Here is a 41,765-nt window from a genome sequence, read left to right as displayed (position 1 = left end):
CCCCTCCAAGTAATAGTGTAACATCCATGTGTATACATGGTCTTTTTCACACTGTCTACCTAAAGGGGATAATATCAATACTGCTATTGGGGCAGTCTTTCTCTTTTAAACTTTAAATCTTTCAATTAATCCTTGCAACTCTTCAGCCATTTGAGATAATGTACCAGCTGCGGAACCAATTTCCTCCATCGAAGCTAATTGTTCTTCAGCAGACGCTGCGACACTTTGTGTACTCGTCGCATTATTCTGTGCTGTCATTGCAATTTGCCCGACTGAAATAGACACTTCATTGGCACCTTTTGACATCCCATTAGCCGTTTCAACCATCGTTTTAATTTGATTAGCAATTTCATTTGTAGATTGTAAAATCTCAGCAAAATTTTGCTTCGTTTCATTTGCAATAACTAGTCCAGATTGAACTTCTTCATTTACATGACCCATAGATTTTACTGTCTTACTCATATCATCTTGTATTTCACATATTAATTTACTAATTTCACTGGAAGATACGCTAGATTGCTCTGCCAATTTACGTACTTCATCTGCAACAATCGCAAATCCTCTTCCGTGCTCACCAGCTCTTGCAGCTTCAATTGCAGCATTTAAAGCAAGAAGATTTGTTTGATCTGCAATATTTTGGATTACTTCTAATATGTCACCAATTTGCTTTGATTTATTATTTAATAACTGTATAACTGCATCAGATTGTGAAACAGATTCTGCAATAGACTGCATTTGATTTACTGTTTTCCCTACTAGCTTTCCACCATCTTCTGCTTTTTCACGAGTATGAGTAGAAGCCGTATTAATAGATGATGAACTATTTGCTACATGCTGAATTCCTTCTGTTACATCAAACAGTAACATCGCACCATTTTCTACACTTGTTGTTTGCGTCGTTGCACCACTTGATATTTCATCCATTGCCATTGTAATTTGTTCTGTTGCTTCACTCGCTTGCCTTACACTAGCAGTTAGCTCTTCTGATGCCGCTGCAACATGCCCGGCCGAATCATTAATCCTTCCAATTAACGTTCGTAGTGAATCTGTCATCTCATTAAAACCTTTTGCAAGTTGACCAATTTCATCGTTTGAATGAATTTCAATTGTTTGTGTTAAATCTCCTTCACTTATTTCTTTAGAAGTGGCAACTAATCTCTTTAAAGGTTTTGTAATAGAAAGCGTTACGAAATAAATAAGTGCCCCTCCTACAACTAGTGAAATAATCATAACAATTAACATATTATAAAATACAGGCTGAGCAGCTTCAATGACTTCACTTGAGTACATCGTTCCACCGATTTTCCAACCTGTTTTTAAATTTGTAGCAAATACCATTTTCTTTTCACTACCGTCATACGTGTATGAAAAAGCGCCCTGATTATCTTCGTAAATTCTCTTTGCCCAAGAATCAGCTGCTTTATCACCTGATTTTTCTTGCGGGTGAGCAATTATTTTTTGTTTTCCATCTAAAATGAAAGTATATCCTTTTTTACCAATATTGATTAACTTTGTTGTTTTCAATAAACTCTCTAAACTTAAATCTACCGCAACAACACCATTTTTATCTTCTGTTTGTTTCGCAATCGTTACGACAATATGTCCATTTCCTTTTGCCTTATACGGTTCAGTGACCACGATTCCACCTTGTTTACTCACTGCATCTTTATACCAAGAACGAGTTGTTGGATCATAATCTGCTGCCATTTGTATATTTGGTTCTTGCACAAACTTCTTATCATTGCCGGCAACATACACTTGTTCAATATCTTTATTTAAATTAATATACTGAGATAATACCTTTCTTAATTCATCTTGATTATCTCCTTGATACATATCACTATGAACCACTCGTGCAAAGTTATTTATTTCGTTAAACTTCGCCTCAATCATTTGATTGATTAAATTATCTAATATTTTTATATTATCGTGAGCACTACTCGTAATTTGTGATTCAAAATTCTTTTTAGCCGTTTGATAAGACATTCCTCCAATAATAGAGACAGCTGCAATTAAAATTACCAAAAATGAAATTAATAGCTTTTTTGCTACTTTTATATCTCGAAACCACCTTAACAGTTTACTCATTATAAACCTCCTACATTTAAATATTAAGTTTTAAGGATGAATAACCAATTATGAATATATCCCATTCCCTATCCTCTATTTTTACAATTCGTTTTTCATAAACACCTTGTAAAGTTTAAACAAATATCCTCTCTTTGTCTATATATATGAATAATATTATTATAAAATTTACAAATACAAAAAACCAAAGGAATAGTCCTTTGGTTTTTTACATTTTTTTATGTTGTTTAGAAATCTTCTTCCACTTATCACGCTCAGCTCTTGCGAGAATAGCATCTTGTTTTCTCATAAAATACGCCAATTCTCTTTGCAACTTTTTATAGCTTTGCAAACGATTTATCTTCATTAGCCCGTTATCAATTGCTTTATGCACTGCGCATCCTGGTTCATTTTCATGTTTACAATCTCGGAAGCGGCATGTTTTTGCAAATTCTTCAATATCAGAAAATGTTGTTTGGATTGCATCGCTTCCTTCCCAAAGCTGTAACTCTCTCATGCCAGGAGTATCAATGACTAAGCCCCCACTCGGTAGTTGGAACAGCTCACGATGAGTTGTCGTATGTCGCCCTTTACTATCTTCCTCACGTATATCTCCCGTTTTCGCTATCTCAATTCCTACGAGTGCATTTAACAAAGTAGATTTTCCAACCCCTGATGAGCCGACTAAAGCAATTGTTTTTCCTGAAGCAACAAATTGTTGTAACGAGTCAATACCTCTATGCTCTAAACTATCGACGACGAAGATCGGAACACCAATTGCAACAGCTTCCGTTTCTACAATTTTTTGTTCCACATCTTCACATAAACTACTTTTTGTTAAAACAATAACAGGCATTGCACCACTTTCATACGCTAATAGTAAATAACGCTCCAACCTTCTTACGTTAAAATCATGGTTAAGTGCATTCACTAAAAATAAATAATCAACATTTGCTGCAATAATTTGTTCTTCAGTTCTATTACCAGCTTCTTGTCTTGAAAAAGAACTTCTTCTCGAAAAAATACGATGAATGATTGCCTTTTTCTCATTTTCTATTTTCTTTATATACACCCAATCACCAACTGCTGGGTAATCTCCTTTCGTTACCGCTTCATGTCGAAACTTCCCAGACAGTTCTGCCATATATTCACCGTCATTACAAATAATACGATATATATGCTTATGCTCAAGTAAAATACGCCCTACTTCATAATTCTGCTCTACAGCTTGCTCTTCAAAAAATGAATCCCAGCCGAACGACTCTAAAATATTTTGATTCAAATCAAGATCCTCCCTAGTTTGTACTAAGTGGAAGGATTGCGAACTATCTTATATAATATCGCCCTTTCCATCCACGTTTGTATTTAATTTATTATTCATTACAGTCATATTCGCCATAATACATCACTCCGATCTTATTTTAATTACTCTCATTATATGGAATATCAATCTAAAAAGCTACTTTATTTGACGTAATTTTCAAATAAATCTCTCTTTAACATTCTAATTTGTCCACGGTGATTAATTTCATCTTCTATCTCATGAAACCAAAGATAGTGCTGGTTATACGCTACACCGTTAGGCCACTTTCTTTCTGACATTAGCCATGTATCATCTACTTTACTCAAATACTTTAGCGACTCTTCTCGAACACTTTGCAAAAGTTGTGCATAATACTGTATTTCATGACCATGAATCGTTCTCCCAACTTCCCCTAAATACAGTGCATCTTCCCATATTTCTAATTCTTCTTTTGTAAAGTCACGATTTTGAAATGAAATAAGCTGATGGGCTTTTTCTATAGATGCCATATGTTTTAATAAGGCGCCAATTGAATTCCCACCACTTGGCATAATTAAATCTAATTGCTCAACTGATAGATTTTCTATTTCCTGTAATGTTACCGCCCTCGTATGCTCCAGCATACTTACTAATTCCCCTATATTTTTCGTATAACCATCCACACTTCTTATTCGATACTCTATATTCATATCACACACCTCTTTCTGTATTCATATTATTGTAAATATGATTCATATAATAGACTGAAATATATCGAAATTTTCTGTTATAATTAAATTGAATAAGATTTACCCAAACAAACTTTCTCAATATGCTTATATGAAATATGAAAAGGAATCAATATGAAAAAATCGAATCTTATTCACTAAAAGGAGTGGATTCGATGGAAATGTATCAATGGCTAACCGCAGTTCTCGTTGGTGGCATTACTGGCTTCGTTTCCCATCTAATCAATAACCAAGGTAAGTTATTGCTTCCACGCCGTTTGAAAACTTTTTTTCATTTTGGATTTTTAACTGATATTTTTACTGGTAGCCTAGCCGCACTTCTTGGACTCGTTTTATTCGATGTCACCGCAATAAAGGAAATTATAAAAGTCTCCATTGTGACTGCTATTTCCGGTCAAACCTTTTTACTTCACCAAGCTCTAGGTGGTGAGCAGGCTAAAAATACGCAAATTGGAAAAGCTGATGAGAAGATTCAAGAAATTGACAAATTATTACGACGTTAGTCTATACTTTCTTTAAAAATTATTGTTATAATGAAAAATATATATTTTCTATTGCGTCGTTTGTCAGAAGAAAGGGTGTTTCGTATGACAAAAAAGAAAATAGAAGATTTCTTAACAAACACCGAAAAAGAGGAACTGCTAGAAAACTATAAATGTTTACGAGAAGCCCGCACAAAAAGCGAAGCTAACTATTTTGGTGAAGAAGTAAACCATCTACTAAATAAAGCAAAACAACGAATTATTAAAGATGCAGGCATACATGATGAAAATGCAGCAACTGTTCAATCAAAGAGAAAAGCACTGTTTTAGTTATATTAGCTAAAACAGTGCTTTTTATTTACAAAGATTTTCACCATAAGCATTTTTCACATTACTTTCACATCTATTTCACAAATATAAGTAATCCTATATGTTAAACTGAGTATATCCTTTTCCAAGGAACTATATGCCGATATATAAATCCCTATCTTTATAGGGATTTTTTATTTTTATACTATGTTTATATAGTATAAAAGAAAAGGAGCTTAGCATGCGATCTTCCCCTTCCTCACTACTCTTCTAATATTAACTCGATTTCTTTCATTGCCCCTTCATTCAATGATACATCCACCGCTTTCACACTTTCTCTTATTTGCTCAGCCCGCTTTCCACCAGGTATAACAGTATCAATTCCTTCTTTATTTAATAACCATGCTAACGCTAAATGAGGCAATTCAATATTATTTTCTTTAGCTACGTCTTTTAACTTTTCAACTTTTTTAAAGTTACCTTTATATATATTTTCTTCAAATAGATTTACACTTTGACGCCAATCCCCTTTATCCAAGTCAAAATCTTCTGTATATTTACCGCCTAATATCCCAAAGGCTAGAGGCCCATACGGTATAAATGAAATACCTTCTTTTATACAATACGGCAATAGTTCTTCCTCGGCAGTACGATTTAACATATTGTAAGGCGATTGTACAACATCAATATGACCATGTTGATTCGCTTCTTTTAATTGTTCTATGTTTACATTCGATATTCCAATTGAACGAATTTTCCCTTCTTCTTTTAAACGAGTAAGCTCTCCGATTGAATCTATGTAACTTGTTTCAGGATTTGTAAAATGTAAATAATATAAATCAATATAATCAGTCTGTAATCTTCTTAAGCTATTCTCCACAGCATTTCTTAAATAACTTGGTTCATTGTTAATATAAGTTTCTCCATTTAATAACGGCTGAATTCCACCTTTTGTAGCAAGTACAAACTCGTGGAGTTTCTCTTTTAATACCTCTCCTATCAATTCCTCCGATCTACCAAAACCGTATGAATCCGCTGTATCAAAAAATGTAATTCCTTGCAGGATTGCTTCTTCTATTAATCGTTTTCCTTCTCCCTCATTCACATCAACATATAAATTATGCCCCCCTACTGCATTTATACCTAAACCCAACTTTGAAATATTTAGTCCAGCCTTTTGCAATTTTATATACTTCATTTTTTCTCCCCCTTATATTTCTATTGTTCGAATATAATTGAACAATAGAAATATATCACTTTATATGCTATAGTGCAAATATGTTAACTTATACAAGTAGGTGAAAAAATGCGTACACTCTATCATCCAAATCGAGAAGAAATTCAATTTTCTTCTGTCCTATATGCACTTAGCGACCAAATTCGTTTACAAATTGTAAATATGTTACTAGAGAAAAATGAGCAATCTTGTGGTGCGTTAAACATTCCAATCGCAAAATCAACTTTATCTCACCATTTCAAAGTTTTACGTGAATCAGGTGTCATGTATACACGTCTTGAAGGAACACAACGTTTCATTTCAATTCGTGAAGATGACTTAAATGCTAGATTCCCGGGTTTATTAAACGTTGTATTACATGCGACAGAGCCATACTAAAAAACATCTCACTTACAAATGAGATGTTTTTTAGTATTTGTTATTCTTTTAATAGATCTATTAATCCATTCCCTTCAGATGTACGCTCATATCCTAAAGGTACAGTTCTTTTAATAAGTTGCGCGTAAATTTCTGGCTCTGATAACTTTCTGCCATATTCTCTTTCGCACTGCTTAATGAGAAGTGCTAATGCACCAGCGACATGCGGCGTCGCCATTGAAGTTCCACTTAATACAGCATATTTCCCCTCTGGATACGTAGATAATATTTCATCACCTGGCGCTACTAAATCAATTTCTTGATTTGAATTACTAAAACATGCGATTTTCCGCTCTAAATTGACAGCACCAACTTCAATTACTTCAGCATAAGCACCTGGGAAATCTAGTTCCTCCGTATTATCATCACAATCTCCATCATTTCCTGCAGCACATACAACGAGAACATCTTGATTTACTGCATTTTGAATAGCTTCATGTAATTCCGGAACGTCTTGCGGACCACCAAGTGACATTGAAATAACTCTGACTTCTTCTTTATTAGGTCCTCTCCAATTTACAGCGTAATGAATCGCCTCAATAATTTGCTCATAGCTTCCAGAACCATCTCCCGCTAAAACCTTTAACACTAGCATTTTAGCAAGAGGTGCGACTCCTAAAACACCGACATCATTTTCAGTCGCTGCAATCGTCCCCGCTACATGAGTCCCATGGCCGTTATTATCAAGGTAAATGTTCGGATCTCCTTCATAATCTTTCGTGAAATTTCTCCCACCAATAATACGATCTTTTAAATCTATATGATTAATATCACAACCTGTATCTAATACGGCAACGACAACATCTTTTCCTTTTGCACTCTTCTCCCATACTTGTGGAGCGTTAATCAGTTGTACACCTGGTGGAATCTCATTTACTTGTTCAACCACCTTATTTACGGTAAACGGAATCAATTGTATACCTTTTTGTTTATTCGCTGTACTACTGTTCATCGTAATCCCTCCTGAAAATATATTATTTTCATTTCAGACCACTATTGAATAGGTTTACATTTAACATTCGTTTTAACTGTTCTATTTTCCTTCATTTCAAATGTTTCTCAATATAACTTACCAACATTTATCCCGTGCTTTGCAGGCAATAACAGTTCAAATCATTCAACGAATGTATAAAAATAAAAGGACCATTAAATGGCCCTTTTATAGTTTTTTTAAAGAATCATATATAATCTTTAAAATATTATATATGAAAACTAAATCTCACTTTTTTTTAAAAACTTCTCTATTTCTTTTATTAAATGTTTCGCTCCATCTATACTAACAGTAATGTTTCCATTTGCTAATGATATGTTCTGATCTGAAACATCACCTGTTATTTGACAAGCATTGTAAGGTTCATATTTTTGTAAAATGACTTTATCTTCATCTACGAAAATTTCAAGTGGTGATTTAATTTGTATACCTAATACATCTCTTAATTCTTTAGGAATAACAATTCGTCCTAATTCGTCTACTTTTCGAATAACTCCTGTTGCTTTCATATTACTCCCCCCTTACTCTCTATTAATTTTCCACCTCGCTTTTTCCATTTTATCACTTTTTGGCAATACTTGTATCTTTTTAGAAAATTTTGTACTCAAGTTAAAAAAACACAGTTAACGAATACGTAATCTCTCTTTCAATTGTTTTAAATAACGAGATCGTATTATTAAGAAGTATACAACTTGAATTCCTACGAAAATACTTAATACAATTGTATTTTCTTTAAACAGTGAGTACTCAAACATCTGTCCTAACGCAGTTAACGCTACTGCCCCATGTAATGTTGCAACACCTATCGGAACGAAGAATAAAAGTGCCAATCGAATTGTAACTACTTTCGATAATTCCCCACTCGTTAAGCCAACTTTTCGAATCATTTCAAATAACCGAGTATCATCCTCCAAATCAGAAAATAAACGGAAGTAAAGGAAGCTTCCTGCACATACGAAAAATACAATACCAATAAAGAAACCTACAAATAAAATTGGTCCTGCGATTTGTAAACTTTGGTTTTGTTCGTACTCTTCTGCACTAAACGTTGCATGTTCTTCATAAGGCTTCATCTGACTCGTAAGTTCTTTACCAACCTCAATTTCATCTTTCATTCCTTCAGTTTTATACATATAATCTTTTGTTTCTATAAATCTACCTTGTAATGAATCATATTGATTATTAGGGATTACATAAACATTTCCTCTTAATATTTTCCCCAATGAAGACGAAGTAACTTTTTTCACTTTTAAATGTTCATTCATATTAGGTAAAGTAATTTCTTTTCTTTCTTTCATCGGTGGTCCTGGTATTTCGGCCGACAAAAATAAAACCTCTTTATTTGCTACAGTATTAAATGGTTCTCCTGTTAACTTTGCATATTCCTTATACTCTGATTCTTTTATAAAAATGGCGCTTCTTAATGACTGCTCCTCCGTTTTCTTCGATGAGATATTAGTTTTTGAAGCTGCTATATTATGTTTTTTTAGTCCCTCATCGATGATCTTCAGATGCTGTGATTCATTACTATTCCCTTGCTTAGAGTGGTAATGAAACGCAATTGGTCTCTCCATAATCCCTTTCGTCATTGATGCAAAGCCAACTAATGTACCTATTGCCGAAAATGCTACAGTTGAAATTATCGTTACAATAAAGAACATTCTTGCGTTATCTCTCATACGGTACGCTAAATCTGACAACGTAATAATATTTGTCTGTGTCCAATAGAAACGTTTACTTTTTTTACATAGCCGAATAATAAAGACACTCAACTGCTTGTACAGCAAATACGTACCAATAATGACTACCGTTGTAACCGGAATCATCATCACAAATACCATAGCACCATGTGACATAAGAGCGCCTGTATAACCAGCACTAAGCAATACTACTGCTAATATAGAAGAAATACTCGATGCTTTCGGTTCTGGCTTCGCCTCTGCTGATCCTCTAAACAATTTCATAATATTATTTTTACGAACCATTCCAGCACTAAATAATGAAATAATCATAAATAATATGAAAAACATAATACTCGTTACAACAACTGCTTTCATTGGAATGTAATAGGATAAGGAAATATCTAGTTTTAATATCATTGGGGCTACAAAAATTAATACTCCTGAAAACAACATACCTGAAAGAATCCCGAAAATAATTGCCCCTATTCCAATCATAATATTTTCAAAGAAGATAAGACGCTTTAATTGATATTTCGTCATACCAAGCATCATTAAAATTCCTAGTTCACGCTTTCTCGTTTTTAAAAACATTCCCATTGAATATAAAATAAAGAAGAATGTAAATACGTAAATAATAGACTGTGCAAACGACATACTTACAAATACATACTGACCTAATTCTCCTGCACTTAATGCCGGATGAAACGCAAAAAACGAATATACAAAAAAGGCCATAATTGCAAATGCACTACTCAAAAAATATGCTGAATATGTCCGTCTATTTCGCGTTACATTCCGATATGCGAGTTCTCTAATGTTCATATTACTTCTCCGCCCTTCTACTAACTATGCTTTTATAGTAGTAAAGTAGGGAAATACCTTCCATCGATTCAAATGACAAAAACCTTACATTTTTGAAAGGTAAAAAAATTGCTTAAACGAAACAGTTTCATTATAATGACTACATTCATATTCATACACACATCCTATTGTATATTCGTTAGTTTTGCGAAATAATAAAGGATAGAAGTATGTACCAATATATACATAAAAATTTTTTATTTACCGCTTTAATATGAATAGGAGGAAAACATAATGACATTACAAGAACAGATTATGAAAGCATTACATGTTCAGCCTGTAATTGATCCGAAAGTAGAAATTCGTAAACGAGTTGATTTCTTAAAAGATTATGTAAAAAAAACAGGTGCGAAAGGATTTGTACTTGGAATTAGCGGCGGCCAAGACTCTACATTAGCAGGACGTTTAGCACAGCTTGCAGTTGAAGAAATTCGTAACGAAGGTGGTAACGCAACGTTTATCGCTGTACGTCTTCCTTACAAAGTGCAAAAGGATGAAGATGACGCACAATTAGCATTACAATTTATTCAAGCTGATCAATCAACTGCATTTGATATCGCTTCAACCGTTGATGCTTTTTCAAATCAATACGAGAACTTATTAGGTGAATCATTAACTGATTTCAATAAAGGTAACGTGAAAGCTCGTATCCGTATGGTTACACAATATGCAATTGGTGGACAAAAAGGTCTACTTGTTATCGGAACAGATCATGCTGCAGAAGCTGTAACAGGATTCTTTACAAAATTCGGAGATGGTGGTGCAGATTTATTACCATTAACGGGGTTAACGAAGCGCCAAGGACGTGCTTTATTACAAGAGTTAGGTGCAGATGAGCGACTTTACTTAAAAATGCCAACAGCTGATTTATTAGATGAAAAGCCAGGTCAAGCTGATGAAACAGAATTAGGCATTACTTACGATCAATTAGATGATTATTTAGAAGGTAAATCAGTTCCAGCTGACGTTGCAGAAAAAATCGAAAAGCGTTACACAGTGAGTGAACATAAAAGACAAGTACCAGCGTCAATGTTTGATGATTGGTGGAAATAAAACATAAAAAAGAAGCTAATCTTTTAGCTTCTTTTTTATATGTTAGCGATATACCCCTACTCTTTTCTCCAATAAATCTTGCAAGCAATCTTCATGTTGTTTACAAAATAACGGAGGCATTTTGTCTAATGGGAAAAATTTTAAATCTAACGTCTCATCACCGTCTATTTTTTTATTCCCTCCAACTATTGAGCATGAAAAGCACATCACAATTGTCTGTGCTTTATCTCCATTTGGATATGTTTGAAAATATTTTGTATACACTCCAATAAGCTCATGTATTTCTACATCATACCCAGTTTCTTCCTTTATTTCTCGAATCGCAGTTTCCGCAGCCGACTCTCCTATCTCCATTGCGCCACCTGGAAAGCCCCAAGCATTAAAGTCTCCTCTTTTTTGCAGTAATACTTCTCCCTCTTTATTAAACACAAAACCACCCGCAAAGTTTAAGAAAACATAATCATGTCCTACTTTTTCACGTAATTCTTTTATATAATCGGCCATTTCTTTTCCTCTTTTCATACGTCTTCCATCGTTATCTCGCTATTTGCCAGGCAGTAAGATCCCCACCTCAAAATGTAGCGGAAGCAAAGAAATTAGGTGGGAGATCAACTGCTCGTAAAAGCCTTCACTTTACTTCTTATTTATTTCTAGCAATTCAATAATTCGATCTAGCTTCTGATTCATATTGATAACATGTTGTTTTTTTGCAGCGCTACTTTGCAATAATCTTCTAATAAACAAAGTAAATGATAGGAAAAACAAAACGATAAGTTCGATTATTAAACAAGTATATATCAATATAAATATATTATTTTCGAACAAATCCATTTAAATTCCACATCCTTCCTTTTTATTTTATCACACAATTCTGTTTTTTAAAACGATACATAATAAAAAGAGCACCTTTTACAGATGCTCTTCTTCATTACTTAATACGTAAATGTAATTGTCGCTAATGAATAACCTGCCATTGCACTATATGGTGCTACTTGATAAGATACACGCTTTGCACCTTTTGGCCAATTTATTTCATTTAATACTTTCTTTATATCTTGCATTGTTCCATCCATGGACTGCTTATATCGTACTTCTACCTTTTCTGGTTTACTAGCAAATTGTTGCTGCAACTTTTGCTTAAATTCATTATAATTTTCCGCTCCGTATTGTGCAGATAAGTATTGTAAATTTGTTTCTTTTAACATTTGCTCATATACAACGTTTTTTGAACTACCAGCTTTTATTTTGTTTGTTAACTCACCAAAGTAACTTGTAGTTGCTGCTGGATATTTACTACGATCCCAGTCATGGTCTTTACTTAATTGGTCGTCAGACATATTAAAATATGAATATGTTACACGTCCAGCTTTGTCTGGTACTGGATCATCGAATGTAGTATCAAGATGGTACCATTTGTTTTCAATGTTCACTAAATTCCATGCATGAGCTTGTCCATTTCCTGTACCAGTTACAATATGATTTTGAATACCTGCTTCTTTTAGTAATTCATATGTTAATAATGTATACCCTTGGCAAACAGCAGAACGGTTCGCTAACGCTTCATATGCTGTATACGCTTGATAAGAAGTGTCGTATGATACATGTTTCACAACATAATCATGAATAGCTTTTACTTTTTCATGCGCATCCATTCCTGGCTTTACAATTGAACTTATAATTGCTTTCGCCTGAGATTTTACATATTGTGTTTGCTCTTTTGATTCACGGTATTTCACTTGTAGTGTAAACGAATAGTTCCCTGGCATCCCTTTAATAGAATATCTAGTAGAGGCTACATTATATTTTACATACTCATCAGCATCTACGATTTTATTAAACTCGCCGTACAATTGGTCCATAATCTTTCTAGCATCTCTATCTTTTGTTTTATATGTGATTGTAATATTTTCTTCACGATTATCAATCTGTTTTTTTAATTCTTTTCTGAAATCATCTAATAACTTTGCATCTGATTGTGTCGTCACTACAGTTGGATTCGTAGCTGCATAAGATACAGTTGACGATTGTAAGCCTCCCATTACAATCGTTGAACAAAGTGCGGCAGCTGTCATATACTTACTTGTCTTTCCCATCTTGTCACTCCTTATATTCTATAACTATACGAAAAAGTATCGTATAGTTTCAGAGTATACAATACTTTTCAAAATAGGTCATATGAGATTATGCATATTAATTAATTCACATAAAAAAGGTTGCTCTTTTAAAAAGAGCAACCTTTTTTATTAACACGTTTGTAACACACAGCATGTATTTTCAAAACGTCGATTTTTCAAATCTTCATTACCAATACAGAAATATAACATTCCTAACTCTCCCCAAACCATATTACAATTTTTATGATCTGAATCGATTTGGAATAAAAGCGTCATTTGCTGTGGATCTATCCCCATATATTCTCCTGTCTCATGTAGTACTTCCTCTTGTACAGAGAATGGCTCACCAAACATTTGATGGTTATCGTAGTTATCTGGGATTAGTTCTTCAAGTAATTGCAAGAAACGATCTGAATCGGCCTCATCTTCAATGAAAAGTTCTGGTAATTTATACGTCAGTTCAAAAGTAATTGCGCATTGATTATATTTCGCTTGCGTTTCATCCGCTCTTCGTAATTGCTCTACTGGAACATCATAATAAAGTACGCGCCCAGCTTCCATTGGATTCACATCTTCTTCAAAATAATTTTCAATGCTAAAGAAATATAACATTCCTGCCTTAGGTAGATTGTGATTCATACGAACGTTTTGTAAATCATTTAGATTAAATTGCGCGATAAAATGTAACGGATTTCCTTTATACATTGGATATTCAAATGTATCCGGTAAATCAGGAGCTCCCCCCATTTTTGAACTACCAATCGCAACCGTTTCTTGCTGCTCAGGCACAACTTTTACACAAGGAAATACAGTATTAATAAGTTCCTCTTTTAAATGTGTCAGTCCATATTTATCAATTAACACTTCAATTTTGTTATCCATATATTCTCCTTACATCTCTATACTTATTTGTATCATAGCACAAAGATTATACTCCATTTATCACAAAATCAACAAGCCTTCCAAAAAACGGGCTTATCCCTCATACGCGAACAAGTTTAAAAAAGCATAGTATACATTGTTCCTACAAACACGATAGTTCTTTATTCCTTCCAGTACATTTTCCCTTCGTTCATTTTCATTTTTAATTTAAGGAGGAATTCCACATGGGTTACGGATATAGTTGCGGCGGTTACGGTTACGGCGGTAGTTGTGGTGGATGTGGTTATGGAGGTTTCGCTTTATTAATCGTTTTATTTATCCTTCTAATCATCATCGGAGCTAGCTGTTGGGGCGGCTTTGTAGGCTGCTAGTAAACTTAAAAACTATTGTAAAAAAGCACGTATATTACGTGCTTTTTTTACATTTTCATTTTTAGAAAGGAAGTATGTGCAATGAAAATTGATGGTGTTTTTGAAGGAGGCGGTGTGCGTGGAATTGCACATGTAGGGGCAATTTGCGCGTTAGCTGAAAAAGGGTATGAATGGGAGCGTGTAGCTGGAACATCGGCTGGTGCTATTATTGCAGCTCTTTTAGCTGCTGGCTATTCTTGTTCAGAATTAAAAACAATTATAACTGATATTGATTATAACAAATTTATGAAGAAAACTTTCCTTGATAGAATCCCGTTTATCGGTAAAGGAATAAGTGCATGGTCTACTCTAGGTATTTATTCCAATGTATTTATAGAAGAATGGCTTGAAGAATTACTACGAAAAAAAGGAGTTCACTTATTTACAGATTTACCTGATTTAAACAAACTTAAAATTATTGCTTCTGATATAAGCAACGGTAAAATGGTTGTCTTTCCCGATGACTTGCCAAACTACGGATTTTTAAATTATCGCTTCTCGATTGCTAAGGCAGTAAGAATGAGTAGTACCATTCCTTTCTTCTTTGAACCAGTAAAATGGAGAACACCAAAATGGAAACAACCTTGTTATATGGTTGATGGTGGGATTTTAAGCAATTATCCCATTTGGATTTTTGACTCCCCTACCTCACCTCGCTGGCCAACTTTTGGATTTCATTTTGTAAAAGATGAAATTCAAGCTGATCCCGCCCATTATAAAGAGCCCATTTCCATGTTCAAAGGACTATTTAAAACAATGATGCAAGCTCATGATTTACGGCATTTAGATAAAGAATCAAAAGCAAGAACAATTACAATTCCTACAGGGACGATTACAAGTACAAATTTTGAATTAACGAAAGAGGAAAAAGAATGGCTTTACAATTCTGGTTATAACTCCGCAAATAAGTTTTTACAATCTTGGAACTTCAGACAATATGTTGATGAATATAGAAATGGAAATCAAGATCGCAAAACCAATAGATTTTTCCGTCAGCTTGACTCATAATATTATTATTTTCATACGGGATTTCTTAACGCTTTAATATTAAATAAGCCTAGTAATTTCATATATTACTAGGCTTATTTACCAACTACGTACCCCACACATTGCTTACGGATAAGTTAACCCTTTCGCTTCTTCCGCGGTAATTACTATGTAACGATTTCCCGTTCTTAATCCTAGCAGTTCTACTTTTTCGACTGCGTCCTGCTTCGTCTCTGCATAAGCAGCTAAATATTTATCTCCATCGATAATTTGGCAAATTACATATTGTTTCATTACTTTCTCCTTTTACATTTTAATTAGTTGTGCAAGTTTTTTTATACCTATTTCAATTTCTTCTAACGTTGCATATGAATACGATAGTCGCAAAAATTGGTTTGCACTTCTATCATACAAAGTACCTGGATTTAATAAAATCTTTTCTTGTAAAGCTTTGTCAAATAAGCTACGATTCGAAACAGGTACATTCATATGTAACCAAATATAAAAACCACCTGTCGGTTCATACCATGTTGCTATTTCACGACAATATTTCTCTAACATATGTAACATAAAATCTCTACGTTTCTTCAATTCATTTCTTACAAACTGTAAATGTTCATCATATAATCCATTTGTAAACCATTCTGCTGCAATTTGCTGGGATATAGAACTCGAACCATAATCTGTTTGCATTTTTATATCTGCCAACCTTTGAATTACTGATTCAGGTCCAACAATCCATCCAATTCTTAAACCTGGACTAATCACTTTAGACATACTCCCGATATGTAGTACAATTCCGTTTTTATCATATGCTTTTAAAGGCTTTGAAACAGGCTCATCAAACCATAAGTCTTGATACACTGCGTCCTCTATAATAGGCAATCCAATTTCATTACATATCTCCATTACTTCTTTCCGCTTCTCTGCATTCATACTAAAGTTCGTCGGATTATGAAAAGACGGAATTGTATATAAAATAGATGCGTTAAATTGCTTCTTATATTTCGCAATATATGATGCATTTAATCCATTCTCATCCATTGGTATTCCAATTAAACGCATTCCTGCTGATTGAAAAACATTAAGCGAATATAAATAGGATGGTTTTTCTAGTAAAATCGATGCCCCTTTCGGAAGAAGACCCATAGAAATAAGTTGCAACGCTTGAATTGCTCCTGAAACAATTAAAATAGAATCAGGAGATACATATACACCATGCCCTTTTAAGTAGCCCGCAATTTTCTCCCTTAAATAGAGATTTCCTTTCGGCTCTTCATATCCAAGTGGCACGTTTGATTGCAACAGCTTATTCATTATTAGTTTCATCTTTTTTTCAGGTAAGAGACTCGGCGCGAGTTCACCTGTTCCTAAACGAATTACATGCGGATAAAATTCAGCTTGATTAATATCTTGAATAGCAGGAAGGTTCGGATAATGAAGCCCTGTTTCTACATAAGACTGCCAATTAGGAGGCGGAGCATATGTTGAAGTGTTCTCATTATTATTTACAACAATCGTTCCCTTTCGGCCATTTCCCTCAATGTACCCTTTTACTGCTAGTTCATCGAAAGCCATTACAATTGTACTTCGATTCACACCAAATGTATGTGCCAAATCTCTTTGTGAAGGTAACTTTGTTCCAACAGTCCATTCTCCATTAACGATTCTTTCTTTTATATACGTTTCTATTTGTTTATACAAAGGAGACGCTAAAGACATATCAGGCTTCCAAACTAATCTTTCCATCATACATATCACCTTACATTCTTTTTGGTTGGTGACCTCCCCAACCATATGGATGGATACAAATTTTCATTTCTTCTATACAATATACACTATCATAATGAATTAAAGTAGGAGGTAATATAATGAGTGAAGCGATTATTCACGGTATCATCCTTGCATTTGGCCTTATCATTCCATTAGGTGTCCAAAATGTTTTCGTATTTAACCAAGGTGCGAGCCAACCTAATATTTGGAGGGCAGCCCCTGTAGTATTAACTGCTTCTCTATGTGATACGTTACTAATATTAATTGCAGTACAGGGTGTATCCCTTGTACTCCTTACTTTTTCTTGGCTAACGACGACATTATATACGATTGGATTTATCTTTCTCATATATATGGGCTTCGTTATTTGGAGAAGTAAGCCTTCCAAAGATGTAAAACAAGAAAAAAGCATGCCTTTAAAAAAACAAATTATTTTCGCTGTATCGGTTTCGTTATTAAATCCACATGCGATTTTAGATACAATCGGTGTAATTGGGACAAATTCTATTCAATATATAGGAAGTGAAAAATGGGCTTTTACATCTGCAACGATTATCATTTCTTGGATTTGGTTTATTAGCTTAGCTTTAGCTGGAAAGTTTTTAAAGAGGCTAGACTCAACTGGAAAGGCAATCGTATTATTAAACAAAATTTCAGGCCTCGTCATATGGGGAGTCGCACTTTATATGTTAAAACAAGTTATTTTCCCTAACTAAATTAATAGGATTGCACGCTAATTATAGGTCATGCAATCCTATTTCAAATTATGCAGTCGGTTCTGGCTTCTGTTTTATTGCCTTTTCATCTTTTGCTGGTTTAATCCAAATCATTGCTATAACGGCACCAATAACAGCGAAAATACTTGTCAAATAAAACACTTCATGGTCCGACCCTTTCATAAAAAATGAATATAGGGGTGGTCCAGCTGCTACACCGATAAATCGCATCGAACTATAAAATGACGTAACCGTGCCTCTCTGCTCCTTTTCAATCCCTTGTGTAATTAGGGCATCTAAACATGGGAGTGCCATACCAATTCCTACTCCCATAATAACGAGACATAGAAGTAGTAAATAGATCCCTTTTATAAATAAAGGGATTATGACTGATGCCGCAGCCAGTAAAAAGCCAATATAAATACACTTCTTCATAACATTTTGATTATCTCCAATTTTTTTACCAGCCATATATGAACTAATCGATAATACAAGCAAAGGAATAGCAAGTACACACCCTTTCCATATACCATGAATGTCATACTTTGACTCCAGTATAGTAGACAAATAAAAGAGAATTCCGAATAAAATAAGCATTATAATTGCACCTAGTGCAAAAATGGCAATTAACCATCTTCCCTTTTCTCGAAACGTAGAGATAATAGCTTGAATAAACTCTTTTAATGGTGGTACTTCTCCTTCTTGTTTTTTTGCTTTTACTAGTACCAGTAATAAAACAATCGATACTACACATAAAACTGGAATCGCCCAAAATGGTAAGAACCATATAATGGCAGCTAGAGCAGATCCTAAAATAGGGCTGAGCACTTTTCCAAATGTATTTGATGTCTCAATGATTCCTAAACCTGCGCTAACCTGTTTTTCATCTTTGTATAAATCACCAACACACGGTATAACAACTGGCATTGCACCAGCAGCACCAATACCTTGAATCGCTCTACCGATAAGTATCCAAACGTAGGGATTATCAACTTTCCATGATACCCAACCAGTTACCGCTCCTCCGATAGCCGCAATCAGTAAACTCGGAACCATTACCATCTTCCGTCCCCATCTATCTGATAAATAACCAGCAATCGGTATAAGTAAAATTGCAACTATGGAGTAAATTGTAATAATCATGGATACTTGAAACGATGAAATATGTAATTTCTTTTCGATAGTCGGCAGTATTGGAATGAGCATTGAATTCCCTAATGTCATAACAAGTGGAACTGATGCAAGCGCAATTAAACAACAGTTTTCTTTTTTTAACATGTTGACTTCGGAACCTTTCATCATATATTTCTTGCCATATAATAGCCCTGATGGAACGTAATTTTTCATTCCACCAGGGCTATTACATCTTTACTACTTCCCATTCACAACGAAAGAAATTGGGTAAAATATAGTATTATTCCTATTGTTTGAATCCAGTTCGCTATATATCCATACCAATTAATTGAAAAAAAAAAGAAAGGAAGAATCCTTCCTTTCTCCTATAACCTTCTACATTTAGCGAGTATATCCGCCACCAAGTTGTTGTTCTGCCATCGCTACAAGGCGTTTCGTGATTTCACCACCTACAGAACCGTTTGCACGTGAAGAAGTTTCAGCTCCAAGTTGTACACCAAACTCTTGTGCAATTTCATATTTCATTTGATCTAGAGCCGCTTGTGCTCCATGTGATGCTAATTGATTAGAATTACGATTTCTAGCCATTACCAATCACCTCCTTGATATATATATAAATTGTGCCAAATTCGAATTTAAATACATGGTAATTTTTGGTTATTTTTAACTATAAAAAAAGAGACTCTAAATAGAGACTCTTTTATCATTTTATATTACGAGGTTACTACCTCTAATCTTCTATCTGTTAATACTTTCATTTCTTCTTTTAATATATCTTTCGCGTTGTGTCCAAACCATTCTAGCGAAGCAAAATAGTCCGTATCTCGCACTTCCCGGATGATATCATCATAATTTACAATACCTTCAAATAATGGAACCATACCAATACGACTTCCCGCTGCGGCATATACATTATTAGGTTCAAATACATGTAAATAATCCGCTGACGATATATTCTTAAAATGGTAATGTTGTATCCACGGTCTTAGTCGATGAAAACTGTCTATTGGATCTGCACCAGACTCCCATATATGAAGAAAATCAAGGTTTATTTTCAAATTCGGATGGTCTACTTCTTCTAATAATTCCAAAGTAGACGGCAACGTGTCCGTTAACGTATTTGGATGTGTTTCTAAAAGTACATACATATTATGCTGAGCAAATAAATCACAAATCTTGTGGATTCGCTTTACATACTCTTGCCTCTCTTGTTTCGAGAAGTCTACACTCCCTTTTTGTCCGGCAAACGTACGAATTTTATTCGTATTAAACCAATTTGCTAACATTACGAGTTGTTCACATTTCCCCATCGTTTTTTCAAAATCTGCTGATAATGATATGTCTAAATAATCACTTATCATCGTAATTTCTAAGTTTTTATCCTTTAAAAAATTCAACTCTCGTTCTGTCGTTTCACGCTCTTGCACATACAAATTTTGTGCATGAGTTCCCCACAATTCAATTCCTTCAAAACCGTTTTCATATGCAAATTGAACAATATCAGTAAATGAAATTAATTGATGACGAAATGAAATGGTACATAGCGAATATTTCATAACTTTAAACTCCCCTATCTTAAAATTCAGTTAGCTTTTTAAAGAGTTACGACAGACTGATTTGTTTTCATACCTTTCCATGATAGAAACTGTCTCTCTAATTCCTTCTTAATTTGCAGTTCAATTGCATTCATTTCATCCAGTTTTTCAATAATCGATACGAGCATACCCTTATTATTCGTCATTGCCATTTTAATTGCACGATACTGTACATTTGTAAATCCTTGTACAATATCCTCTACCCGATCACACCAATAATCAAACTCCTCTTCCGAGTATTGTAACGTTTCACGGAAGTATGCAAAGGCATGTTCATAACTATATTTACGAATTGCAAGTACTGGTATTTGTTTTACTGCTGCTACAAGCTTAGAGAGCGAATACCCCTCTTCCTCATTTGCCATTTTTATAATTAAATTTTTTAATTCCATAGTCAGTTCATTATCATACTTTTTGAATGTCTCAGTGAAATAATTAGCTACCATTTCTTGCGTCGGCTCCTGAATCGCCTCTACATCAATGAAATAACCACCACCAAATGGATTATCTTGAACAGAGTGAATCACTTTTTCTCTTTCCATATTCCCTTCCCAACGAAAATCAGGATCTAACATGAACCATTCTTCTTCTTTCTCTGTCTTCGATATCATTAAATAATGCGGAAATGGTTTTTGGTGAAACTTATTTTCCCTCTCTGGTAATAAAGACATATCCACCATTACAATTACATAACGATTTTCCGGCTTATTTTCTACTAATTCTAAAAATGTTTCTACATTTCTATCTTTATCTTTTGCATGATCATACCATTCGTTCACTTTAATACCATACAGTTTTTCATACCAAAGTAAATAATTATCATGGTTAATGTTTTCGGAGTGATACGAAATAATTCCGCCTTCTGTTATATCAAAGTCTCCATCCCATAGTCCAAAATAAAATGGACGAAAATCTATATCACCGCGTCTTTTTATAATTTCACAAAAACAGCTCACTAAACAGTGCACTTTAATTGAAGTCATACTCTCATCCACTTTCTCCAAGGTTAGTTATTCACATTTGATTCTTGTAACGGCTGTAACTCTTCCATAAAATCAAGTAAAGATCCTACAGTAAGAAACGCCTTTGGATCTACCTCATCCTCTGGGACACATAACTTCAAATCCATTTCTATGTATACGATAAGCTGCAACATCATTACCGAATCTATATATAAATCTTGATTTAAACGCATTGTTTCTTCTAAATGCGTTACATTTTTCAGTTCCATTTTTTCTGTCATAATTTTCAGCACTGCACTCTTTAACGTTTCACGTCTCATGTTGTAACCTCTCCCATCTCTAGTAATTTTCTACTTACTTTTCCAGTTTTATTTTTCGGAATTTCAGTTACACTTTCAATTTCATACGGAACTTTATAAGACGGTAAGTGCTGAATACACCATTCTCTTATTTGTACTGGGTCAATATGAGAGATTACTTTCGCTTTTACGATTTCTCCCATCACTGGATGTTTCCCTCGGTATACAATGGCTTCTTGAATACCTTCTAATCGAAGAATCGTTTCTTCCACCTCTATAGGAAACACTTTTAACCCTGAAACATTGATTACATCATCCATACGCCCCATAAAGTGAAGGCCGCGCTCAGATTCATACCCTAAATCTTTCGTATAAATTTCCTTTCCAGCAATTTTCACTACGATTTCTTCAGGCTCGTTTTCATCTGATCCTATGTTTATACTTACATGTGGAAGTGGTTTTCCTAAATCTAAATGACTCTCCATATCATGACATATACTAATACAACCAGCTTCAGAACATCCATATTGCTGCATCATGTACGTTGTCATTTCATTTAGTTTATAAAATAATGTTTCGGGCAAAGGTGATCCGGATGTCATAATTTTATGAAACTGGAACGTTCCTAGTGGAAAACTCCCCATAATATGTAGCATCAATGGTACTGCATATATGATATGTTTTTCTGTATTGCGAATAATATTTAATGCAAATTTAGGGTTTTTATTCGTAATAATTATAGGCTTACTTCCTCTTGTAATAGAAGATAACGTACCACATATTAATCCGTATGAATGTGAAACAGGAGCCATAACAATCGGTACTTCATCTTCTTCACAATTTAAAGCTTCATTATAAGCAACTATTTCAGTATCAACTTCCGTCCATGATCTGCAAATCAATTTCGGTTCTCCCGTGGTTCCTGAGCTATATTGCAATAAAGAAGGCTCTTGTAGCACTGAATTCACTACTTCTAATTTTGTAAATTCGCTACATTCTCCATATAAAAGTCCCGTACAATTTGCACGCCTTGCCATTTTAATAGCCGTATCTTTTGGTGTATCTTCATGTATAAGAAGTACAGATGATTTCTTTTCTTTTAAGAAAAACACAAGTGTAATAATATCAAATGGATCTTTCAGACAAAGTGCAAATCTATTTCCTTGTGCTGCTTGAAATTGTTCCATTTCCTCGTAAACTTGTAATCTCGATTCAAAATCATTTTTACTATACTCTTGTTTATTAACGATTAGCATAATTTCCCCCTGTAACAAATGATTTTTGTATGTTAAGTTGCTTTGCACTATACAATGGATTTGGAACTTCATGAACAAGCGATTCTACATCCAAATATAAACGACGCTTCGTTAATTGCTCCGCATAGAAAGTAGCTGTGTATAATTGAATGGATTCAAATCTCTCTTTCAAATGTGGATATTTTCTAAAATGATTTTCAATTTCTTCGACAATCATCATCCAAAAACGTTCTTCTTTCCATTCATATTCATCCGCAAGTATGAAAGCTAACTCTCCTAGATTAAATAAGAAAAGTGCATCTAAAACCATCTCTTGCAAACATTCGATGCGATCCATTTCAAAGAAATCATTCATTTTTCCGTTCACATACGTTTTATGCATTTTTGTAAACTCAGGGCATTTGTCAATTTCTTTCAAGTATGGACGATAAAACTCAAGTCCTTCATGAAAGTCCTTTAATGCAACCCGGACAGGTAGCCCTTCTTTATGGACTAAAATCATATTTTGACCGTGTGATTCTAATGCGATCCCGTGCTCTACAACAAGATGTAAAACCGGTATTATCGCTTTTTGAATAAGTACTTGCAGCCAATTTTCTATTCCATATTTGTTTAACCATGCATCAATAATTGGTGTACTATCTTTCTTTTTTGCATATAAGCCATTAAAGGGAACTGCATCCTCTTGTTTATCTACATATTTGTGAACGCTTTCACGCCAAATACATCCTAATGAACCATATGTAGCTTTCTTATTCGTATCATACGTTACGCTCGAGAATTCCTTTAATAAAATCAAGCGCGATTCATCCCTTAAATAAGGATCCTGACTTACGACATCACTTAACCAATTTGATATAGCTGGTGCACTCACAACCGAATGTGGTTTCAACGTACGGATAGTTGAAGTATTAAGTAAATTCATCGATAACTTAACATATGGCTTATTTGGATTCGTCATATTTCTTAACGTTCTCATTGACTGTTGGGCGCAGTATTCATCCGATGATTCCCCTAAATAAATCACATATTTCCCCTGTATATGATCAGCATAATTAGGAATAATAAAGTTCTCCCACTGCCAAGGGTGGACTGGGATAAACAAATACTGTTTTGGATTACATCCCATATTTTGAATACGATTTATATATTCTTCTATTCTCTGCACACCAATTTCTTCTGTTAAAGTATTGCTATAAATCATTTCATTTTCATAACCTACAGTCGCATATTTCTTATGTGCTGCAATCCATATGAGTTTTATTGGCTTCATGAATTCATATCCATATTGAAAATTGTCACGATATTGAAATCCAATGCGCGCTTTATAGCTAGGATGATACGGGTGACCGTCTATTAAATGGCTTTCAAACTCATCGTAAGATTTTCGAGTATATTCCTCCCTTTTATTTCTTTCATATTGTGCAATCGTGTCTTTAAATATTGTTTGTTCTAATTCGTGAATAAAAGAATCTAATCTAGTTCGTTCTACGTTAACAACCCGAAAAACTTCTTCTAAAAATTGCGACACAGATTGTATTTCTTGTTGTTCATCTTGCACTCGTATTAGTAACGAGTCTACAGCAATACGTCCAAATGTCATCCTTTCTCTTCCGTGACATTGGTACGAAACATTTTTGTTTTCTTCATCAAGTCCTTGTATAATAAAAAGAATTTGTTCTTCCTTCTCTACACGAACTGGCGTTATAATCCCCTCATAAATTAACGATTCTACTAACTGACGTAACACCCTTCTTCGCACTGAAATGTATTCTTCTGATTCAAGTGCCTTCAATATTTTCGTGTGATACATATCCACTTTCATAAACTCCTCCACTTATGACGAAATACCAAATTCCATTATTTGTATTACGTGAAATTTTAACGCTATTTATGAACGAACAGCCACTTCTCTAACGAGTGGATTATGCACTTGCACATAAATTGCTTGCTCTAATGGATTTGTTAATTCATCGACATCGAAAAATCTCGTTAATAAATTTGCTTTACATGCCAACTTATCCTCTTCCAACAATTCTCTTAAAAATGTAGAAGGTTCACGGTTATATGGAAGGAATGATTCCAATACAGACCTTAATTTAGAAAGTAGAATTTCCTCCTTAATTAATCCTGCCGTACCAAAACCGTTAATAAGTCCAAACATATGATTAAAAATTAAATAGTAACGAAACCTTTCATCTACAATATAATCGTCATATAAATTCCCAGTACGTTCTCCAATACCAGATAACTCATTATTAAGCATCTCTTTCATTGAATTACAGAAATAAAACCCTTGATTATCACGGAAATAATATTTTACTGGATAACCATCCTTCAACTGTACAACACTATTTTGTTGATGAGCTTCTAATGCAACTCCATACTGTAAATACATCCATACCATCGGCTTTAAAGAAATATTTACATACCGTCTAAACCACTCTAAACTTACTTCTTCACAGCTTCTATTTTCTAACTCTGCTATATGATGAATTATATTCGATAAACGAGTGCGCTCTCCAGGAATAGCATCTTGAACTAGTCCAGCAATTAATGTAGCATCATTTGCATGTTCACTATAGAAAGGGTTCTCGCGAATAATTACTTCAAATCCAGATTCTTGTGTTCCATAATTTAATGTAATAAAGGCTGGATCACAAATAAAATCAAAGCCTGGGAATCTTTCTCGTACTTCACCAATAGCCGTATTTAACATTTCCTTCCCTTCAAGGCCACTCTCAAGTTCTTTCAACTTATTAATGCGCATTGAATTTGTTACTTTCACTGGAAAGGAAAACTTAAGCATATATTTCGAATGAGGATGATATAGCGTCCTAAGTGATGATGTTGCCATATAACACTTACCTACTGGACCAATATATTCAAGCACTCCTTGATTTATCCACTCTTGTACATAAGGTTGATGTAATAACCATTCAGCCTGAAGCGGATGAATTGGAATTAATGAATATTCATCTTCCTTACAGTACTTCTCTATAAATTCCTCATTTACCATCTCATCTTTACTTAATTCTTCTTTTATAATCGTTGTTGTAGAATCTAATAATAATGATTTTTCATTTACTATACTTTTATGTGCGCGAAAATAATGAAGCTGGCATTCTCCTTTTAATTCTGGAGAATACATTGCACTTTTCCAATCCAATATACCTTGTCTACTCTTTGGGGTAGGATGAGTTAAATGCCCAAATAATAAAGATTGCTCCGCCTCTATAAAAGTTGTATGGAAACCATATAATGCAGATGTATCTTCTGCTCTCTCTTTTGTAAATTCTTCAATATTTTGACAACTGCGAATAACTCGAAGCATAAGCTCAGCAGGATTAGTTCCTTCTCCATAGTTGATAGACATCTCTTTTATTAAAAATGTAATAACTGTAACATAATCTGCTTTTATAACAGTTTTAGTTTCTCCAATTTGATAATAAAACTGTTCTCCAAACAAATGGCGATCTGTTGCTGATTTATATATAACTTCTCCATACAAAGTAACATTCTGTGCCGATAGCCGACAACATAAATATGTGGGGACTACATTTCTATTCAACGTATTACTGAAGATACTTTCCATTCTTTCATCCTCTGTAATCCATTCTCCACTCCCTGTTTCTCTTAAATAACAGTTTAAAAAACTTTGTATTGTTGCATGTTCTGCGATTTGTTTCGCATGCTGCATACTGGTCCTCCTCTTTATATTAACGCTATCGAAATTTTATAAAACAACCAATGATTGAATATCATTATCAATTATGATTCTAATTGATTGTTATTATCAATTCAAGAGTATATTTCAGAATTTTTTTATCTAACTAAATTTTTTTCCTTTTCTATCATTTATTTCATCTAATTAAAAATACAATAGAAAAGTTTTTACTCTCAAGTTAACTATTCATTATTTTTCACATTACTCGTTATTAATCGATTGAACAGAGTTAAACAAAAAGGTATACCAATTAAAGGTATACCTTTTAAAAACATACAGTTTACATAATAATATTATTTATATTCCTCCAGCAATACGCTGTTTCTTCTACCTGTACTCTCTCTAAAAATTTCGTATCAATTTTTTCAGGATTATATTTTTCATAAAACTTTTTAGCGGGATTATTAGTAACGACCCAAACTAAAAGAGATTGCATACCATTTTTTATACATTCCGACAGTAACGCTTGAAATAATTTTTGTCCTATTTTCATTCCTTGATACTGTTGTAACAGATAGATCGCATATAATTCCCCATCACAATTATATGTACCGCTTCTTTCAACTCCCCCATCAATGAATCCGATTATTTTTCCATTTAACGTTTCTGCTACAAATCTGAATTGGTAATTATCTTCTTTTTGAAAAATATTCTCCCACTGCTTTTTTCTTTGTTCAAATGTTACATTTTCTAAAATTTCGTTTTCGAATATCCCGGTATACGTTGTTTTCCAGCTTTCCACATGTACTTTTGCTATTGCTGCAATATCCGATTTTGTCGCCCTTCTAATGTGTATCTCCACCATTCTCATCCCCTTTAGAGAATAATTATAGCAAACTGTTTTTTTACGCGTAAAAAAAAGAGTGAATTTTCATCACCTTTTTTATCTACTTTCAACTTCAACTGAAACAACTCGATCAATCTCTTTTAGTGAACTATATAACTCAGTTGTATATAAATCTTCTGGAGCTAAAATAACCATCTCCAATTGCTGAAATGCACCACTATCAATATCTTTAATTTTCACTCGTTTTACATGCATGCCTAATTTTTTAATTTGCTTAAATATACCATCTAATTCTTGGTGCTCTTTTACAGTAATTTTTATAGATAAGTCCTTTTGTCTTAATGAATACGGGCCTGCAATTTTCACAATTTGCGGAAGTACGTTAATCGCTAAAATAATTAAAATCATGGCAACGGTCGCTTGCAAATAAAACCCTGCTCCAATTGCTATACCTAAAGCTGAAGCAGCCCACACCATAGAAGCTGTCGTTAATCCAGAAATAACGTCATTACTTCTTCGTAAAATGACACCTGCTCCAAGGAAACCGATTCCGCTCACAATTTGAGCAGCAAGACGCATTGGATCCATATTTGTATGACCTGGAACAGAATATACATGAACTGATTCAATTGAAACCATCGTAATTAAACAACTTGCTACAGAAATAACCATACTTGTTTTCACACCAAGCGGTTTATTCTTTAGCTGCCTATCTATCCCGATGAATAATCCTAAAAAGAGCGCTAAACCTAATTTGAGTAAAAATTCATATGACATGTTTCATTCTCCTTACTTTACAATGTTTCCCTTCGAATAATTCACTATAACTCTTTTATGATATCTATTCCAGTCTTTTCTATTCATTTAACGATAAAAGCCGAAAAAACATTTTTATATGTTTTTTCGGCTTTATATTCCGATTAAGAACTTTCTTTATTTCTGTTCTTTAATCTTAATCTGCGCATCTTTATAAAATGCTAATTTACTGTCATTATACTCTTTTGTATAATTGTTAAACTGCTCTTTCGACTTTTGTGCTTCTCCATTTAACTCATTAAAAGTTTTAACTTTCTCACCAATCTCTTTTAATTTCGTTTCTTTTACCTTTAATTGTTCGTACAATTCTTTTTCAGTCGCTAACGCCTTCGTGTAGTTTTCATTCATCTTTTGGAATGCATCGTAACGTTTTTTATACGACTCTTCAACTGCCTTTGCTTGCTTTTGCACTTTCTTATCTTCAAGTTTTTCTATATTACTTTGAACGGATTTCGTTTCCTTCTGCGCTTTTTCTAGCATTTCTTTTTCGTTTTTCAATACTTTTTCACGGTCAGCTACATTTGCAGTCGCTTGTTCTATCTTTTTCATAACTGCGTCATTATGATCTTTACCTTCTTGTAAAATTTGAGAATATAGTTCTTGACCTTGCTTCTCTAAACCCTCTAATTTTTTCGCTTCATCAACTAAAGACTTTTCTTGTGTCGCTGCTGTTTCAAAAGCTGTATATAAATTTTCTTCTGGCTTTTCACCGAAACACCCTGTTAATACCCCTACTGATAACGCTCCAACTAATGCTACTTTTCCATACTTCAACATTCATTCCTCCATTACATACGGTTATCATGCCAGAAGTTCACTGGGAAGTGACTTTCTTCATGATAAGCTTCAAACTCATAACCCTTTTCTTTTAACCCCTTTAAAATTGCTGGCACAGCAGCGACTGATTGCGGGTGAATATCATGCATTAAAATTACTTCTTGTGGTTTTGTTGCATTTGTTAATACGTTTTGAGCAATTTGCGCTGCAGCTGCATCAACTTGCATTTTATTATATTTCCAATCTAATGAATCAATTGTCCAATCCCAAACTTTAAAACCGCCTTCTACCACTTTATTTCGAAGGCCTTCATTTAATCCAGGCATCGAACCATATGGTGGACGTGTTAATTTAGGTGATTTTCCAATAATATTAGTAATTAAGCTTTGGTCTTCTTTCATCTCATTTACATATTCACCATTTTTATATAACTTTGCAAAATTATGTGTCATACTATGCATACCTACATAATGTCCCTCTGCATTTTCACGTTTCACTAAATCCGGAAACTCTTTTACATTCGCTCCAATTAAAAAGAATGTCGCCTTCGCATCATGCTGTTTTAACGTATTTAATAATTCAGCCGTATATTTGCCTGGTCCATCATCAAATGTAAGATAAGCAACTTTTCTTTCTTTTCCATTAAAACGACTTGGTGCCGTTTTATTCAATTCAACTTTTGATTGTTCACTTGCAAGCTGTACTACATTTTCTTGTTTTGCAACAGCCTTTGCTGGTGAAGTAATTGATTGAAACATAAAATACCCAATAGCTACTGCTGCAACCGCTATTAAAACGACTACTACTCGTTTCATATTAAAAGCTTTTTCCATTCTATCGAATTCCTCTCCCTATTAATCTTATATTTAAATCACCCAATGTAATTATACATCTATTTATTTTATTGCACGATATAAAGTGAAACTTTAATCAGTGGGGGGTATTCATCCCCCACTGATTATTAACCTTCACCAATCGAGTGTTTACGGGCAGTTAATTTCCCACCTACCTTCTTTGCTCTAGCCGAATTTTGAGTCGGGAATCTCACTACCCACAAATACCGTGATAAATAGACTGTATATGTATTATAATGGGAGTTTTATCAAAATTGTTGTTCCTATTCCTTCTTTACTCACAATACTAAGTGTACCTCTATGAAGCTCCACCATTTTTTTTACGATAGCTAAGCCAAGGCCTGCACCTGCAGCATGATTATTAATCTGGTAAAAAGACTGCTCTATATATGGTAAATGCTCTTTAGCAATTCCAATCCCTTCATCTTTCACCTTTATCACTGCTTGTCCTTCATTTTTAGTCGCTTCAATGTATACAGTACCATTTTCATGTGAATATTTAATTGCATTTTGAATAATATTCAAGAAAATTTGCTTTAGCCTATTTCGGTCTCCCAACAATTCAATTCGTTCTATAGTATTAATGAATTGAATTTGTTTCTTTTCAGCGTTAGGAGTTAATTGCCAAATCGTCTCCTCTAGTATATCGTACAATTGCACCTTTTGTTTATATAAATTAAAATGATTTGATTGTAATCTTGAAAAATCTAACAATTCTTCTACTAAATGAATCAATCGGTCTGTCTCACCGGAAATAATCCCCATACCTTGCTTGATTTCTTCTTCTGTTAAATGTTCTACTGTTTTAAGCGTCTCACTCCAACCTTTAATTCCTGTTAAAGGTGTTCGTATTTCATGAGAAATAGAAGCGATAAATTCATTTTTCATCTGTTCCGCTTTTTCTATTTTATCAGACATATAGTTTAAACTATGTGCTAATTCACCTAATTCACCAGGATAATCTTCTTTAATTTTATTTTTCAACGTTCCTTCTGCGATTTGTGAAGAAGCTTGAATGATAGATTCAATTGGCTCAACAAAAGAATTTGCCAAGCGTCTACTAATTGAGAAGACAATACATGAAATAACAATACCAACGGCAATAGTAAACATAATAATTTCAATAATCTTTGCATTCACATGTGTTAATACTGTCGTATATTTTAAAACACCGATTGTTTGTCCTTGATGTATAAGTGGGCTTAGCACTTCTAGTTGTTTTTCATTATCTTTCGTAGTAGTAACTTGATTATACATTTCACCTTCCAATAAAGATTGTGGGATATTCACTTTACCTTCTACTTTTTCACCACTTGAAGATTGTATAACCAAACCATGACGATCAATTAACTGTAATTCCGTTCCATCTAATTGAAAACTACTAATTATGTCACCACTATATTCTTGCAAACGAATAAAATATAATGAATTGTATTCTGAGAAAAATCGAGTACTCGCCTTCGCATGAGATTCTATATATTGCACAATACCATTATAATAATATCGATAAATTGAGACCGAAAATACTACCTCAAACAATACAAGCATAAGTGTAATGACCGTCATAAAATATAAAGTCACTTTCCGTTTCATCTTATACTTTCCTTCCACACATATCCTTTTCCCCACACTGTAAGGATAAATTCGGGTTCTGATGGATTACATTCTATCTTTTGGCGTAACCGTCTCATATTTACATCTACGACTTTCGTCTCGCCTACGTAATTCGTTCCCCAAATCATATTTAAAATTTCATCACGTGAAACCGGCTTTGAGGATTGATTCATTAAGTATTGTAAAATCATATACTCTGTAGGTGTTAAATCAACCAATTGTCCATCTCTATATAACCTTTCTTCTATAATATTTAACGAAAACGGACCAGACGTAATTGTATTCGTTTTTTCTTTATGCACTTCTATTCTTCTTAATAGAGATTGTATACGTGCAGTTAATTCTACTGGACTAAACGGTTTTGTAATATAATCATCTGCCCCAATTCCTAGTCCTTGCACCACATCTCCATCTTGTACACGTGCGGTTAACATAATAATGCCCATTTTTTTATTTTCTTCCCGAATAGTTTTACAAACTTGAAAACCATCAATTCCTGGTAACATGACATCAAGTAACGCTACATCAACAGTGTGATCACATAAAATCTGTAACGCTTCTTCTCCAGTACTAGCTTCTAATACATAAAATCCAGCACGCTTTAAATTTAAGACAATAAAACTACGGATTGGCATTTCATCTTCTAAAACTAAAATTGTTGACATAATTTCCACCTCCCTACTCTTGTTGATAATCCGCTAGCGGTTTTATATATGCTTTCACTTTTTTAAACTTTGATCGCTTCGGCACTGCATATACGTGAGAAGCCGTTTTCACTGCTGCCTCGAATCCTTTTATTTTGAACCATTCTTTCCGCTTAAAAATTTGGACTTCAAGCCATATTTCATTTGTATTTACGTCCAAAAACTTTTGAGAATTTGATTCCTTCTGCTGATCTGGGATAGTAATTTTCCCAATCAACTCTTCAGGGATTTTCACAAAATACCCTTTTTCTATATCGATATATCTTTCTTCTATAGGTTTCGTTCCATCTTCACTCCACTGTATGTAACGTTCAAAGAGCGGACTATCTCCATGTGATTTATCTTCCCAACCTTTTGGTCGTACAGTACGAACAAATTCAATAATACCATCTTCATTTACATCTTTACTTTCCACCACATATTCATTGAATAAATCTTCTTTCCCATCTATAGGTAGTACCTCATAATGATCCTTATCAAATTTTGCTACATAAGTTATACCTGAATGAGCCCCAATTCCTGCATCAATTACAATCGCCTTTAATGTTTTAGAAATATGGCCCATTTGTATTCTTTGAATACTATTTATAAATGGATCAAATGTAACCTCTGATATTGTCTTAAACTGCTCAATAAGCTCAACTGTCAACTTCTCATCTTTTTCATAAGTAACAAGGCTTATATCATTAAGACCATTTCTATTTAGATCCTCTATAAATAACTTCGTGTAACGCCGATTATAAATCTCCTTCATATCATCATTTTCTTCTGAAAAAGCATACATAACATGTTCTAACGATTCACGATTTACAGAGATTCCAATTAATAATTCTCGCTTCCCATTCCCTGTAAAATCACCGACTTCAACGATATCTATATCCTCACCATCAAATTTATGCGTGGACTTTATTTTCCACTTATAGCCGATTTCCTCATATACAGCTAAATATACGTTACGATCTTCATTCGGCAATTTATAAAATACGATGGCTTCTTTTTTATTATCTTGTTTAAAATCCATTGACCAAATCATTTGTTTATCTTTATTAGACTTTGGAGTAAGCAACCGATAATTAACAGGCAAATCTTTATCTATTTGCTCTTTTAGTTCATTAATCCACTTTTCATTTGCAGGAGCTCCCATTAAACTGGTTGGAGCTTCAGACATTTTACATCCAGTCAATATAAAGACGATTCCCATAATGCTTATCCATTTTTGCATATGTTATCTTTCCTTATAACAGTATTTATCTTTACTTTTTGCTTATCCAATAATCTCATACATATGAGTATAATTTTTCTAGAATAAAAAATCGTTACAGAAAAGTTACAAATCCATTTCCATAAAAAAAGATTGGCAAAGGCCAATCTTTTTTACTTTTCATTTAGAACTGATTTTGGCGTTACACCTAGATGTTGATTCAGTTTATTTGAAATATCTTTCACATTTTTTTCATTTGGAATGTAATAATAAATACCACCAATACGTTTATCAGTACCTTCAATTTGCATCTTTTCCATTTGTAGATCCGATCCTGCCATGTTTTTCGTAATAGCAAGCATATCATCAAATGTTAAGTTTGTTTTCATGTTTTTATCAACTGCATCAAGTAGAGAGCCCATTTTGCTAATTGATTGAACAGACATTGCTTTTTTCGCAATTGCTTCTATTACAAGTTGTTGTCTCTGTCCGCGCATTGCATCACTATCAATTTTACGTGTTCTTGCAAGTGCAAGTGCCTGTTCTCCATTTAAATGTTGGAAACCTTTTTCTAAATGAATCATACCTGCTTGGTCTTTACTATCTTGCTCTGTGAACGTAACAGGTACATCAATATCAATACCACCTAGTGAATCTACAATTTGAACAAATGACTCAAAGTTAAACTTCACATAGTAATCAACTGGAACATTTAAAAATCTTTCCACAGTATCTCGTGTACTTTCAACACCACCAAATACATGTGCATGCGTAATTTTATCTAATTTTTTTCTAGATGGAATATAAACACGTGAATCACGCGGAATACTAACTAATTTAACAGATTTATCATCTTTATTAATTGTTGCTAATAAAAGTGCATCTGTTCGAACCGCTTCACCATATTGACTTTTCCGCATTTCACTACCGTCTACACCCATAATTAAAATTGAGATATTATCCTTTAAAGGTTCCACTTCTTTATCACGTTTTGATGATTTATCAATTTGTGCATATGCATCACTTACAACCGCTTTTGCTTTATTATATATTAACGACCCATATCCTACTCCACCAAAAACAAGTAAGAACAATGGAATTATTATAAACCACTTTATTGACTTTCTTTTAGAACGCTTTTTATTACTTCTCGTATTTTGTTCTAATTCAGAGCTCATACCCATTCGCCTCTCTTTCTCTTTCCCTAGTATAATGTATGTCTAGTAATCTTCATATTGAATTTCCTTTCAATTACCTTACAAATTTGTAAGGTTACATTGTGAATTCAATATGTATTCCATTTCACATTATACTCTCGTACTTATTTTTGGCAAGTCACTATTTACTAACTTCAAAAATTTAGCACTTCGTAACATTCGAAATTACAGATTTATCAACCTTTTCATTTCAAATAATCTGACTTTCAACTGAAAGAACGAACAAAATAGTGAGTCAAGTTAGTTATTAACTCTCTATTCATACAGTTATATTTCACATTATTGTTTCGCCAACGGCGTATACATGATTTTCTTCCCATTATTATAAATTAAAGCAGTCTTTGCTTTTAATTTCGTTTTTTCTATTTCCACATCTTCATTTGAGAAATTCACAATAATTTTAATATCATTTCCATATGAAGTAGATTGTACTAGCTTATCTTCTGACAAGTATGCAAAGTTTGTCATTTCTTCTTTTACTGCCTTTTTATGAACTTCATTCCAAACTTTCAGATGCTCTGTAATTTCTTTTTTATGCTGATTCCACTCTACTTCATCTAAATGGTACATAGGAGGAACATTATACAATAACTCATATAGCATACGGTTTCCTACCTCATCTTTTACTTTCAAACTTCCCCATTCCCAGTGGTGCGTTGTAATAACGGAATCGTTGTATACTAATTTATATAAAGGAAGCGAATATACTGGACTTAAATATACTTGTTTATATTCTTCTTTCAACGGTACTTGTTTTGCATATTTTTCTGGAACATTTTGATTTGGTGAATAATATCCACCGACATAATACGGGCTTGTTTTGTTTTTCCGCATATCTTCATCGTCCCATTTAATAACTGGCGTTTCAATTCCATGAGCAAATGCAATCGTACTACTGGCAAAATCATTTCCGCCCTCAGAGCCAACTACCATACCTTTTTCTTGGGCAATATAATCCATTCGTTGTAATCTTGCTTTTAAATCTTGTTCCTGTGTCGTTACATGTTCTGATGAATAGTCATCGTAAATTTCACCCGTTGCATCACAATCGATAAACCATGAATTATATTTAGGACCATTTTGCAATATATCGTTCATTCGTTCTTTTACACTAGGAAGTGATAATGTTGGATTTAGTTTTCGCCCTCTACCTAAAAACCCTTGCACCTTTTCTCCATTTTTCTTCGTTACAGTTGCCTCTTCATATAACGATGGATCATTAAAGGACGCTGTGTTCCAATTTTTATCACCTTTCTCATGAATGGAATGATAAGAATCATACGGACCAACTAAATATCCCATTTTCTTAGCTTCTGTAACAAAATTAGGTTGCATAAATCCTTGTTCCCAGTTCGGTAGACCAATCCAAGCTTTGTCTATCCCTTCTTCTTTCATTTCCTTTATTATATCCGTTCCATCTGCGTTTCCCCACTTACTTATATCTTCAACTGAATCACCAAGTACTGACTTTAATAAATGCTTATTTAAGCTATACAGTTCTGCTTTCGATAAGTGATCTATACCTTTTTTTAATAACTCACTAGCCTCCTGATCAACTTTCGGGAAAATATCCTCTTTATACAATTCCTTCATTGATAACACTTCGTTTACATAACGCAAAATAACATTTTTTTGATACTTATCAATGAAATCTTGTTTACTTACTTGCTCAAATACATTTAATTCCCCAGGCTCTGAACTATTTTTTTGAATAAGCTCTTTTATATGGCTAAACACTGGGCTATTTATTTGCTCTCTTAACTTCGGCCAATTTACATTACTTGCTGATAAACCATTTTGATTCCAAAAATAAAAATGAGCCGCTCCATAAAGTTTTTCAATTTCTTTATTTCTTCTTGCCTTTTCTTGTAATGTTTTAAATTCACCTTTTTCCATAATGTTATCCTTATACAGCTTAGCAATACTTACTGCATCAGTATTTGTGACATATAATTGAAAACCATATGTTTTATTTTTATTTATACTCGGGAATTCATGTATAAAATCAAACCCTATTTTCGGATCCGGATGAAATTTCACTTCATTATTAAATATATTATTCGCAATATATACAATGGAATATTTCGAACCATTTAATGCAAAAAACTTCATAGAAAATGATTCAGCAAATGAATATGCATCATCCTTTAAAAACTTCTTCCAATTCTCATCATTACTCGGAATTTGTTTACCTTCCCATAACGGAAGTGTATAATTTTCAGCCTGTACTTTCGGCCATGTAAAGCTTTCTGCACCAATCGATTCTACTTCAATATTTAAGTGGTCTTTTTTCTTTTCTAAGTTTACTTTTACTTTTTGATCTGGATATTCCCACGACGTACGATCCTTATCTTTTTTTACATTCGACACCTTCATTTTCGGCAGAGCTTGCGATGCCTGTTCCTTTACACCATCATGTTCTACAGTTAATGTGAAAGTCTCTGGATTTACATCGTAAGTAAAATCTTTATACGTCGCTTTCTTTATTTTAGACTCTTGTACAGCATTATTACCTTTTACATCACACCCGACTAAAGTCGAAAATGACATAGTTGTAAGAAGACATATCGCTATCATTTTTTTCATCTCCTGCACCTCCATCCCTGAATATACAGGGGCTTTGTTACAGGAATATGGCAAAAAATAATAGAGCTAGCATAACGCTAACTCTATTATGAGTATAAAAAATTCTCAAATAACTATAATTTATTTTTTAATATGTAATACAGAGGGACTTTAATCCTTGTTTTTTATTCTCACAAATAATGTGATTAAACAAATTAAAGTTTCACTAGGCTTTCCTTACCTGAAAAAGTAAGTGTATATAATATATCCTAAAACTAGCACTAAAATTAATATCCCTGTACCTTTCCAATTCATGCCCCCTGTCATATCAACAGGGCTACCTGATTCCGCTCTATTGAGCCCATCATTCAAAGATCCGGTAGGGTTATTTTTTAACTCGCTTTGTCTTATACGTTCTCTTTTTTCTTCTGATGACTCTTTTGAACTCATATAATCACCTCCAAAATTAATACGCTCTTTACTGAATTATACAATACTCATTTTCGTTTTATATGCTGATTTAAAGTATATGTACAACAAAAAAAGCTAGCGATGCTAGCTCTTTTTATAATCCAATATGTTCTTCCTTATTTACAGTAATCCCTTTATGATCGATTTCAAGCTCACATACTTTCATAGCGGTAAATACTTTCGCTAATTGCTCAGCTATTTCTTGACGCTTCTCATACGGCGTTAATATGAAAATGGATGGCCCCGCACCGCTAAGCGCCGTTCCATATGCTCCGAATTCTTTTGCACATTTACGAATTGATGGTAATAACGGTACGAGTTCTAAACGATATGGCTCGTGAAAATGATCTCTTTCCATCATTTCACCTACAACTTCCCACCGCTTTTGGCATAATGCTGCTACTAATACATTACTTATCGCACTAGCTTTAACTGCTTCATGAAACGGAAACATTTCTGGTAATACAGATCGACTTTCATCTGTATTTAGCTCTTCATTTGGAATAAGAGAAATTACGCCTAATTCCTTACTTTCAATTCTTACAACTGAAACATTCTTTCCATCAAGTGCTCCGATTACAGTTCCACCTAATATAGAAGCTGCAACATTATCTGGATGCCCTTCAAAATTTGTAGCAATTTGAACCTTTTGATCAGTCGTTAAGTTCAAATTAGCAAGTTGATTCGCAAGCTCTATTCCTGCTACAATCGCTGAGGCACTACTTCCTAGTCCTCTTGTTAGCGGAATATTACTAGTAACTTCTATTATATGGGGTGATAAAGAAGGACATACTTTACATGCCGTGCTAACAATTAAATTTTTATCATCTGTCGGAATTGAATCTTCAAAGGAATGTATTACTTGCCATTTATCAGCTGTGCCCTTTACAACAACCTCTAAATACAATGACAAAGCTATTCCTACTGAATCAAATCCAGGACCAACATTTGCTGTACTAGCAGGCACACGTACTCTCAATGGTATCACGACATAATCACCCCTTTTATATGTTCTTTAATTTGTTCTATATCATTTGAAACACTTGCAATATCTAATTTATTAGAAGAAATTGCGATATCAGGATCTTTCAAACCATTTCCAGTTAATACCGCAACTACTGTTTCTCCTTTTTTGATTTTTCCAGATTGAACATGTTTCATTACGCCAGCTAATGAAGCATTTGATCCTGGCTCAGCGAAAACCCCTTCCGTTTTTGCTAACAATCTATACGCATATAATATTTCCTCATCTGATACCATATCTATCTCGCCTCGAGACTGCTCAGCAGCCTCTACTGCATATGACCAACTCGCTGGGTTACCGATACGTATAGCTGTTGCAATTGTTTCAGGTTCTTCAATTACATGTCCCTTTACAATTGCAGCTGCTCCTTCCGCTTCAAACCCGTGAATTCTTGGCTTTTTGTAGCCTTTTTCTTTCTCATATTCACAGAACCCTTTCCAGTATGCTGTAATATTCCCTGCATTCCCAACAGGAATAGCGAGAACATCTGGCGCTTTTTGCAACTGGTCACAAATTTCAAACGCTGCTGTTTTTTGCCCTTCAATTCGATAAGGGTTCACTGAGTTTACTAATGTAATTGGCTCTTCCGCAGCAATGTTTCTTACAGCCTTAAGTGCATCATCAAAATTTCCTTCTATTGAAATGATTTCAGCTCCATAAGCGACTGCTTGCGCTAATTTTCCATGCGCAATCTTTCCTTCCGGGATTACGATAATACATTTCATTCCGAGGCGTGCCGCATATGCTGCAGCCGCTGCCGATGTATTACCTGTTGATGCACAAATGATTGCCTCAGAACCTTCTTCTTTCGCTTTAGCAACCGCCATTACCATACCACGATCTTTAAAAGAACCTGTTGGATTCGCTCCTTCATACTTACCATATAAGTGAATCCCTAATTGTTTTGATATATTTAATAATGGAATTAGAGGTGTATTCCCTTCCATTAAGCTGACATCAGGTGTGTTTTCATTCACTGGTAAATAAGCAGCATACTGTTTTAATAGTCCTTTATACATATTGTTTTTCCTCCTCAATAATGTAATAACTGTTTATTTCACTTGCGACAGCTTCTATCGCTCCTAAAACTTTTTCGAATTGATATTTTGAAGTTTGATGTGTCACAACAACGACTTCTGCAAGTTCACGATTCAAAGGTAATTGAATCACTTCTTTTAAACTTACAGAATAATTAACGAAACATTCTGTTACTTTTTGCAACATCCCTGGCTCATCTTGTAATGAAATACGTAAGAAATATTTCGAAACAACTTCTTCATCTCCTTGTAATTCATACGGCACCGGTTCTTTTAACTCACTTTTATTTTTCGGAACTCGATTCATATTTTTAACGATCGAAATAATATCACTTACTACAGCAGAGCCAGTCGGTAACTTCCCAGCTCCAGGTCCGTAAAACATCACTTCCCCTACTGCTTGACCGTGAACATACACTGCATTAAATTCATTATTTACATTTGATAACGGATGACGGCTTGGTAAAAGAGTCGGTTCTACACTTAAATGAATAGCTGATCCTTGTTTCTCCGCTTTACCAATTAGTTTCATAGTAAATCCTAACTTTTCAGCCATTTGTAAATCTTCTTTTTCAACCTTTCGAATCCCTCTCACTTGCACATCATCTAATGAAACATTCATCGAAAACCCTAAATTCGCAAGGATCGCTACCTTTCTCGCCGCATCTAGTCCATCTACATCTGCTGTCGGATCTGATTCTGCGAATCCTAATTTTTGTGCTTCCTGTAAAGCCTCTTCATACGACCATCCATTTTGACTCATCTTTGTTAACATGTAATTTGTTGTTCCATTTACAATTCCCATTATTTTTTCAATTTGATCTGAAGCTAATCCGTCTGTTAATCCTCTTAACACTGGAATACCACCCGCTACACTTGCCTCATAACATAGATCACAATCATTTACGTTCGCTAATTGAAGAAGTTCCGCACCGTATACAGCCATTAAATCTTTATTTGCTGTTACGACATGCTTCTTATTTCGTAAAGCCTTCACAATATGCTGTTTTGCTTCTTCAATTCCCCCCATTACCTCTACTACAATATCAATATTTGAATCATTTAGAACTTCATCTGCATGACTTGTTACTGCAATTCCATCAATACAAACATCGCGTTCTTTTTCCAAATCACGTACAACGACTGTTTTTACTTTCACTTCGTATCCTGTATCAAGTGCGATTTTTTTATAATGTTCTTTCAAAATGTGGACAACACCACTTCCGACTGTACCTAATCCTAACACCCCAACATTAATAACGTTATGCATCTTCTAATCTCCTCCTACAATTTTATTTTTTATCTCTATCAATCACCTTGTTCTGCTTTTTAATCATGCAGGTGGTGGTTATTTCCGTACGTACGAATCGTTTCATGTTACAGCACCTCCTTTCAAAGTAATAAAGTGAAACTTTAATCAGTGGAGATTTTGTCCATTCCTCACTGATTATTAGTTGAACCAATCGGGCTTTTACGGACAGTTGATCTCCCATCTAACTCCCTCGCATCTGCCAAATTTTGAGATGGGAGTCTTACTGACCGTTAATGCGGGATAAAAAAACACACTCATCCCTAGGAAAGGGACGAATGTGTTTTCGTGGTTCCACCCTTGTTCCAATCTAGACGTATCTCCTCTTAGATTGCTCAAGTTCAGATAACGGCTGATACCGTCAATAATTACTAGATTACTCGTTCACTATTGAAGTTCAAAGG

The 41,765-nt window shown here is 34.1% G+C and carries 41 protein-coding genes; 7 read left to right on the top strand and 34 right to left on the bottom strand.

The window, feature by feature from the left end; genetic code table 11:
- Window positions 1-105 precede the first annotated feature (105 nt).
- From JDS81_RS27610 to JDS81_RS27600, 3 genes are all read right to left on the bottom strand, one after another.
- Window positions 106-2,088 (bottom strand): methyl-accepting chemotaxis protein, encoded by a 1,983-nt coding sequence (locus JDS81_RS27610; RefSeq protein ID WP_097953353.1) that lies wholly within the window; start codon window positions 2,086-2,088, stop codon window positions 106-108.
- Between the two features lie 208 nt (window positions 2,089-2,296).
- Entirely contained in the window at window positions 2,297-3,349 is a 1,053-nt protein-coding gene (gene rsgA / locus JDS81_RS27605) for a ribosome small subunit-dependent GTPase A (protein ID WP_001073071.1), read from the bottom strand.
- Window positions 3,350-3,531: 182 nt separating this feature from the next.
- Window positions 3,532-4,059 carry a DinB family protein gene (locus tag JDS81_RS27600; RefSeq protein ID WP_097953352.1) on the bottom strand — a complete coding sequence of 176 codons (528 nt, stop codon included), beginning with the start codon at window positions 4,057-4,059 and terminating at the stop codon, window positions 3,532-3,534.
- Window positions 4,060-4,253: 194 nt separating this feature from the next.
- Between JDS81_RS27600 and JDS81_RS27595 the strand changes: the two genes are divergently transcribed.
- A complete protein-coding gene (locus JDS81_RS27595) occupies window positions 4,254-4,601 on the top strand; it encodes a DUF4257 domain-containing protein (protein ID WP_000426317.1) in 348 nt (115 codons plus the stop codon).
- Window positions 4,602-4,685: 84 nt separating this feature from the next.
- Window positions 4,686-4,910: a hypothetical protein gene (locus tag JDS81_RS27590; RefSeq protein WP_000162608.1), complete on the top strand. Its 225-nt coding sequence runs from the start codon at window positions 4,686-4,688 to the stop codon at window positions 4,908-4,910.
- 241 nt (window positions 4,911-5,151) lie between these two features.
- Here the strand turns inward: JDS81_RS27590 and JDS81_RS27585 are convergent, their stop codons facing one another.
- On the bottom strand, window positions 5,152-6,087 hold the full coding sequence (locus tag JDS81_RS27585) for an aldo/keto reductase (protein WP_097953351.1): 936 nt from the start codon (window positions 6,085-6,087) through the stop codon (window positions 5,152-5,154).
- Window positions 6,088-6,195: 108 nt separating this feature from the next.
- Here JDS81_RS27585 and JDS81_RS27580 point away from each other — a divergent pair, with 108 nt between their 5' ends.
- Window positions 6,196-6,504: an ArsR/SmtB family transcription factor gene (locus JDS81_RS27580; protein ID WP_001259900.1), complete on the top strand. Its 309-nt coding sequence runs from the start codon at window positions 6,196-6,198 to the stop codon at window positions 6,502-6,504.
- 40 nt (window positions 6,505-6,544) lie between these two features.
- On the opposite strand, the gene JDS81_RS27575 is transcribed toward JDS81_RS27580, so the two are convergent.
- From JDS81_RS27575 to JDS81_RS27565, 3 genes are all read right to left on the bottom strand, one after another.
- Complete coding sequence (locus JDS81_RS27575; protein WP_001089053.1) at window positions 6,545-7,495, bottom strand: serine protease; 951 nt, start codon at window positions 7,493-7,495, stop codon at window positions 6,545-6,547.
- Between the two features lie 260 nt (window positions 7,496-7,755).
- Window positions 7,756-8,043 (bottom strand): AbrB/MazE/SpoVT family DNA-binding domain-containing protein, encoded by a 288-nt coding sequence (locus JDS81_RS27570; RefSeq protein WP_000648323.1) that lies wholly within the window; start codon window positions 8,041-8,043, stop codon window positions 7,756-7,758.
- A 114-nt stretch (window positions 8,044-8,157) separates the two neighbouring features.
- Window positions 8,158-10,038 carry an FtsX-like permease family protein gene (locus tag JDS81_RS27565; protein WP_097953350.1) on the bottom strand — a complete coding sequence of 627 codons (1,881 nt, stop codon included), beginning with the start codon at window positions 10,036-10,038 and terminating at the stop codon, window positions 8,158-8,160.
- A 273-nt stretch (window positions 10,039-10,311) separates the two neighbouring features.
- Here JDS81_RS27565 and nadE point away from each other — a divergent pair, with 273 nt between their 5' ends.
- On the top strand, window positions 10,312-11,130 hold the full coding sequence (gene nadE, locus JDS81_RS27560) for an ammonia-dependent NAD(+) synthetase (protein ID WP_000174898.1): 819 nt from the start codon (window positions 10,312-10,314) through the stop codon (window positions 11,128-11,130).
- A 42-nt stretch (window positions 11,131-11,172) separates the two neighbouring features.
- On the opposite strand, the gene JDS81_RS27555 is transcribed toward nadE, so the two are convergent.
- The 4 genes from JDS81_RS27555 to JDS81_RS27540 all read right to left on the bottom strand — a co-directional run bounded on the left by JDS81_RS27555 (window position 11,173) and on the right by JDS81_RS27540 (window position 14,126).
- Complete coding sequence (locus JDS81_RS27555; protein WP_000796418.1) at window positions 11,173-11,634, bottom strand: NUDIX hydrolase; 462 nt, start codon at window positions 11,632-11,634, stop codon at window positions 11,173-11,175.
- Between the two features lie 129 nt (window positions 11,635-11,763).
- Window positions 11,764-11,961 carry a DUF4083 domain-containing protein gene (locus JDS81_RS27550; protein ID WP_097953349.1) on the bottom strand — a complete coding sequence of 66 codons (198 nt, stop codon included), beginning with the start codon at window positions 11,959-11,961 and terminating at the stop codon, window positions 11,764-11,766.
- A gap of 101 nt (window positions 11,962-12,062) precedes the next feature.
- Complete coding sequence (locus tag JDS81_RS27545; RefSeq protein ID WP_097953348.1) at window positions 12,063-13,223, bottom strand: transglutaminase domain-containing protein; 1,161 nt, start codon at window positions 13,221-13,223, stop codon at window positions 12,063-12,065.
- 150 nt (window positions 13,224-13,373) lie between these two features.
- Window positions 13,374-14,126 carry a YwqG family protein gene (locus tag JDS81_RS27540; protein ID WP_000368922.1) on the bottom strand — a complete coding sequence of 251 codons (753 nt, stop codon included), beginning with the start codon at window positions 14,124-14,126 and terminating at the stop codon, window positions 13,374-13,376.
- Between the two features lie 224 nt (window positions 14,127-14,350).
- Between JDS81_RS27540 and JDS81_RS27535 the strand changes: the two genes are divergently transcribed.
- Both JDS81_RS27535 and JDS81_RS27530 read left to right on the top strand, forming a co-directional pair.
- Window positions 14,351-14,497, top strand: coding sequence for a YjcZ family sporulation protein (locus JDS81_RS27535; RefSeq protein WP_000540425.1), 147 nt, complete (start codon window positions 14,351-14,353; stop codon window positions 14,495-14,497).
- Between the two features lie 81 nt (window positions 14,498-14,578).
- Window positions 14,579-15,544 (top strand): patatin-like phospholipase family protein, encoded by a 966-nt coding sequence (locus tag JDS81_RS27530; RefSeq protein WP_070173044.1) that lies wholly within the window; start codon window positions 14,579-14,581, stop codon window positions 15,542-15,544.
- A gap of 105 nt (window positions 15,545-15,649) precedes the next feature.
- Here the strand turns inward: JDS81_RS27530 and JDS81_RS27525 are convergent, their stop codons facing one another.
- Together JDS81_RS27525 and JDS81_RS27520 are read right to left on the bottom strand one after the other, a co-directional pair.
- On the bottom strand, window positions 15,650-15,817 hold the full coding sequence (locus JDS81_RS27525; protein ID WP_097953347.1) for a DUF3933 family protein: 168 nt from the start codon (window positions 15,815-15,817) through the stop codon (window positions 15,650-15,652).
- A gap of 12 nt (window positions 15,818-15,829) precedes the next feature.
- Window positions 15,830-17,275, bottom strand: a complete 1,446-nt coding sequence (locus tag JDS81_RS27520) for an aminotransferase-like domain-containing protein (RefSeq protein WP_106080521.1) — start codon at window positions 17,273-17,275, stop codon at window positions 15,830-15,832.
- A 119-nt stretch (window positions 17,276-17,394) separates the two neighbouring features.
- Here JDS81_RS27520 and JDS81_RS27515 point away from each other — a divergent pair, with 119 nt between their 5' ends.
- Complete coding sequence (locus JDS81_RS27515; RefSeq protein ID WP_001287314.1) at window positions 17,395-18,012, top strand: LysE/ArgO family amino acid transporter; 618 nt, start codon at window positions 17,395-17,397, stop codon at window positions 18,010-18,012.
- A gap of 48 nt (window positions 18,013-18,060) precedes the next feature.
- Here JDS81_RS27515 and JDS81_RS27510 read toward each other — a convergent pair whose 3' ends face one another.
- The 21 genes from JDS81_RS27510 to JDS81_RS27410 all read right to left on the bottom strand — a co-directional run bounded on the left by JDS81_RS27510 (window position 18,061) and on the right by JDS81_RS27410 (window position 41,322).
- The gene (locus JDS81_RS27510; protein ID WP_142316316.1) at window positions 18,061-19,290 is read right to left on the bottom strand and encodes a bacillibactin exporter BcbE; all 1,230 of its coding nucleotides are present in this window, start codon (window positions 19,288-19,290) and stop codon (window positions 18,061-18,063) included.
- 237 nt (window positions 19,291-19,527) lie between these two features.
- Window positions 19,528-19,734, bottom strand: coding sequence for an alpha/beta-type small acid-soluble spore protein (locus tag JDS81_RS27505; RefSeq protein ID WP_000113546.1), 207 nt, complete (start codon window positions 19,732-19,734; stop codon window positions 19,528-19,530).
- 125 nt (window positions 19,735-19,859) lie between these two features.
- A complete protein-coding gene (locus tag JDS81_RS27500) occupies window positions 19,860-20,702 on the bottom strand; it encodes a sugar phosphate isomerase/epimerase family protein (RefSeq protein ID WP_000877705.1) in 843 nt (280 codons plus the stop codon).
- A 38-nt stretch (window positions 20,703-20,740) separates the two neighbouring features.
- A complete protein-coding gene (locus tag JDS81_RS27495) occupies window positions 20,741-21,724 on the bottom strand; it encodes a DUF6005 family protein (RefSeq protein ID WP_000200692.1) in 984 nt (327 codons plus the stop codon).
- Window positions 21,725-21,747: 23 nt separating this feature from the next.
- Window positions 21,748-22,023 carry a petrobactin biosynthesis protein AsbD gene (gene asbD / locus JDS81_RS27490; RefSeq protein WP_001250761.1) on the bottom strand — a complete coding sequence of 92 codons (276 nt, stop codon included), beginning with the start codon at window positions 22,021-22,023 and terminating at the stop codon, window positions 21,748-21,750.
- Entirely contained in the window at window positions 22,020-23,258 is a 1,239-nt protein-coding gene (locus JDS81_RS27485; protein ID WP_097953345.1) for an AMP-binding protein, read from the bottom strand. Before JDS81_RS27485 ends, asbD begins: the two co-directional genes overlap by 4 nt.
- A complete protein-coding gene (locus tag JDS81_RS27480; protein WP_142311476.1) occupies window positions 23,245-25,083 on the bottom strand; it encodes an IucA/IucC family protein in 1,839 nt (612 codons plus the stop codon). Before JDS81_RS27480 ends, JDS81_RS27485 begins: the two co-directional genes overlap by 14 nt.
- A gap of 66 nt (window positions 25,084-25,149) precedes the next feature.
- Window positions 25,150-26,958: an IucA/IucC family protein gene (locus JDS81_RS27475; RefSeq protein WP_097953344.1), complete on the bottom strand. Its 1,809-nt coding sequence runs from the start codon at window positions 26,956-26,958 to the stop codon at window positions 25,150-25,152.
- Between the two features lie 307 nt (window positions 26,959-27,265).
- Window positions 27,266-27,790 carry a GNAT family N-acetyltransferase gene (locus tag JDS81_RS27470; protein WP_097953343.1) on the bottom strand — a complete coding sequence of 175 codons (525 nt, stop codon included), beginning with the start codon at window positions 27,788-27,790 and terminating at the stop codon, window positions 27,266-27,268.
- A 78-nt stretch (window positions 27,791-27,868) separates the two neighbouring features.
- The gene (locus tag JDS81_RS27465) at window positions 27,869-28,549 is read right to left on the bottom strand and encodes an MgtC/SapB family protein (RefSeq protein WP_000119505.1); all 681 of its coding nucleotides are present in this window, start codon (window positions 28,547-28,549) and stop codon (window positions 27,869-27,871) included.
- 156 nt (window positions 28,550-28,705) lie between these two features.
- Window positions 28,706-29,362, bottom strand: a complete 657-nt coding sequence (locus tag JDS81_RS27460; protein WP_033658408.1) for a YkyA family protein — start codon at window positions 29,360-29,362, stop codon at window positions 28,706-28,708.
- A gap of 14 nt (window positions 29,363-29,376) precedes the next feature.
- On the bottom strand, window positions 29,377-30,198 hold the full coding sequence (locus tag JDS81_RS27455) for a peptidoglycan-N-acetylglucosamine deacetylase (protein WP_097953342.1): 822 nt from the start codon (window positions 30,196-30,198) through the stop codon (window positions 29,377-29,379).
- Window positions 30,199-30,450: 252 nt separating this feature from the next.
- The gene (locus tag JDS81_RS27450) at window positions 30,451-31,812 is read right to left on the bottom strand and encodes a HAMP domain-containing sensor histidine kinase (protein ID WP_000824520.1); all 1,362 of its coding nucleotides are present in this window, start codon (window positions 31,810-31,812) and stop codon (window positions 30,451-30,453) included.
- The gene (locus JDS81_RS27445) at window positions 31,809-32,498 is read right to left on the bottom strand and encodes a response regulator transcription factor (protein WP_000104235.1); all 690 of its coding nucleotides are present in this window, start codon (window positions 32,496-32,498) and stop codon (window positions 31,809-31,811) included. The genes JDS81_RS27450 and JDS81_RS27445 overlap by 4 nt, the downstream gene beginning before the upstream one ends.
- 13 nt (window positions 32,499-32,511) lie before the next feature.
- Window positions 32,512-33,759: a hypothetical protein gene (locus JDS81_RS27440; RefSeq protein ID WP_097953341.1), complete on the bottom strand. Its 1,248-nt coding sequence runs from the start codon at window positions 33,757-33,759 to the stop codon at window positions 32,512-32,514.
- A gap of 152 nt (window positions 33,760-33,911) precedes the next feature.
- Window positions 33,912-34,916 (bottom strand): LCP family protein, encoded by a 1,005-nt coding sequence (locus JDS81_RS27435; protein WP_002093782.1) that lies wholly within the window; start codon window positions 34,914-34,916, stop codon window positions 33,912-33,914.
- A gap of 318 nt (window positions 34,917-35,234) precedes the next feature.
- Entirely contained in the window at window positions 35,235-37,541 is a 2,307-nt protein-coding gene (locus JDS81_RS27430) for a glycoside hydrolase (RefSeq protein ID WP_097953340.1), read from the bottom strand.
- A 216-nt stretch (window positions 37,542-37,757) separates the two neighbouring features.
- Window positions 37,758-37,970 (bottom strand): DUF6366 family protein, encoded by a 213-nt coding sequence (locus JDS81_RS27425; RefSeq protein WP_000095428.1) that lies wholly within the window; start codon window positions 37,968-37,970, stop codon window positions 37,758-37,760.
- 115 nt (window positions 37,971-38,085) lie between these two features.
- Complete coding sequence (gene thrB, locus JDS81_RS27420) at window positions 38,086-38,979, bottom strand: homoserine kinase (RefSeq protein ID WP_000612654.1); 894 nt, start codon at window positions 38,977-38,979, stop codon at window positions 38,086-38,088.
- The gene (thrC, locus tag JDS81_RS27415) at window positions 38,976-40,034 is read right to left on the bottom strand and encodes a threonine synthase (protein ID WP_097953339.1); all 1,059 of its coding nucleotides are present in this window, start codon (window positions 40,032-40,034) and stop codon (window positions 38,976-38,978) included. Before thrC ends, thrB begins: the two co-directional genes overlap by 4 nt.
- Window positions 40,027-41,322 carry a homoserine dehydrogenase gene (locus tag JDS81_RS27410; protein ID WP_000552043.1) on the bottom strand — a complete coding sequence of 432 codons (1,296 nt, stop codon included), beginning with the start codon at window positions 41,320-41,322 and terminating at the stop codon, window positions 40,027-40,029. The genes thrC and JDS81_RS27410 overlap by 8 nt, the downstream gene beginning before the upstream one ends.
- Window positions 41,323-41,765: the final 443 nt, after the last annotated feature.

Source organism: Bacillus cereus group sp. N31 (assembly GCF_016483245.1).
GTDB classification, from domain to species: Bacteria; Bacillota; Bacilli; order Bacillales; family Bacillaceae_G; genus Bacillus_A; species Bacillus_A toyonensis.
Note: the sequence above shows the minus strand (reverse complement) of the source record. Positions and strands in the feature narration are given on the sequence as shown.

What these genes read in the sequence shown, in the direction of transcription:
- JDS81_RS27610 (WP_097953353.1), bottom strand. Translation starts at nt 2,088, where the DNA reads ATGAGTAAACTGTTAAGGTGGTTTCGAGATATAAAAGTAGCAAAAAAG.
- JDS81_RS27600 (WP_097953352.1), bottom strand. Translation starts at nt 4,059, where the DNA reads ATGAATATAGAGTATCGAATAAGAAGTGTGGATGGTTATACGAAAAAT.
- JDS81_RS27595 (WP_000426317.1), top strand. Translation starts at nt 4,254, where the DNA reads ATGGAAATGTATCAATGGCTAACCGCAGTTCTCGTTGGTGGCATTACT.
- JDS81_RS27590 (WP_000162608.1), top strand. Translation starts at nt 4,686, where the DNA reads ATGACAAAAAAGAAAATAGAAGATTTCTTAACAAACACCGAAAAAGAG.
- JDS81_RS27585 (WP_097953351.1), bottom strand. Translation starts at nt 6,087, where the DNA reads ATGAAGTATATAAAATTGCAAAAGGCTGGACTAAATATTTCAAAGTTG.
- JDS81_RS27580 (WP_001259900.1), top strand. Translation starts at nt 6,196, where the DNA reads ATGCGTACACTCTATCATCCAAATCGAGAAGAAATTCAATTTTCTTCT.
- JDS81_RS27575 (WP_001089053.1), bottom strand. Translation starts at nt 7,495, where the DNA reads ATGAACAGTAGTACAGCGAATAAACAAAAAGGTATACAATTGATTCCG.
- JDS81_RS27570 (WP_000648323.1), bottom strand. Translation starts at nt 8,043, where the DNA reads ATGAAAGCAACAGGAGTTATTCGAAAAGTAGACGAATTAGGACGAATT.
- JDS81_RS27565 (WP_097953350.1), bottom strand. Translation starts at nt 10,038, where the DNA reads ATGAACATTAGAGAACTCGCATATCGGAATGTAACGCGAAATAGACGG.
- nadE (WP_000174898.1), top strand. Translation starts at nt 10,312, where the DNA reads ATGACATTACAAGAACAGATTATGAAAGCATTACATGTTCAGCCTGTA.
- JDS81_RS27555 (WP_000796418.1), bottom strand. Translation starts at nt 11,634, where the DNA reads ATGGCCGATTATATAAAAGAATTACGTGAAAAAGTAGGACATGATTAT.
- JDS81_RS27550 (WP_097953349.1), bottom strand. Translation starts at nt 11,961, where the DNA reads ATGGATTTGTTCGAAAATAATATATTTATATTGATATATACTTGTTTA.
- JDS81_RS27545 (WP_097953348.1), bottom strand. Translation starts at nt 13,223, where the DNA reads ATGGGAAAGACAAGTAAGTATATGACAGCTGCCGCACTTTGTTCAACG.
- JDS81_RS27540 (WP_000368922.1), bottom strand. Translation starts at nt 14,126, where the DNA reads ATGGATAACAAAATTGAAGTGTTAATTGATAAATATGGACTGACACAT.
- JDS81_RS27535 (WP_000540425.1), top strand. Translation starts at nt 14,351, where the DNA reads ATGGGTTACGGATATAGTTGCGGCGGTTACGGTTACGGCGGTAGTTGT.
- JDS81_RS27530 (WP_070173044.1), top strand. Translation starts at nt 14,579, where the DNA reads ATGAAAATTGATGGTGTTTTTGAAGGAGGCGGTGTGCGTGGAATTGCA.
- JDS81_RS27525 (WP_097953347.1), bottom strand. Translation starts at nt 15,817, where the DNA reads ATGAAACAATATGTAATTTGCCAAATTATCGATGGAGATAAATATTTA.
- JDS81_RS27520 (WP_106080521.1), bottom strand. Translation starts at nt 17,275, where the DNA reads ATGATGGAAAGATTAGTTTGGAAGCCTGATATGTCTTTAGCGTCTCCT.
- JDS81_RS27515 (WP_001287314.1), top strand. Translation starts at nt 17,395, where the DNA reads ATGAGTGAAGCGATTATTCACGGTATCATCCTTGCATTTGGCCTTATC.
- JDS81_RS27510 (WP_142316316.1), bottom strand. Translation starts at nt 19,290, where the DNA reads ATGTTAAAAAAAGAAAACTGTTGTTTAATTGCGCTTGCATCAGTTCCA.
- JDS81_RS27505 (WP_000113546.1), bottom strand. Translation starts at nt 19,734, where the DNA reads ATGGCTAGAAATCGTAATTCTAATCAATTAGCATCACATGGAGCACAA.
- JDS81_RS27500 (WP_000877705.1), bottom strand. Translation starts at nt 20,702, where the DNA reads ATGAAATATTCGCTATGTACCATTTCATTTCGTCATCAATTAATTTCA.
- JDS81_RS27495 (WP_000200692.1), bottom strand. Translation starts at nt 21,724, where the DNA reads ATGACTTCAATTAAAGTGCACTGTTTAGTGAGCTGTTTTTGTGAAATT.
- asbD (WP_001250761.1), bottom strand. Translation starts at nt 22,023, where the DNA reads ATGAGACGTGAAACGTTAAAGAGTGCAGTGCTGAAAATTATGACAGAA.
- JDS81_RS27485 (WP_097953345.1), bottom strand. Translation starts at nt 23,258, where the DNA reads ATGCTAATCGTTAATAAACAAGAGTATAGTAAAAATGATTTTGAATCG.
- JDS81_RS27480 (WP_142311476.1), bottom strand. Translation starts at nt 25,083, where the DNA reads ATGAAAGTGGATATGTATCACACGAAAATATTGAAGGCACTTGAATCA.
- JDS81_RS27475 (WP_097953344.1), bottom strand. Translation starts at nt 26,958, where the DNA reads ATGCAGCATGCGAAACAAATCGCAGAACATGCAACAATACAAAGTTTT.
- JDS81_RS27470 (WP_097953343.1), bottom strand. Translation starts at nt 27,790, where the DNA reads ATGGTGGAGATACACATTAGAAGGGCGACAAAATCGGATATTGCAGCA.
- JDS81_RS27465 (WP_000119505.1), bottom strand. Translation starts at nt 28,549, where the DNA reads ATGTCATATGAATTTTTACTCAAATTAGGTTTAGCGCTCTTTTTAGGA.
- JDS81_RS27455 (WP_097953342.1), bottom strand. Translation starts at nt 30,198, where the DNA reads ATGGAAAAAGCTTTTAATATGAAACGAGTAGTAGTCGTTTTAATAGCG.
- JDS81_RS27450 (WP_000824520.1), bottom strand. Translation starts at nt 31,812, where the DNA reads ATGAAACGGAAAGTGACTTTATATTTTATGACGGTCATTACACTTATG.
- JDS81_RS27445 (WP_000104235.1), bottom strand. Translation starts at nt 32,498, where the DNA reads ATGTCAACAATTTTAGTTTTAGAAGATGAAATGCCAATCCGTAGTTTT.
- JDS81_RS27440 (WP_097953341.1), bottom strand. Translation starts at nt 33,759, where the DNA reads ATGCAAAAATGGATAAGCATTATGGGAATCGTCTTTATATTGACTGGA.
- JDS81_RS27435 (WP_002093782.1), bottom strand. Translation starts at nt 34,916, where the DNA reads ATGAGCTCTGAATTAGAACAAAATACGAGAAGTAATAAAAAGCGTTCT.
- JDS81_RS27430 (WP_097953340.1), bottom strand. Translation starts at nt 37,541, where the DNA reads ATGAAAAAAATGATAGCGATATGTCTTCTTACAACTATGTCATTTTCG.
- JDS81_RS27425 (WP_000095428.1), bottom strand. Translation starts at nt 37,970, where the DNA reads ATGAGTTCAAAAGAGTCATCAGAAGAAAAAAGAGAACGTATAAGACAA.
- thrC (WP_097953339.1), bottom strand. Translation starts at nt 40,034, where the DNA reads ATGTATAAAGGACTATTAAAACAGTATGCTGCTTATTTACCAGTGAAT.
- JDS81_RS27410 (WP_000552043.1), bottom strand. Translation starts at nt 41,322, where the DNA reads ATGCATAACGTTATTAATGTTGGGGTGTTAGGATTAGGTACAGTCGGA.